The sequence below is a fragment of the Rhodothermales bacterium genome (assembly GCA_039944855.1).
GTDB lineage: Bacteria > Bacteroidota > Rhodothermia > Rhodothermales > JANQRZ01 > JBBSMX01.
Window position 1 is genome coordinate 112,483 of sequence record JBDUXZ010000016.1, and the last position, 57,671, is coordinate 170,153.

Genomic DNA, 57,671 nt, shown 5'->3' on the forward strand with positions numbered 1-57,671 from the left:
ACGGGCAACCCGGCGGCGCGGAGGTGCTGCTTGGCCTCGGGGATCGAAAACGTGCGGAAGTGGAAGATCGACGCGGCGAGGACGGCGTCGGCCACGGCGAGCCCATCGCGGAGGTGGTCGAGCGTGCCCGCGCCGCCGGAGGCGATGACGGGGACGGTGACGTGCTCGTGGAGCGCTTCGAGCATGGCGAGGTCGTAGCCGTCGCCCGTGCCGTCGCGGTCCATCGAGGTGACGAGGAACTCGCCTGCGCCGCGCGCTTCGGCCTCGGCCGCCCACGCGAGCAGGTCGATGCCCGTCGGCTTGCGCCCGCCGTGCGTGAAGACCTCCCACCCCGACGCCGTCTCGCCCGTGCGTTTCGCGTCGATGGCGACGACGATGCACTGCGCACCGAACGCGCGCGCGCCCCGCGTGATGAGGTCGGGGTCGGCGAGGGCGGCGGAGTTGACGGCGACTTTGTCCGCACCCGCGTCGAGCATCGCGCGGATGTCGTCCACGGTCCGAATCCCGCCGCCGACGGTGAGGGGGATGAACACCTGATCGGCCGTGCGGCGGACGACCTCGTGCATCGTGTCGCGGCCCTCGTGCGTCGCCGTGATGTCGAGAAATACCAGTTCGTCGGCCCCGGCCTCGTCGTAGAACCGGGCCTGCTCGACAGGGTCGCCGGCGTCCACGAGGTCGACGAACTGCACGCCTTTCACCACGCGGCCGGCGTGGACGTCGAGGCAGGGGATGATGCGTTTGGCGAGCACGATGTTGGTGATTGGTCCCTTGTCATCGGTCAGTCACGACCGGCAACGCAAGACGTGGGAATTGGCGATGCGCCCATCCCGTGTCATCCTGAGCGGAGAGCGCGTTAGCAAACGGAGCCGAGGGATCTCGACGTTGCCGCTGCCTTTCAGATCCTTCGGCGGGCTCAGGATGACAAAAAGACGAGTGACAAAAGACAGAGCACGGTCAGTCGCAGTCGGCGTCAGGCTGCGCCATTTTCGCCGTTGAGTAGCGGTCGAGGTCGACCTCGGTCTTGCGGTGCCAGCACCAGAATTGCTGGCACGGAAACTTGTTCTCGTAGAGCGCGCGCCCGACGATCACGGAGTCAACGCCGAGCGGGCTCAGCTCTTGGAGGCGGAGGAGGTCGCGGTAGCCGGAGACGCCGCCGGACGCGGTGACGCGCGCCTTCGTGAGCGCCGTCCCGAGCGCGCGGTAGGCCTCGACGTTCGGCCCGTCGAGCATCCCGTCGCGGGCGATGTCGGTGTAGACGATGCGCCGGACGCCGCGCCGCTCCATGTCGAGCGCGAGGTCCACGGCGTCGACGCCGCTGCCTTTCTCCCAGCCCTCAACGCGGACTTCGCCGTCCTTCGCATCGATGCCCACGACGATCCGGCTGCACGAGTGCTTCGCCACGGCCTCCTCGACGAGGTCCGGGTTGCGGACGGCCGCGGTCCCGAGCACGACGCGGTACACCCCCGCGTCGATGAGAGCGTCGACATCGTCCATCGTCCGGACGCCGCCGCCGACCTGCACAGGAATGTCGAGCGCCTCGGCGATCTCGTGGATGATCGCGCGGTTGGAGGTCGCCTCGCCGTCCTTCGTGCGCGCTGCGTCGAGGTCGACAAGGTGGAGGACGCGGGCGTTCTGCACGCGCCACAGCTTCGCCATCTTGACGGGGTCGTCGAAGTAGACGGTCTCGTCTTCGTAGTTGCCCTGCCGGAGGCGGACGCAGTGGCCGCCGCGGAGGTCGATAGCGGGGATGACGAGCAGCATGGGATCGGGAGGCGGGGGAGCGGGGGGAAGCGTGCTGTCGAGGCGTTCAACGCCTCATTCCACGGCTCGGTCCGCGAAGTTCCGAAGCAGCCGGAGCCCGGCCGCCTGGCTCTTCTCGGGGTGGAACTGCACGCCGGCGACGTTCCCGCGCTGGACAACGGCGGGGAAGCGCTCGCCGTACTCCGTCTCGCCGAGCACGTCGGCGGCGTCGGCGGGCGCGGCGTGGTACGAGTGGACGAAATAGAAGTGCGCCTCGTCGGCGAGGCCGTCGAAGAGCGGGTGGGGACGGGTGGCACGGACCGTATTCCAGCCCATGTGCGGCACCTTCAGCGGGCGGCCCTTCTCGGAACCACGCGCCCCGTCGAAGCGGACGACGCGGCCGGGCAGCAGCCCGAGGCCTGCGTGCTCGCCCATCTCCTCGCTCGCCTCGAAGAGGAGCTGCATCCCGACGCACACGCCGAGGAGCGGCGTCCCGGCCTCGGCCGCCGCGCGCACCGGCTCCCACAGCCCGCGCTGCCTCAACTCGTCCGCGCAGGCCCCGAACGCGCCGACGCCGGGGAGCACAAGCTTGTCGGCCCGTGCGATGTCGTCGGGATTCCCGCTGCGCACCGGCTCCGCGCCGACGGCCTGGAACGCCTTTTCGAGCGAGCGGATATTCCCGATCCCGTAGTCGATGAGGAGGAGCATCGGGTCAGCGGAGTTCGCTCAGCTCTTTCGAGCGGGCGGTGGCGGTGGCGACGGCGTTGATGAGCATGGTTCGCAGCCCGTGCGCTTCGAGGTCGGCGACGGCGGCGATCGCGGTGCCGCCGGGCGTCGTGACTTCGTCGCGGAGGATGGCGGGGTGCTTGCCCGTTTCTAGCACGAGCTTGGCCGCGCCGAAGACGGTCTGCGCCGCGAGGCGGAGCGAGGTCGGGCGCGGGATGCCCTGCTTCACGCCGCCGTCGGTGAGGGCTTCGATCACCATATAAATGTAGGCCGGGCCGCTGCCGGAGAGTCCCGTCACAGCGTCCATCAGTTCCTCCGGCACCTCGTCGACCATGCCGACGGCCCCGAAGATCTCGTGCGCGATCCCGACGTGGTGCGGCGTGGCGAAGCGCCCGGCCGCGATCGCCGTCGCGCCCTCGTCGACGAGGGCAGGCGTGTTCGGCATCGCACGGATCACGGCGATCTCGGCTCCGAGCGTGTGGAGGATCGTCTCCGTCGTCGTTCCCGCGAGAACGGAGATGACGACGGCGTCCTCCGCGACGTGGCCCCGGATTGTTTCGAGCACGCCGATGGCCTGGTACGGTTTGACGGCGAGGATGACGACGCTTGCGCCGTCGACGGCGGCGACGTTGTCCGTTCCGGTGTGGATGCCGGGGAACTGCTCGGCGAGGGCGTCGAGGGCCGCGGTGCTGCGGCGCGTTACGCGGACCTGGTCGGGCTCGAATTCGTCGCCGCGGAGCATCCCGCCGAGGAGCGCGCGCCCGATGTTGCCGGTCCCGAGGATGGCGACGGTCTGGTTTTTTAGCACGGAACGAGGGGTCGGTGAAAGGGAGACGGAACGTACCGTCGCCGCGCGCGCGTGGCCCACACTCCCGGATGAAGAATCGCCCGTTTCTCGCTCTATCGCCCGAGTATATCGGCGACGGGGATGCCCGGCAGATCCGGCAGCGCGGCGACGGTCAGCGTGTGGCCCGGCGTCATTCGGACGATGTCGACGTAGTCCTCGTCGCCCGGTTCGCGACACACCTCGACGTAGCCGTCGGTGAGGTACACGATCCACACTTCGGCGATACCGAATGCGGCGTAGAGCGGGCGCTTGACCCGGCGGTCCACCTCCGCCGACGAATCGGCGACCTCGATGACGAGCAGCACGTCCTCCGGCGTCGGGACGCGGTCCTGCGGTGCATCGGGCCGGAGGAGCGCAAGGTCCGGCTCGGGCTCGTTCCGATGCCCGAGGTGGATCGAGTTCTGCACGCTGAGACGCGCTTGGGGCTCGTCGCGGGCGTAGAGGCGGCGGGCGAAAAGCTCAGTGATGCGGTTGACGGCGTGGAGGTGCGGCGGGCCGATGGGGGACATGGTGACGATGCGTCCGTTGATGAGTTCGACGCGGTCGTCCTCGGTGAGCACGCCGGCGCGGGCGAGGGCGTGGTATTCCTCCGCCGTGAACAGGCGCTCGCGGGGGGCGAGGGCAAGCACGGCGGCGGCCGAATCGATGAGGGCGGGCGAATCGTGCATGGCGACGGTCGGCGGGTTCGCAGCTACAACGCGGGGCCGGACGGGGGGTTGCTACAGCGTGCCCTTCGTGGACGGCATGGCGGCGTTGGCGGTGTCACGGCGAACGGCGTGGCGGAGGGCGCGGGCGGCGGCTTTGAAGAGGGCCTCGGCGCGGTGGTGGTCGTTCCCGCCGTAGAGGACCGCGAGGTGGAGGTTCATGCGGGCGTGCTCGGCGAGGCTGTAGAAGAAGTGCCGCACCATCTCCGTCGAGAGGTCGCCGACGGTGGCGCGGTCGAAGGCGGCGTCGAACACGAGATAGAACCGGCCGGAGAGATCGACGGCGCAGCGGGCGAGCGTCTCGTCCATCGGCACGAGCGCGTCGCCGTAGCGGTTGACGTGGGCCTTGTCGCCGAGCGCTTCGGCGAACGCCTGCCCGAGCGCGATGCCGACATCCTCGACGGTGTGGTGGTCGTCCACGTGGAGGTCGCCTTCGCAGCGGACGGTGAGGCCGAAGCCGCCGTGACGGGCGAAGAGGTCGAGCATGTGATCGAGGAAGCCAACGCCCGTGGCGTTGTCGTAGTCGCCGCCGTCGAGCGCAAGGTCGACGGAGACGCGGGTTTCGGCGGTGGCGCGCTCGACGCGGGCGGAGCGAGGGGAGAAGGGGGCCATGCGGAATCGGTCGGGTGAAGGGGGCAGAATACGTGGAGCCACGACGCCGTCGTATAAAGAGGGAGAAAATTGGGAGGCATGGCAGCAGGCGGAAACCGGACCTGCTGCGCCCGCTATGAACGAGCGCTGTCAGCCGCGTTTCGTACTCGTGTGTCCGACACCCGGGTCGCTGTCCAGTTACATTCCGTCGTTCCCGCGTGTCTCTCGTTTCCCCCTCGCCTGTGCCTGCCGCCGTGCCGACTGCCGCCCCCGCTTTCACGAATGCCTCCATCGACGACGCGCTCCGCGAGCACTTCGGGTTCGAGTCGCTACGGCGAGGCCAGCGCGAGGCCGTCGCCTCGGTCGTGGCGGGGAAGAACACGCTCGTCGTGATGCCGACGGGGGCGGGGAAGTCGCTCGTCTATCAGCTCTCGGCGTGCCTGCTCGACGGCGTGACGGTCGTGATCTCGCCACTCATCGCGCTGATGAAAGATCAGGTGGACGCGCTCGACCGGCGCGGGATTCCGGCCGTCGCCCTCAACTCGTCGATGCCCGTCGAGCAGCAGCGGGCCGGGCTCGACGCGCTGCGGAGCGGGGCGGTCCGGCTCGTCTACGTCGCGCCCGAGCGGCTCCGCAACAAGTCGTTCCTCCGCGCGCTCGCCGAGGCCCGGGTCGCCCTCCTCGCCGTCGATGAAGCCCACTGCGTGAGTCAGTGGGGCCACGACTTCCGGCCCGACTACCTCCAGATCGCGAAGGCTCGTCACCACATGGGCGACCCGCCGACCGTCGCCCTCACGGCTACGGCGACGCCGCTCGTGCAGGACGACATCCTCGCCACGCTCGACGTCGATCACGCCGAGCGCGTCGTCACCGGCTTCAACCGGCCGAACCTCACGTTCTCCGTCCAGTCCACGCCGTCGGCGAACGACAAGCGCCGCGCGCTGAAGGCCGTGCTCGACGAGCAGACCGGGCCGGGCCTCGTCTACGTCAGCACGCGGAAGCAGTGCGACGACGTGACGCGGTTCATCCGCGACGAGGTCGGTCGCGAGGTGCGTGCGTACCACGCCGGCCTCTCCGACGCCGAGCGGACCGACGTGCAGGACGCGTTTATGACAGGCGGGCTCGACCTCGTCGTCGCGACGAACGCCTTCGGGATGGGCGTGGACCGGGCGGACGTGCGCTTCGTCGTCCACTGGGGGATCCCGTCCACGCTCGAAGCCTACTACCAAGAGGCCGGCCGTGCGGGCCGCGACGACAACCCTTCCGAGGCGCTGCTTCTGTACGCGACGCAGGACGCTTCGCTGCGCGAGTGGTTCATCGACCAGAACGCCCCGTCCGAACGCGACCTCCGCGCGCTCCACCGTCACCTCGCTCGCGAAGCCGGCGGTGGCCTCGCCACCGTCGATCAGGACGCCGTGGCGAGCCGCGTCGATCAGCACCCCGTCGGCGTGCGCGTGGCGATGAGCCTGCTGGAGCGGATGGGCGTGCTGGAGCGCGGCGACGACCAGGGGCCGCTCCGTCAGTACGGTGTCGGGGAGTGGAATGCGGAGCAGGCCGCGCGCGTGCTCGCCTCCTCCGAGAAGCGGCAGAAGGCGAAGCGGCAGGCGCTCTACCGGATGATCCGCTACGCCGAAGCCGACGCCTGCCGCCGTCAGATGGTGCTCGACCACTTCGGCGATCCCGAGCCGCCCGAGGCCGCGCGCTGCTGCGACAACTGCCTCGTCGCTGCCGAGATCGCCGCCGCGCCGAGCGAGGGCGAACTCCCGCCGTTCGCGAGCCTGCCGATGGGGTCGCGCATCGCGCTCGGCCTGCTCGATGCGGCTCAGCGGCTGAAGTGGAGCGTCGGGCGGAAGACGCTCGTGAAGCTGCTCTCGGGCTCCAACGCGAAGGGGATGGACCGCCGCGAGTACACGGAGTCGCCGTACTACGGTCGCCTCGGCTTCATGTCGCAGGACGATATCGACGGGCTCTACAAACAGCTCATCGCGGCGGGCTACCTCAAAGTCGTCGGGGCCGAGTACCCCGTCGTCGAGCTGACGGCGACGGGGCGGCGCGCGCTCGCCCATCGCGAGGCGATTCCGATCGAGATGCCGGTGACGGGGCGCAGCGCGTCCCCCGGCTCCCGGGTCGAGACAGCGGTGCAGGCCCGGCCGCTCGACGAGATCGGCGTGGACCTCCTCGGCGCGCTCAAGGCGTGGCGGACGGAGCAGGCCCACGCGCAGGACGTGCCGCCGTACGTCGTATTCAACGACCGCACGCTCGACGCGATCGCCCGCGCCCGGCCCGACAGCGACGACGCGCTCCTCGCCATCAAAGGCATCGGCCCGGCGAAGCTGGAACGCTACGGCGCGGACGTGCTGCGTCTCGTCGCGGAGGCGGCGGGGTAGCAGGTCCTCGCTTCCGGTTCAGACCAGCAATTCCGCCGGGTGCTCGTGGCCGTAGGCGCCGGAGCCGAAGAGGGCGAAGTCGTAGCGGCACGGGTCCGCCGGGTCGAAGGCGCGGCAGCGCATCGTGAGTTCGAGGGCCGCGCGCCAGTCGTCCTGCTTACGGTCGAGGAGCCCGAGGGCTCGGGCCTGGCGACCGGAATGCACGTCGAGCGGGAGGACGAGCTGGGCCGGGGTGATGCGGGTCCAGAGCCCGAAGTCGACGGGCCCGGGGCGGACCATCCAGCGGAGGTACATGCAGAGCCGCTTGGCGGCGCTGCCGGTGTCGGGGCGGGCGAGGTGCTTGCGGAGTCGAGGCGGCGTGTCCGGCCGGGCGGTCAGCACGCGCTCGCTGAAACCCTGGATGGCGGGGCCGACGTTACGAGCGTCGGGGGGGAGGCGCTCGGCGAACACGGCTTCGAGCGATCCGTGCTCGCGCAGCAAGACGGAAAGCGCGTGCGTCAGCGCGACGGCGTCCGCTGGCTGGAATGTGCGGTGTTTGAACCCGGCGAGCCGAGGGCCATCGCGGTCCGGGTCGAAGTCGCGGACGAACGTGTAGGGGCGGAACCGCATCCGTTCGCAGAGGTCGGCCAGCTTCGCCATGATCGTCACGCGGCGGCCCCACGCGAGGAGGGCGGCGTAGAGCCCGATCACCTCGCGGTCGCGCGCGTCGTCGAAGCCATGCGGGATCGCGATGGGGTCGTCGGCGATGAACGCCCGCCGCTCGTAGCGGTCGACGAGGCCATCGAGGTAGGATTTGAGTGCAGCGTCGGCCATAGAAACGACGTAGGGGCGACCGGCCGGTCGCCCCTACGGGGTCGGGAGGTGGACGGGGGGATCAGCCGATGGTCTTGTCCGGCCCGTCCTTCGGCGTCACGGGCTTCGACGCCGGCGTCTCGGTCGGCTTCCCGGAGACGTGGTCGGCATCGGGGTCGCGCTCGACGACGATCGTCACGTCGGTCAGGAGGGCGGCGAGGGCGCCGAGGGCCGCGAGCACGGGGGAGAGCAGGACGGCGGCCGCGCCGGCCCCGACACCCACCGTCATCGGGACTTCGAGGAGGACGCGGTCCTCCTTCTTAATGCGGATGTGGCGGACGTTACCCTCTTCGATCAGGTCGCGCACGCGGTCCACGAGCTGGTTGCCCGCGAGCTTGATCTCTTCAATGGCCTCGCTAGCTTTCTTCGAGGGGGAGTTAGGGTTCTTGCTCATGATAGGATGTCGAGTAGATGGGGAGAGGTCCCGCCGCGCACCCGGGCGGAGAGGAGAAGGTGGTGCGAGAAGCACGGCGGGACGCGCCGAATGGTTCCGAGTAACTCCGCTGCCGGTGCGGTCGAAACCGTATCAAGTCATTACAAAAAGGAACCGGGCCGGGCGACTTTTCCGGTTCGGACGAGCGGGCGGGGCACCGAGAGAAGGGCGTCGAATCAGATTAGCGAGTCGGATCGGAGCGAAAATGCGCGCTAAACGGAGAGGTGGAGGGGGAGAGGCCGAGGTTCCGGTGTGGCGCGGACGGTTCGGGCACGGCCCATGCTAAAGGGAAGGCAGAGCGCGAATGGGAGCACGCCGTATCGGTCGCCATCCGCAACACTCACTCCACATAACCCGGAGCGCCAGTCGTACAGCGGCGTGCTCCAGCAGGAACCAACCAACCAACTTTAAGAGGTATCCCCCATGGGTCAGCAGCAACTCCTCCTCCTCGTCCTCGGCATCGTCATCGTCGGCCTCGCGGTCGTCGTCGGCATCCAGGCCTTCGGCGAGAACCAGAAGAAAGCCAACTCCGATGCCATCGTCAACGACGCCGTCCGCATCGCCTCCGACGCGCAGGCGTGGAAGCTGAAGCCCGCCGCCTTCGGTGGCGGTTCCAATGAGACGGGCATGGAGAACTTCTCGCTCGCCCAGGTCGGCTACACGGTGTCGAGCGGTGTCTACTCCAACCTCAATGGCGACTTCGAAGTCACCGCGTCCACGACGAGCCTGATCATCGAAGGCACGAACGATGACAACGACAACGAGGTCCAGGTCGGTGTCTTCGGTACCACTCCTGAGTGCATCGCCACCGCAGTCGGCGCGATCGGCAGCGTGACCTCGCCTACCGCCCCCAGCGGGTGTGCGTTCTAAGGCCCAGGATGCTGCATGAACTTGGCGGCATCTCTGTCGGGCTTCGGTCCGATGGGGATGCCGCCTTCGCATTTTACCCCGCTTAGTACTTCTGCCGCTCATGTCTGTGCGTCCTCGTCTCCCCGTTTCTCCGTGCTCTGCGCGCAACGCGCTGTGTCCAACGCTGCGGCAGCGCGAAGTAGCGTACCAACTCCGGCTCCTGTTCGTCCCTGTCGCGCTGGTCGTCATGGTGGGTCGCCTGATTGAATACACATTCGTGGTCAACCTGGCACCCCACGATGTTGCGACGTTGCTGGTCAATAATCTTCCTGCCTTGACGCTGCTGATCGCCGTCTTCGTGACCGGGTTCATTGCGCTCAGTGTGCGGCTTCAGGGCCGCCATCCCCTCGTCACCGGGATAGCGGGAGTTGCATTTGCGGTGGCCGTGTTCGTCGGGGGGGCGTTCCTGCTTCCGTGGTGGGTCAAGGGATGGGTGTCAGGGAGGACGTTTAGCTATCTCCGCTGGGACTTGCTGGCGGTGCTGGCGGCGTTCTTGTTCAGCACAGCGATTCTTACGTATGTCCGCGGGGTGGGGCAGAGAGTGGCTCAAGGGGCGATAGGCTTGGCGGCGTTGGTCTGGGTGCTCTTCTACCTCGTTGAAGCTAGCGTCCTCGCCACAACGGGGATCGCGGGGAGCTATTTCATGCTGCAGGATCTCGTGGTGCGGCCGTTCGAAGTACTCCCCCTACTCGTCAGCGAGCTCGAATGGGTGCATGTTGCCATCCTCGGAGGCCCGCTCGTGACGGTGCTCTCCGCTCCGCATGTGGCGCGGCTATGCTCCCAAGCGAGCGCTCCGGGTAGGCAGAGAGCCGTGATTCAGGACCGCTACGGCATGAGGCGTATGTGGTGGGTAGGAGGGGCGTTTGCCGCCCTCGTGGCGTTCGCCCCCGTCTCGTCCGAGATCCCCGTCGAGACCTCGATGAGCCGCTTCGTCCAGATGGCATCCTATGAGATCGCGGGCGAGGAGGCCGCCCTCTCGCCGAACGGCGTAGAGGGATTCGATACGCGAAGCCTCTACCTCGCTGCGACGGACAGCACCCGGGCGAAGAACGTAGTCGTCATCGTGATGGAATCGATCCGCAGCCGATCGATGAGCCTCTACAACGACGAACTCGATACGACTCCGTTTCTGGACTCGCTCGCCCGCTACAGCCTCGTGGCCGAGCGCTTCTACACACCCGTGTCCTACACGAACAAGTCGATTGTGAGCCTGTTTGGGGGGATTTATCCCGGCCCGGAAGGCTACCTGCTCGAGGGCGAAGCCTTGCCCGGAGGCATTCCAGCGCGGGGTCTCCCATCTCTCCTCGACGATCACGGGTACCGCAGCGCGTTCTTCACCCCCGCCATCATGGCGTTCGAGCGCAAAGACGTCATCTTAGCCAACCTCGGATTCGACGAGATGTACGGGGACAGCAGCTACCCCAAAGCGGGGTTCGCCCAGAAAGCGTACTTCGGATACGAAGACCGAGTCGCGCTCGACGCCACCCTCGACTGGGTCGAGGACGCCGACGTTTCGGGCGAGCCGTTCTTGCTCGGGCTCCTGACCCTTTCTTCGCATCACCCCTATGACTTGCCGCCATCTTTCGAGACGCGTCCATACGGGACCGGCGACCCGGATCTTGAGGCGTACCTCAACTCCATTCGTTACACGGATAGCTTCGTCCGAGATCTGATGGCCGGGTTCGAGAAGCGCGGACTCCTCGACAAAACGGTATTCATCGTGGTCGGCGATCATGGCGAGGCCTTCGGCGAGCACAGCCAGCGGATGCACGGCGATGTGTTGTGGGACGAGGCGCTTCAGATCCCCGCGCTCGTGTACGCTCCGGGGATCGTCCCAGCCGGACGCATCTCCGGCGCCCGATCCAGCATCGATATCGTACCGACCGTCTTGGACGTGCTCAACCTCGATGCACAGGGGGCGACTCTGCCTGGCGTGTCTCTCCTCGAACCCAATCCGGCTGACCGCACGCTCTTCCACGCCTGCCGAAATGCGAGAGCCGGGCTGGCTGTCAGGAAGGATTCGCTGAAGTACGTCTACTGGATTCGCAGGCCGACTCAGGTCTTCAACACGGCACAGGACCCGGAAGAACGGTTCGACATCGCTGCAGATATCCCGCACGAGCAGGTCAGGCGGGTGGAGTCCGAGGCCCGCACGTGGTACTTCTACAACGAGCAGGCATACGAAGCGGCGCGGGTGGATGCCGCGTTCAGAAAGGAAGACCGGCTGGCATGGCGTTCGGAAAACGAGGCGCGCTACGAGCGGGCGAAGTATTGGCAGGAAGAGTGACGGCGGCGTCAACGCAGGGCGGTTGGTGCGGTTCGAGGGCGGGGTAGGGCAGGCCGGCGCAGCTTCACTGCCGGGCGTTGAGTCAGTCGCTTTGGCAATGAACTTGCCCTATGGTCGATATCCCTGCTCCCAGGCCCTGAAAGGGGGATTCGAGCGGGACTTCATCACGAAAGGAACCGCCGCCGGTCGATTCTTTCCACTAGCATCCAACACACCTTATGGGCCAGCAACAACTCCTCCTCCTCGTCATAGGGGTCATCCTCGTCGGGCTCGCCGTCATGGCCGGGCTAACAGCGATTCAGACGCACATCCGGCAGGATGAGGCCGACGGCCTCGTGGACCGCTCCCTCGCGATCGCGACGTACGCCTACTACTGGAAGTCACGGAATGACCCGTTCGCCGGCGGCGACCAGTCGTACGAGAACCTCGCAACGAACGGGATGGGCACGCTCTCGCTCGATACGGCGACGGTCCGGGGTCGCTTCGACATCACGAATGCGTGGCCGGACTCCGTCGAGATCACGGCCGTCAGCTCGCGCTACCCCGACATCGGTGTGCGCATCGTCGTCGACCAGTACAACATCAAGCGGACGACGGTCCGTTTCGACGGCACGTTTGCACTGAACTAGCCCGCGCCGTCTTGGCTCTCACATGGAGCCGCCCCCCTTTCCGCCAGAACCACACGACACACCGCCATGGGAGAGTTTCGATTCAGCGGGCTGAGCACGGCCGGGCAACCGGTGCAGGGCACCGTGTTTGCCCCCAACAAGCGGACGGCGCACAAGAAGGTCGCCGACCTCGCCGACCGCCACAAGTTCACGCTCCGCGACCTCGACGAGCGCGTGTTCTTCCGCTACAAGATCAAGCACCCGAGCGGGAAGGTCGTCACCGGGGAGCAGAAGGCGTTCTCGTCGGAGGAGATCGAGTCGGCGCTCTCGCGGATGGGGATGGAGGTGCTCTCCGTCCAGAAGAAGCTCTTCAACACGCAGCGGCCCCCGCCGAACCAGGACGTCATCATGTTCGTCCGCCTCGCGGCCAACCTCCTCTCGGAGAAGATGCCGTTCAACGAGGTGCTCAACCTCCTCACGGCCGACATCTCTTCGGCGGCGCTGAAGCAGACGATCCGTGACATCAACTCTGACCTCAAGGGCGGCATCGAGGCCAAGCAGGCCTTCATGAAGCACCAGGACAAGCTCGGCAAGTTCACGGCCTACATGCTCGGCGTGGCGTCGCAGTCCGGCAACATGAGCGAGATCTACGAGGCTACGGCCAAATTCCTCGAGCGGCGCGACGAGTTCAAGAAGAGCATCCGCTCGTCGATGATCATGCCGGCGGTGACGATCCTCGCGACGCTCGGCGTGTTCATCTGGTACATCTGGTACATCGTCCCCGCTACCGCCGGCCTCTTCGCCGACTTCAAAGGCATCGAGCTCCCGCCGCTGACTGCGGCCTCGCTCGTGCTCGCGGACTGGCTCGACCACAACATGATGTGGCTCCTGCTCGGGATCGCGGCCGTCGTGGGCGGTATCGTCGCCTTCCTGCGGAGCCCGAAGGGGACGTTCCTCGCGCACAAGCACATGATTCGGATGCCCATCATGGGCAGCCTCCTGCACAAACTCAACATCGAGGTGTTCAGCCGCGTCTTCGCGATCCTCTACTCGGGGAGTGGGCAGAACATCGAGGTCATCAAGGTGGCCGCCGAGGCATGCGGTAACTCATACATCGAGCACCGCGTGAAGACGGTGACGATCCCGATGATGGTGGCGCAGGGTGCCGACCTCGTCCGCGGGATGGAGGCCGCCGGCGTCTTCACCCCGATGGCGATTGCCCGCTTCCGCACGGGCTCCGAGACCGGGGCCGTGCGCAAGAGCGCGCAGCAGATGGCCGACTACTACGAGAAGGAGACGACGATGAAGCTGGAGGTGGCGCTCCAGTCGATCCAGACCGTCGTGTCGCTCTTCATTGGCATCATCGTGGCCGGCCTCACCGTGCTCTCGGCCGAAACGGCGCTGATCCGCCCCGGCGCGCAGGACCTCATGGGCCAATAAGCGAAGGAGCGTCTGAGCGGCGGCGGGGTGGGGCGATAGGCCTCGCCTCGCCGCCCCCGCATGAGCCCATCACTAAAACGCGACGTTTGGGTAAAGAAAAGTGCCGCCGCGCCGATACCTGAAAGTGCCCGTGTTGGGTCCCTACGCACGCCTCTCTCTGTCTTAGCACGCCACGCCATGTCCGACAGCCGGAACCCCGACGACTCCTCGCTCAGCACCTTCGGCTTCCGCGTTCAATCCATGATGGACGAGGAGCAGGAGTCGGCCGATGGTTGGGTATCGCTCAACAACCTGAGCGCGCCGGCCGAGCCGCCGTCCAGCGCCCCTGCGCGACACGAGGGGCGCCCGTCTCAGGCGTCGCGCCCGGGCACGCCCGAGTCCGCGCCGGCCGGCAGCCCCCTTCACGGCTCCGACGCCGCCAAGCTGGGCGGCGACGGCGCGAGCACGCCCGCGCAGCCGGCGGCTCCGTCCGCGTACGGTCGGTCGCAGGACCGCGTGATCCAGGCCCTCCTCAGCAAGGGGATGGTCACGCCCCAACTCGTCGAGGAGTCGGCGGAGGCGAAGCGGAAGAGCGCGCTCCGGGAGCCGCTCTGGCGCGTGCTCGCGGACAACCCGAAGGTGGACCGCGACACGGTCTTCGCGCAGGCGGCGCTCACGTACGCTTTCCGCATCGCTCCCGTCAAAGACCGGAAGCCGGAGCCGGATTTCGCTAAGACCGTGCTCGACTCGTTCACCGAGGAGCTGCGCGACGAGCTGATCAACCTGAACATCGCGCCCTACGCGTATGCGCAGGAGCACGGGTCGGGCTTGCTCAAGCTCATCTTCATCACCGACGACCCGATGCGGCCGGACCTCCAGCGGCTGATGCACGCGCTGGACCTCGACCGCTTCGAGATGTCGTACGCCCCGCGCATCGTCGTGCGCGGCGTGCTGGAGAAGGCGTACCCGCGGAAGAACGTCTACCTCGAACGCATCCGCGAGGACGAAGGCGACCAGGCCGCCGTCGACTTCGGGATGAGCTTCGAGAACAAGGAGAACAAGCTGCTCGACGAGGAGGCGCTCGAGGCGGAGATCAGCCGGAGCTCGCTTATCAACCTCGTCGAGGCCCTCCTCATCGAGTCGGTGCGGATGGGCGCGAGTGACATCCACGTCTATCCGAATGCCAAGCGCAAGATCGAGATCCACTTCCGCGTGGACGGCCGGCTCCAGCGCTGGCACACCGAGGAGAAGGGCCACCCCGAGGCGCTCCTCGCCGTGCTGAAAGACAACGCCATCAACGTGGACCGCTTCGAGCGCGACACGGCGCAGGACGGCTTCATCCAGCGCTGGATCGACGACACCCTCATCCGCTACCGCGTGAGCGTGCTCCCGATCGCGAACGCGAACCCCGACGTCCGCGCCGAGTCCATCGTCATCCGAGTCCTCGACGACCGGAAGGTGATGACGGACCTCTCCAAGCTCGGCCTCCTGCCCTTCGCGCAGGAGCAGTTCAACAAGGCCATCCGCCAGCCCAACGGCATGGTGATCCTCACCGGCCCGACGGGCTCGGGGAAGTCGACGACGCTCGTGGCCGCGCTCAGTCAGGTCGTTAGCCCCGAGGTCAACGTGCTGACGGTCGAGGACCCGGTGGAGTACATGATCCCCGGCGTCCGCCAGATCAAGCTCTCGCACAAGCTCAGTCTCGAGGGCGCCCTCCGCGCCATCCTCCGCCACGACCCCGACATCGTGATGGTCGGCGAGATGCGTGACAAGGACACGGCGGAACTCGGCGTGAAGCTCGCCAACACGGGCCACCTCACGTTCTCCACGCTCCACACAAACGACGCGCCGAGCGCGATCTCGCGTCTCTACAAGATGGGGCTGGAGCCGTTTCTCATCGCCTACGCCATCAACCTTGTCGTCGCCCAGCGGCTCATGCGCACGCTCTGCCCCGATTGCAAGGAGGTCGACGACGACGTGGATGTCGTGCTCGCCAAGCAACTCGGGTTCACGGACGAGATGCTGGCGGACATGACGATCTACCGGGCGGGCAACGACAAGGATTGCGTGGCGTGCAAGGGCCGGGGCTACAAGGGGCGCCGCGCCGTGGCCGAGGCGCTCTACTTCTCGCCCCGCATCCGCGAGATGATCGTCGAGGCCGGCGACACGATCGACGAAGACGGGCTCAAGGCGCAGGCGGTGAAGGAAGGGATGCTGACGCTCCAAGCGTCCGCTCGTGAGCTCGTCAAGATGCACGAGACCTCGCTCGACGAGATGCTCCGCGTGACGGCCGGCGACGTGTGAGTCGCGTCGCCCGTGCCTGTCGGTCGGGGTAGAAACGTCCACCCAGGGACCGTTTCGTAACGAATCCCGTGTGCGGCGAAGGGCTGTCTCGGAGGCGGGCCGATCAGCGCAAACAGTGGGGCGGAGGTTCCGGTGGCGCAGGGTTACAGAATGGAGTTCAGAACCTGTGGGGGTTCTAAAACAGCGACATAGGTACGGTTGTCGCTTGATCGAGGGCTACCCGCATTGAATCTCAACGCCCCACGACATGCCGCAGACGCTCCTCGGTCTCCTCGCTCTCGCGATCCTGACGCAGCTGACGTTCAGCCAGCAGCAGGTGACGATGAAGTCGTACCAGAACCAGCTCCGCGACGAGTTCAGCGTGGCCGCCTCGGGCATGCTCATGGAGGCGATGGAGCTCCTCGCCGCCCGCCCCTTCGACTCCGCGACGACACCGGGAGAGGTGCTCAGCCACGGGTTCCCGGACTCGACCCGGTTCGGCAGCTTGGGGCCGTCCGGGGCTGAAGCCTCCCGAGCCTGCGACCTCTTCGAGATCGACCTCGCGATGTGCAACGACCTCGACGATTTCTCGCGCGAAGACTACTGGTGGCCGGCCGAGGTCGAGCTCAGCAACGGGCACACGCTGCCCTTCGAGGTCCAGGTCAACGTTGACTACGTCCTCGGCGGCGCTCCCGACACGCCCGTCTCTTTCGAGACGACGAACAAGCGCGTCGTGCTCCTCGTGCGGACGCCGCTCCTCCCGAATGAGGGTCCGTTCATCCACCTGGAGCGGGTGATCGCCTACGATCCCAGCAAGGCCGTGGCCGACTGCATCGACGTCAACGCCTCGGTCGTGGACGCCGTTGCGAGGTGCTCCACGGCCCGCTCCGGTGGCCCGCTCCTGCCGCTCCCCTTCTGACGATCGGACCATGACCCTACTCCTCGACAACATCATCGCCTCGATCATCATGGCGACCATCCTCCTCTCGCTGGCGGCGACGCAGCTCCGCGTGCAAGAGGCTGGGATCTCGCAGGTGTCATCTCACTCGGCGAAGAACAAGGCGCTCTCCTTCGGGCAATGGCTCGACGAGGACATCGTCTCGCTCGGCGAGAACGTCATCGACCGGAGCGCGCGCTTCGAGAGCCCGGATACCTCTTCCTACCAGGTCTACACGATCGACGGGAGCGGCACCCGCCAGGAGCGGACGATCACGTACACGACGGAGTGGCGGTTCTACAGCGACCGGCTCGCCGGCAGCATCAAGCAGCGTAAGGCTACGCGCTACAAAATCATCGAGCAGCCGGACCCGCTCGAAGTCGAGCTGAGGGACGGCTCCACGTACGACCGCCCGCTGTTCCAGCTCGAACGCGCGACATCGGGCTGGAAGAACGTCGACCCAGTCACGGACCTCGCCACGTTCGTGGACTCAGACTTCACGGAGGACGGGCGGAGCGTCTCGACGCTCTCGCTCTTCCACATCCAGCTCGTCGACAACAACGGCATCCCGTTCGCCGCGGCGAACCCCGTCGCGGCAGACCAGGCCAGTTTCATCCGGGTCGACTTCACGATGGTGCCCGAGTTCGAGCTACGGCGGGGCTTCCTGCGCGAGCTCTACTGGACGACCACACTCAAGGTGCGCCCGTTCTGGGGCTGACCGCGACCCTACGCCAGCGGGACCCCGTCCCGGAAATACACGCACGCTCAATCCGACCACACACCCCCTACTACCATGGGAAAGGCCGCACTACTCTTAACATTCGGCGCGGCGCTGTTCGTCGCCCAGGGTCTGCTTAGCCAGACCGAAACGGAACGCCACACGGCGCAGAACCAAGGAGACTTCGAGAACGGGGTCGTCGCGCGGGAGATCGCGCGGTCCGGCTTCAACGTCGCGATGGGCATCCTCCGCGACAACGGCAACGACCTCCACGGCGCCATCGCAGCCATCAACATCGACGGCATTGGGAGGAAGTACCTCGAAGGGCAGCACCAGGGGGGGACGTTCCGCGCTCGCGCGGAGCTCGTCAACGGCGAGGTCGTCCGCATCACGTCCGTCGGCTACATCGGCGGCGAGTTTGCCCGCGTGAGCGGCGAGCCTGACGCGGGGTGGTGCCGCGAGGCCGACCCGTTCTCCGGCGAGTACTACAGCGGCGCGTGCCACACGATGTCCGACGTCACCGGCGACAGCCCGATCTACGAGTACGAACTCCCGAGCGGTGATCCCCTCACGGCCAAGCTCGAGTGCGGCAAGCTCGAAGTCGAGTTCATCGACTCGATGGCGGGGTACTGCTCCGCCGTTTACCTCGAGCGCACGCTCCCGCTCGACATCGAGGAGGGCGAGGACCCGAACGCCGGGGACCCCGAGCCCGCCGAGATGATCTTCACCCCGGGCAACAACCGCAACGGCCGCACCTCGACCGTGAGCAAGTACGTCCGGGGCGGGACGCAGATGAACTTCTTCATCGGCGTCGACAAGAACTGCAGCACGCGCGCCACGTCGACCAGCGTCGAGGGCTACCCCCAGTTCACGGGCAGCATCGCGAGCCCGGCGCCGTACGACCACCTCCATTACGCCCTCCAGGAAGAGGTCGGCAAGCTCGGCGACATGAGCGAGACGCCTTGGGCCTTCACCGAGATGCACCCGAGTGGGATCGCGGCCGACGGGTCGGGCAACGTGACGCAGCGCTGGCGGATCGGCTGGGAGGACCAGCACATCACGTCGTGGGACAACCCGAGCTCCAATGACCCCCGCTACAGCCTCCAGGCGCTGAAGAGCCAAGGCTACGACGGCGACGGCTGGCCCTCTGCGGACAGCCGAGGCTACCGCACGCTCCGTGACTACGGCAACCGTCCCGACTTCAGCGACCAGGTGATCGAGGTGAAGCTCGTCGAGGAGTCCGACGTGAGCCTCTGCTATCCCCCCGCGGCCTCCGGCTCTGGCTCCGGCTCTGGCTCCGGCTCCGGCTCTGGCTCAACGCCCGCGCCGACGCCTGCGCCGACACCCGAACCCGAGGCCGAGCCCGCCAACACGTGCCCCTGCCCCGGCAACGGCAACAACAATAAGAAGGTCGCCATCTGGCACCAGCAGGGCGGTGGGAATGGTCAGCAGATCTGCATCTCCGAGAACGCCGTCGACAAGCACCTTGACAAGCACGAGGACCACATCATCTGCCGTGGGAACTGACACGGCAGCCGCGGTCTGAACGTCGAGCGGGGACGGTCCTTCGGGCCGTCCCCGCTTTCGTTTTCTCAGCGCGGGATCGGATCAGGTGGGGACTGGCGGCGCAGGCAATACCTGGCCCGGACGTACACCCAGTGCACGAGTTTGGAACGCGTTACCGTTCGTGACGAGCAGCGGTATGAATTGCCCGGCTCGATGCGAGGAACAGTCTGAGAATGGGTCTCAGGGTGAGGCAGGGGCTTTGGCTCGTCTTTTGACGAAGGGGGAGGGCACCCCGTTATTGACCAGCCCGCCGCCCCGTGGACTCCTCGCTTCCCCCCGCCTCGCCGCTCGTCGCTCCGCTCCCCGGCAACGGCGCCCGCCCGGTGCCGCAGCGCCCCGCGTCTGCGAAGCCCGCTGCCGCCTCGCGGGCCCACGCCGTCCCCGACTTCGTCCGCTCTCTCGCGCGGTCCGCGCCGGCGTCGTTCCACGGGAAGGACCGGCTGCGCTACTACGCGGAGCACGTCAACCGCTTCACGGATCAGCAGCGCGACGTCCTCGCGGCGTTCCTCGACCGGTTCGTCCGCAAGATGAATGAACTCGGGGCCTCCGACCTCGACATCGGCGGGCACGCCACAAGCGGGCGTGTGTGGTACCGCGTCGACGGCGACAAGCGGCCCTACGACGAGACCGGCACGGCCAACAGCGACGAGATCGACGTGCTCCTGCTCAACATGGCGGGGGAGACCCAGCAGCAGGAGCTCTTCGACCTGGGCGCGATCGACTTCTCGTACCAGCTCGAAGGGCCGAAGGGGATGTTCCGCTTCCGCGCCACGATGTACTTCGACTACCAGCACCTCGGGCTCTGTATGCGCGCGATCGCGCAGGACCTCCGCTCGCTCAAGAGCGTCGGGTTCCACCCCGCCATCGAGCGGGGGCTGATGTTCGAGCACGTCCGCGACGGGCTCACGCTCGTCACCGGCGTCACCGGTTCGGGGAAGTCCACGACGCTCGACGCCATCATCGACGCGAACAACGAGAGCTTCCCCGGCCACATCGTCCTCATCGCGAAGCCGGTCGAGTACATGCACACGCCGAAGCAGTGCATCGTCCGCCACCGCGAGGTGGGGCAGGACGTGGGCTCCTTCAAAGACGGCATCGTGCAGTCGCTCCGGCAGGACCCCGACATCATCGTCGTCGGCGAGATGCGCGACCCGGAGACGATCTCGAGCGCGATCGAGGCCGCCGACTCCGGCCACAAGGTGTTCTCGACGCTCCACACCTCGTCGGCGGTGGAGAGCCTCGACCGCATGATCGCGGAGTACCCCCACGCCGAGCAGGACCGCGTGCGGAACCGGCTCGCGGACACCCTCCGCTGCGTGGTCTCGCAGAAGCTGCTGCCGAAGGTGGGCGGCGGGCGCGTCCTCTGCAAAGAGGTGCTCTGGCTGACGCCGTCGGTCCGGGCCGCCATCAAGAACGAGAACGTCGGCGAGATCTACCAGATGATCTGGGAAGGCAGCCGGCTCGGGATGGTGACGCTGGAGCAGGACCTCGTCCGGCTGCTTAAGGAACGGAAGATCACGACCGAAACTGCCATCAACTTCGCCAACAACAAGCGGCGGCTCCAGCAGCTCATTCAGTAGCCGGGTCAATCCCGTAGCCGCCGTCCGCCCCTGCCCACGGGGATCGAGCCCGCCACCGCGCGTCCGCCCCCGATCCCGCAGCGCTCCGCCCGCACACGCTCAGAGCCCATGAACCAGCTACCCTCCTCCATGCAGTCGTCGTTCGGCTCGGACGAGCCCGAACCGATCATCGCGGGCCTCTCCGACGGCGGCGATGGCGCCGCCGCTGACGCGAGCGACCTGGACCCGAAACCCGCGAAGGAGCAGGCTCCGGCGAAGCGTCGGGCGAAAGGCTCGGCCGACAAGCCCGCGCCGAACGCCCGCCGCCGCAACGCAAGCGCGCCCGTGCTCGGCATCTACGTCACGCCCACGGCGGTCCACGGCGTCCTCGTCCGCGAGTCCGGCGACAACTACGGCGTGATGCGGCCCTTCACCCGTCAGCGCAGCGCGTACGCCGGGGAAGTGCCCGACCTCGCCGCGCTCACGCCCGAGGGCGAAGCCGCCGACGGCGACGGCGACATCACGATCCAGTTCGGCGACGCCGCCTCCGACCTCGGCGCGTCGGACCTCTTCCTCGACTCCGAGTTCAGCGACCTCGCCGGCATTGAGCCCGCGGAAGGGGAGTTCCAGGGGCCGGCGAAGAAGTCGGCGAGCCCCATCGTCTTTGAGCTCAAGGACATCCTTGACGAGTGCGGGACGGCCGGCCACGAGAAGTCGCCGGCGGCGTTCTGCCTCAGCCAGCCCGACGTCGAGTACGTCGAGCTCGTCATCACGGAGGAGAAGAAGGACAAGAAGGACAAGGACAAGAAGGAGAAGAAGGACGCGAAAGAGAAGAAGGCCCCCGCTGCGGCCGAGGCCGACGCCCCCGTCGTCAAGCGCGACCGGCTGTTGGAGCGGCTGGCGGCGGAGTACGACGAGGCGTTCGACAAGGAGCGCGTCGCGTTCCTACCGATGACGCCGCGCGACGGGCTGCAGCGCTTTCTCGCCGTGGTCCCCACGCCGGAAGAGTCCCTCGCGCCCTCGCTCGAGCTCCTCCGCGAGCAGGCCGGGATGCGCTCGGTCCCGTTCCGCACGATCGACGCCGAAGTGCCGATCCTCGTCGGGCTCGCCCGGTGGACGTTCCCGGCCGAGCCGCACGAGAACACCGCGATCGTCCGCGTCGGCAGCGAGGACACGCTCGTGATCCTGCTCCAGGGCGGGACGCTCCACCACACCGAGCACATGCGCAGCGTGACGACCTTCGACGGGCCGGACACGATCTGCAGCCGCGTGCTCCTCCAGCAGGACGTGCAGGGCGTGGGCACGGTGCACCACGTCGTCGTGCTCAGCGACGAGCGCGAGCGCGAGCTGGTGCAGGGCTTCGGCGCGTTCTACCCCGACGCGAACGTGGCCGCCCTCCGCGAAGGGCTCGTCCGCGCCGGCGTCATGCCGTCCGCGTCCGACGCCGCGCTCCCGGCCAAGATGCTCCCGGCGATTGGCGCCGCGCTCCGCGTGCTCATGGAGCGCCAGAAGGACTCGCCGTTCTTCGACATCAACATGCTGCCGAAGCGGCTCCGCCGCCGCAGCCGGAAGATCGACCTCGCGGTGGCGTGGCACACCCTCGTCGCGGGCGTGCTCGTGTTCTTCGCCGTGCTCTTCTTCATGGGCATCTACTTCAGCCAGCAGGGGGACATCCAACAGGCGCAGGCCCGGGTCGACGCCTACCCCGACGAGATCAACCTCTCCGGCCCGGCGCTCCAGGCGCAGATCGACAGCCTCGAGGCGGTCCACCTCCGCATCACGAAGACCCTCAACACGATCGACTCCCTCCTCGTGGGGAGCGACCGGTGGAGCCGCACGCTCGCCCACACCGCCCGCGCCACGGCCTCGACGGGCGGCGCATGGGTGGGGCAGTGGAACCCGGCCGACCGCGGCCTCCGGCTCACGGGGTTCGCCATGACGCGGGACCAGGTGGTCCAGTTCGCCGAGCGGATGGACGCCACGATCGAGGAGGTCACGTTCGAGGAGATCCGGGAGTACCCCGTCTTCAGCTACATCATGTCCGTGCCGGTGAAGGACGAGCTGCCGCAGGTGGCCCGCTACCTCCGCGAGCGCGCCGACGCCTCCGGAGCCGTCCAAGACCCGCTCCCGTCCGACCAGGACCCCCTCACCGACTACGAGCCCGCCTCCGCGTCCGGCCGCTAGCCGACGAGGACTCACCGCCAGCGCCCACTCACGCGCCACTCCCCATGTCCAACGATACGCTCAACACGATTGTCCTCTCGGTCGTCCTCCTGCTCGTCACGGGGTTCGGGACCTACATGACGCAGAAGAAGCAGCCCGCCCGGATCGAGCGGCTGGAGCAGGAGGAGACCGCGCTCCGGCTCCGCCAGGCCGAGGTCGAGGAGCTCCTCGTCGAGAAGGCCGGCTCGTCCGAGCGCGCTGAGGACGCCCTCCGCCGCTGGAACTCCCGCTACAAAGTGCTCCCCGAACACCTCACCTCGCCCGCCGTGGTGGAGTACCTCAACGCGCTCTCCAGCTCGGGCTTCAAGACGTTCAACGTCTCGATGGGCGGCCTCTCGCGGGGCGGGGAGTACAGCACCCTTTCGTACACCGTGCAGGGGGAGGGGTACTTCGGGAGCCTCTACCAGTTCATCTGGAACGTCGAGAACAGCCGCGGCCTCTACCGCGTCGAGAACCTCGACGTCGAAGCGATCACGGTCAGCCGGCCCAACCCCGAGACCGGCGTCGACCGGCGCGAGGACATCGTCCGCTTCGCGATGACGATCCGCGCCTACTTCGCGGGGGCCGAGGGGATGACGGCGCCCGACTCCTTCATCACCGTGCCGGACTACGTGCTCCCGGCGCGGACGGCCGCCGCGAACCCGTTCTTCCCCCTCGTCCTCGACGCGCTCCCGCCGAACACCGACAACCTCGTCGACATCGAGAGCGACTCGCTCGTCTCGGTGATCGGGCAGATGGCCGTGTTCCGCGACGAACTCGGCGCCCGCCCGGTCCGCGTCGGCGACCGCGTCTACCTCGGCCAGATCGCACAGATCGACCAGAACGAGGCCCTGGTCGTAGCTGAGCTGAACAAGGGCGGCATCCGCGAGCGCGTCGAGATCAGCCTCGCCACCGGCGAGCGGTACCGCCAGGCGATTGGCGGGTCCCGGCTGATGCAGCTCAACGGGCCGTCCCCGCTCCCGGCCCCGCCCGCCCCCGGCACGCCGGAAGCGAAGCGCGCCGCGCGCACGACGGCCCACGCCGGTTCGGGCGATGCTTCGGACGCGCGTCCGACCTCGGCCCGCCCGACCCACGAACGACCGTCGCTGGCCCGCCCCACCACAGCCGGCTAGCCCCGACCCCACGCCGTACCCCCACCACCGCGTTGCCCGTTTTACCCCACCGAGTTTTAGCTGCCATCCCTAGCCCAGTCGATCCCATGAAGATCCGCACGCTCACCCTGCTCCTGGCGCTCGCCAGCGTGTGGGCCGCCCCGCCCGCCCACGCCCAGCGCGTCGATGCCAACCCGAGTCAGCGCCAGCTCCGGACGTACATCCCCCCGGACCAGGTCGTCTCGTTCCTGCCGGGCACGGCGATGAACGAGTTCGTGACGCTGCTCAACCCCATCTTCCAGCGGGTGACGGGGAAGCAGGTCATCGACCCCGAAAACCGCGTGACGCCGATCGGCGTCAGCCTCTCGGGCATGCACTTCATCGACGCCTTCGAGCTCGTCCTCGACCGGAACGCGCTCGGCTTCCGCGAGACCGACAAGTACTTCATCGTCGAGGCCCTGCCCGAGGACGACCCGACCCAGCTCCTCGGCACCGACGGGCTGACGACGCGGGCGGCCGGCGAAGGGGCCGTGCCCCCGGCCACGGCGCTCTCCCGTGAAATCCGCATCGACGCCTACATCTTCGAACTCAACGTGACGCGCCTCCGCGAGACCGGGACCAACTGGGCCTCGATCTTCGGTGAGGCTGGCGGCGGCAGCGGGGGCGGCGGCGGGAGCACCGGCGGCGGCACCGGCGAGCAGGCCGGGCTCCAGTTCTTCCTCAAGACCGATTCGTTCTTCGATTCGTTCTCCTCGTTCCTCGATGGACCGGACCGCGTCGACTTCGCGGAGATCGTCTCGCTCTTCCGCTACTTCGAGTCCATCGATGTCGGCGAGACCGTCGCGAGCCCGAGCGTGGCCGTCCAGAGCGGCGAGAAGGGACGCATCCAGAGCGGCTCCGACATCCCGATCACGCTCCAGGACTTCGCCGGCAACACCATCACGCAGTACATCCCCACCGGCGTCATCATCGAGGTCGTGCCGACGCTGATCTCCGATGCCTCCGACGCCCGCGGCGACACCGGCGCGCTCCCCGTCGAGTTCATCCACCTCAACGTCAACGTCGAGAAGAGCAGCGGGCGCGTCTCGCAGGCCGGCATCACGATTGACAAGAACAAAACCGACACGCAGGTGCTGCTCCTCGACGGCGAGCAGACCGTCATCGGCGGTCTGTTCTCGACCGAGGAGGCCGTCTTCCGCAAGGGCGTCCCGATCCTGAAGGACATCCCGCTCATCAAGTACCTCTTCTCGTTCCAGACGAAGTCGGTCATCCAGAAGGAACTGCTCATCGCGCTCCAGGCCCGCGTTGTGGAGCCGCTGCGCGCCCGCGCCGGGCGGCCGTTCCCGACGAACCTCTACGAGGTCGAGCGGCAGGACGTGCAGCGCCGCCTCGACCGCTTCAAACCGGGCGCCGGCGACGACCTCCGCCTCATCGAGCCGGACGACGTGGACTGACCGACTCGACATAGAGCCCATAGCACCGCGCCCCGTAAGGCGCGGGGCTTCCGGGAGGAGACGTTTGGCGGGCGTCTCCTCCCTATTTATTTATCCAGCAGTAGAGACGCCCCGGCGGGGCGTCTCTACGAATGGCACGCCGCCAGAATGACGGTAGAGACGCAGCATGCTGCGTCTCCGGGGACGGCACCCCGTCCGAACCGATCAGCCGACGCGGCCTTCACCGTAGCGGGCGCGGACGTCGGCGCGGAGGGCGTCGGCGTCGGCGCGGAGCGCGGTGTGCTGGGCTTCGAGGGTCGAGAGCGCGGTGCGCTCGCCCTCTACGAGGTCGGCGAGGGGTTGGATGAGCGTACGGATTTCGGCGAGGGCTTCGTCGGCTTCGGCGGTGAACTGGGCGTCGAGCGCCGACTTCATCTCCGAGCGGAGGGCGTCGACGCGCTCGGTAAACTCCTTGACGGCGCGGCGGCGCTGGCGGGGGAGGAGCACGAACCCGAAGACGGAGATCACGCCGGCGGCGAGGATGCCGCCCGTCACGTCGAACGCCGTCGCCGCGATCACGACGGCGGCCACGGCGCCGAGCCCGACGGCAGCGGCCTGCGTCCCGGCGAAGAGCGTCGCCACGCTGCGGGCGTTCTCGAGCAAGCGGCGGGCCTCCTCGTTGAGGTCGTACGCGTCGACGGTGCGGCGGGCCTCGCGCATCACGTCCTGAAAGACCTCTTCCCGGTTGTAGAGAAACGCCCGCTGCCCGCCCACCGCGTCCGGCGACACCTTCCGCGCCTGCTCGGCGACGTGCGAGTAGGCCCGGTTCCACAACGTGAGTACCTGCCGCAGCAACCCGTCCACGGCCGCGCCCATCTGCCCCTCGATCTTCCGCTCGGCGTCGCGGACGACCTGCCGCGCGAACTCCTCCTTGAACTTGTCGCGGTCCCGAAGCAGCGGCAGGCGGGAGACGCGGATCGTGTCGTCGAGGAACTGCACGCCGCGCCGCTCCATCTCCAGCAGCAGGTTGTCGACCTCGCTGAGATGGCGGGCGGGGCCGGCCCGCAGCGCCTCCTCCGCCTCGGCGATTTGGGCGCGGAGCGCGTCGAGCCCGGCCGCGTCGGTGTCGAGCACGGACCGCCGCTCGCCGAGCCGCTCATCGAGCCGGCCGAGGAGGCGGTCTGCCGCGTCGAGCGGCGCCGTCAGCTTGAGGGCGAGTCGCTCGTCACCGGTGAGCGTTTCGGAGAGAAACGCTTCGAGCTCGGCGAACCCGCTCGCGCGCCACGCGGCCGTGTCGCCCTTGGCTTTGGCCTCGAACGCCTGCTGGGCCGCAACGGGGAATACGCGCGGCTCGAAGCCCATCAGCCGCTCGAAGCCGGAGCGGATGTGCTCGGTGACCTGCTCGAGGTCGGCCGGGCGGCGGGCGAGGTCGGCCTTGTTGAGGATCACGACGAGCTGGCGGCCCCACGCGTCGCGGATGAAGTGGAGGAACTGGCGCTCGGACTCCGAGAGCGGCCGGTCGAACGAGGTCACGAAGAGGACGAGGTCGGCACGTGGGATGAAGTCCTCGGTGATGGCCTGGTGCTCTCGGACAATCGAGTTCGTGCCGGGCGTGTCGACGAGCGTCATCCCGCGAAGCAACTCGGCCGGGTGCTGCCGCTCGGTGATGAAGTCGGAGCGGCGGTGGTGCTGCGCGGCATTCCCGTGGCGGAGGATTGTGATCTTGTCCGTCGTCGGCACTGGCCCCTCTTCCATCAGCGTCTCGCCGAAGAGGGCGTTGAGCACGCTCGACTTCCCCGCATTGAACTCCCCGACGACCACGACGAGGAACCACTCGTCGAGCCCGGCGACGAGGTCGCCGAGGCGACGGAGCGTGTCTGGGTCGGCCCCGGCGCGGTCGAGCGCTTCGGCGAGGGTGCCGAGGAGGGCGCGCTCGCGGTCGAGGAGGGCGTGAGCGGCGGGGTCTACGAGCGAGCGGTCGGCGCGGAGGGGCGCGGGGGCATCGGCCATGGGAGGGCGAGTCGGTTCGTCGGGCGGCGCGGGCTGCCGGGTCGGTGGCGGCGCGATAGTATAGATACGGTGTGGTCTGTGCGTGGGCATATCCTCCGTGTGCATCCACGCTTACCCATCTGCGCGTGCAGCGGGGAGGCACGGGGCGCGGGAGCGGCGGCGCGCGGAGAAATTGCGAGCGGAACAACGGGGCAATTGGAAACTGTGGAGGCTACGGCGTACTTTTCCGTCGCCAGCAGGAACACAGGCCACCCGAAACGGCTATGTGGGACGGAATGGCGGGGTTCACCTGCCCGCCTTCCCCACTCTAGCTTCCCCATCTCGACTCTCGATTTACCTATCACAACGGAGGACACCCCATGCTCCAATTGGCACTCGCGGCCCTGCTCGCAGGCTCCCTCATCGCAGGCAGCCCCGACGGCGACAAAGACAAGGACAAAGACAAGGCGAAAGCCCAACAGCCTATCGAGTCCATCCTCGTTCCCCAGGATGACGCCGTAGCAGAGGACCCGATCAATGACACCTACGCCCTGGGCCGCACCGAGCGGATCCCGGTCAAGCTCTGGGTCGGCTATTCCCGTGCGAAGGACGATGAGGCGTACGACACCCGCGGCGAAGAAGTCCCTCTCAGCACGGTGACCAACGGCCCCGGAGGGTTCTCGATCTCCGAGGCGACGGCACAGCGTGCGTTCGTCGGCGCGCAGATCAACGTGATTAACTTCACGAACTTCTCCGTCGGTGCAGGCGGCCAGCTGACTGCGGCTCAGAATGAAGTGGTCTCGACGGCCGGGGATCTCGACAGCGGGTTCAGCCTCCAGAATGCCAAGGTCTACGGCATGATCCGGGGCCGCACGCTCGGCATCCACGGCGGGTACATCTTCGACCTCGGCCCGGACGACGACCTCGGCACGCTCATCGCAGCGGGCGAGTACAACAACTCCGATCAGGTTGACGCGTGGTTCATCGGCGCGGACTTCGACTACCCGTCGGACCGCTTCCGCGTCTTCGGTGGCATCGACTACTTCAACCGGAACGAGTTCGCCTCCGGCCCGTCGAGCGGCTCCATTGAGGACGACGAACTCGTCGTGTTCAACGCCGGTGCGGGCCTCCGCATCTCGTGGGTCGAGATCGGCGCCGCTGCGCTGCTGCGGACGAACATCGCCGTGAACCGCTTCTTCCCCTTGGCCGAGGCCACAGGCGGCACGAGCGCGAGCGGCGGGCACCAGGGCTCGATCGCTCCGTACCTCATCCTCTCCCCCCCGAGCCTGCCGGTTGCGATCTCGGTTAAGGGCGCGGTGATGAGCGAGTACGCCGACTACGGCTACTCCCTCGGTGGTGCGGGCGACTTCGTCACGCGACAGGGCTTCACCGTCACGGCATCGCTCGGCTTCTAAGCCGGCTCGTCCGACGTAAGTTTGGGCCGCCCGGAACGGATCGCGAAGATCCTCCGGGCGGCCCTCTCTTTTTACCCGAGCCCGATTCATGCGCTACCGCCTCCTCTGCCTCCCGCTGATGCTCGCCGCTTTCGCAGGCTGTGTGGGTGCGGAGCGCGCTGTCGAGGCCCCGCCTCGGTGGGACGAAGGCGCGCTCCGGGTCCACCTCCGACAGCTCGTCGAACCCATCGCCGTGGCTGACTCGGCGCGGGCGGCGCGGCGGACGCTCTACGCGGCGCGAAGGCTGGAGGTCGCCGGGCTCATGCCCGCCCGCGACCCGTCGTTCCTCGTCGGGATGGGAACGCCGCAGCGCTCTCCCGTGGCCTCTTCGGCGGTCGATCCGGCGCGGTCCCATGTGCTCGGGTACGTCACCGGTCGGCACCCGAGCTACTACGATGAGCTCGTCCTCGTCGCGGCGGACCTCGACCGCCCCGGCGCGGCGGCCGCGCTGGAAGTAGCGCGGCGGCTCGCCGACGAAGCGCGGGATACGCAGGTGCCGGAGCGGACGGTCCTCTTCGCGCTCTGGGCACCGCCGCGGACCGGCGCACTCGGGCTCCGCGACTATCTCGCGAATCCGACGTGGGCGCTCGATGGGGTGACCCGCGTGCTGCTCGTCACGACGGAACCCTCCACCGCCGCCGAGAGCCGACAACTCTTGGAGGCACGGGGCATCGCGGTGGACGTAGTGGCGGTGAGCGATCAGACCGTGATTGCAGCGGGAACGCAGCCCGAAGTCGTGCAGGCCGTCGTCTTGGCGAACACCACCCTCCTCACCGACGTGCTCGACCGCCGGCTCCGCGCTGCTGCTACCGCTGAGGACAGCACGGCCGCCGGGCTCGTCCGCGTCGAGTAGTACGTTCTCCCATTCCTTGACGCGCTCCTCGTGCTTCCTGTCTGGCTCCCCGACCCCATCACGTCCGACCTCGACCGGGCGCTCCACTACACCCTCCTGTGGGGGCTCGAAGGCCTCGTTCTCCGCACGGTCGGCAAGCGCGCGGACCGGGTGCCCCACGTCAACGAGCCGCGGCTAAAACGGCGGTTGAGCGAGCACGACCTCCCTGCCGTCGCGGCCGATCCGGGGCTGTTCGAGCAGCCGGCAGCGGAGCGCGGCGCCTGGATGAACGACCTCGTGCTGCTGGACGAAGCCCTCGCGTTCTGCACCCGCGTTGGGTGTTCGCGCGTGCTCGTCGGCGCGCTGCCCGGTGAAAGCGACGTGGCGGCGGACGCGCTGCGGCGAGCGGGCGAGCGGGCCGCCCGACGCGGTTGCATACTCGCCGTACGGAACGAACCAGGCGGACGGCCCACCGGGGAAGCGCTCGCCGCGCTCTTGGCGGACATCGACCATCCGGCGGTGCGCGCATGCTGGAGCCCGGCGGACGCGCTGGAGGCGGGCGAGGAGCCCGAGGTCGGGCTCGACGCGCTTGCCGGTCAGATTGAGATCGTCACGGTGCGGGATGGGCGGAGGGAGGGGGGAGGCTGGCAGCCAGCGACCCTCGGCGAAGGGGCCGTCGGCTGGCCGGACGTATTGCGCGGCCTCCACGCGCACGGCTTCGACGGGCCGCTGTGCCTCGACCTTCGCGACGCCTCGTCTCCGAAGGATGGGTTGCGCGCGGCGACGGCGCTGATTCAGATGGCGCGGGCGGCCATTCGCGGGAACGGCTAACCAGATTGTGACGCCGGCCGCGTGGCCTCCGTTCTATCTTCCCTGCCCGCCGTCCTCCCGTTCGTCTGCTCCGTCCATGCCCACTACTCCCGCCGACACTCTCGCCGCTCCAGTCCAGCACGGGCTGCCGCGCGTGTCGTTCTGGACGAGGCTGCACTTCGCGTGGGCGCTCCTTTTCGCGGCCGTCGTCACGGTGCCGTGCACGACGGCCGTGCTGCTCCACAACGCGTTCCGCCCATCGGTGCGGACGTTCAAGTTCTGGTCGACGCTGTGGGCGCGGCTGATCCTCATGGGCGCGGGCGTGAAGGTCGAGTCGGACGTGCGGGCGAAGCTGGACCGCGACCAGCCCGCCGTGTTCGTCGTGAACCACCAGAATGAACTCGACATCGTCACGCTCCTCGCCGGCATCCCGCACCCGTTCGGGTTCATGGCGAAGGCGGAACTGCGCCGCGTGCCGTTCCTCGGCAGCGTGCTCCACCGAACGTCGTGCCTGTTCGTGGACCGGAGCGATCCGCGCCGCGCCGTGCAGAGCATCCGGGTCGCCGCCGAGCGCATCCGCGAAGGCACGTCGGTGCTCGTCTTCTGCGAGGGCTCGCGCTCGTTCTCGCGCGACCTGCTGCCGTTCTCGCGCGGCGCGTTCGTCCTCGCCGTCGAGGCCGGCGTCCCGCTCGTGCCCGTCACCGTCATCGACAATTACAAGCGGCTCGACGAGCGGCGGGCCGTCGGGCGTGTGGGCACCGTGCACATGGTCGTCGGCGAGCCGATCGCGATGGCGAACCGGACGCGGGGCGACGTGTCGGCGCTGATGGACGAGGTCCGCGACGTGATGCAGGCTGAGCTTGACCGCGCCCACGGCGTATCTTCCGCCCACGCTCATCCCGCGCTCTGACCTCCCGATTCGCCTCTCGTTCGCCCATGTCCGTCACCCCCGACGACGTCCGCGCGATTGCCTCCCTCGCCCGGCTCCGCTTCACCGACGCCGAGCGCGAACGGCTCGCCGGTGAGCTCTCCCGCATCCTCGATTACGTCGACCAACTCGATGAACTCGACACGGCCGACGTCCCGCCGATGGCGCACGTCCTCGACGCGCCCAACGTCTTCCGCCCGGACCGCGTCGAGCAGCGGATCACCCGCGACGAAGCGCTCGCGAACGCGCCCGACGCCGACGGCCGCTACTTCCGCGTCCCCAAAGTGATCGAGTAGGCCCGCGCTCCTCGCACCGACAGCTACCCGAAAACCCAGCATATTGATGGCCAGCAAGCGACGCCGCACGACGATCGCCGTCCCCGGCGAGCAAGACGCGGAGACGGACGAGCAGACGAACGGGGCGGGCCGCCGGGCGCGCGCCGGGAAGGTGCGGGCCGGCGTGCCGCAGCGCTCGGCGTGGGACCGGCTGCCGATGCGGTATCAACACCTGATTTGCCTCGCGGCGCTGTTTGTGGTCACGCTCGGGTTCTTCGCCTCTGTGACAGTGGGGGGGAAGACGCTCGTCGGCGGGGACATCGTGCAGTGGCGGGGGATGGCCGAATCCGTGATCTCGTACGAGGAGGCGACGGGCCGCGAGGCGCTATGGGCGCCGAACGCGTTCGGCGGGATGCCGGCGTACATGATCAGCTACCCGCTGCAGGTGCTCCAACTCGACTCGGTGCTGCGGTGGCTGCGCGAGCTCGGGCTGTGGCCCGCGGCATATTTCTTCGCGCTCCTCCTCGGGACGTACTGCCTGCTCTACTACCTCGTCCGCGACACGCTCGCTGGCACGCTCGGTGCCGTCGCCTTCGGGCTGACGACATACATCCCGCTCATCCTCCTCGCCGGGCACAACTCGAAGTTCATCGCGCTCTCGCTCGCGCCGTGGCTCCTCCTCGCCTACGCCTACGCGATGCGGCGGCCTCCAGACGCGACGTGGCAGCGAACCCTTCTCGGCGGCCTCCTCTTCGCGATTGCGCTCGCGGTGAACCTGCGGGCGGGCCACGTGCAGATCACGTACTACGTCGCCTTCGCGATTGGCATCGCGTGGCTCGTCGAAGGCGTGCAGGCCGTGCGCGAGGGGCAAGCCCGCGCCTTCGCGATGTCGACCGGGGCGCTCGTGCTCGGCAGCGTGCTCGCCCTCCTGATGGTGGCGCAGCCCTACCTCATCCAGGCTGAGTACAAGGCGTTCACGATCCGCGCGGCGGGCGAGGGCGGCGGGCTGGGCTGGGAGTATGCGATGCGGTGGAGCCAGGGCTGGGGCGAACTCGTGACGCTGCTGGTCCCGGATGCCTACGGCGGTGGCGGCGGGACGTACTGGGGCGCGAAGCCGTTCACGGCCGGCCCGCACTACGTCGGGAGCGTCGTGCTCGTGCTCGCCGGGCTCGCGCTCTGGGGCGTCCGGCGGAAGCTCGTGTGGGGGCTCGGCATCGCCGCCGCGCTGATGACGCTGTTCTCGCTCGGGGAGTATTTCTCCCTCCTGAACCGCCCGATGTTCGACTACTTCCCACTCTTCGACGCCTTCCGCGTGCCAGAGACGTGGCTGATCGCCGTTGCGCTCGCGCTCGCCGTCCTCGCCGGGTTCGGGGTGTATTTCGTCGCCCGGCGCGAGACGACGCCGGAGAGCGTCGAGGCGAAGACGCGGGCCGTCTACGTCGCGCTCGGGATCACGGGCGGGCTCCTGCTGCTCCTGCTCGTCGGCCACAGCGTGCTCTTCTCGTTCGAGCGGCCGAACGAGCTCGCGCAGATTGAGCAGGCCGTGGCGTCGCAGGCCGGCGTGGCGGTCACGGATCCCCGCGTGGCGCAAGTGGCGCAGCAAGCCCTCGGCGAGGCGAAAGCCGAGCGGCTGGACCGGTTCGCGGGCGATGCGATGCGGGCGCTGATGTTCCTCCTCGCGGCGGGCGCGCTCCTCGTACTCCAGCGGCGCGGTCGAATCCCATCTTGGGCGCTGCAAGTCGGCCTCCTCCTCCTCGTCACGCTCGATCTCTGGCAGGTGGGGCGGCGCTACTTCAACGCCGACGACCCCGCGCTCCGCGACCGCGGCGAGGTCACCGCGCAGATCCCGGCCTACGGTTTCGACCGGTTCATCGAAGCCCGCGTCGAGGTGGCCGGTGGGCCGGGCCACTTCCGCACGCTCCCCCTCGCGCTCAACGCCTTCAACGACGGCCGTACGCCGTATTTCTACGAGTCGATCGGTGGCTACCACGGCGCGAAGCTCGGACTCTTCCAGGACTACGTCGACCACATCCTCCAGAACCCCGACGGCACGCTCAACGAGAACGGGCTCGACCTGCTCAGCGCGCGCTACGTCATCTCGCGCGGCCAGATCCCCGGCCTGACGCCCGTGTTCGAGGACCCGCAAGGCATTGGGCGGGGACCGGTCTTCGTGCTCGAAAACGAAGATGCCCTCCCGCGCGCGTTCTTCGTCGGCGAGACCGAGGTAGTGGAGGGGGACGAGGCCGCGTTCGAACGGCTCCGCGATCCCGCGTTCAATCCGCGCACGACGGCGCTGCTCCCCGAGCCGCCGCCGATCGAGACCGCGCCCATCGACTCGACGAGCACGGCGACGGTCGACCTCGCCCGCTTCGGGCCGCGCGAGATCGTGTGGCAGGTCGAGACCGACCAGCCACGCCTCCTCATCGTCAACGAGGTGTACTACCCGGCGGGGTGGCACGCCACCGTCGGCACCAAGCCCGTCCCCATCCTTCGCGCCGACTACCTCCTCCGCGCCGTGCCCGTCCCCGCCGGACGCCACCTCATCACGATGCGGTTCGACCCGCCGCTCCACGCCCTCGGCGTGCGGATCTCGATGCTCTCGACGGCACTTGTCTACCTCGGCACGCTCCTCCTCGCCGGCCTGCTGTGGTACCGCCGCGGTCACAAAACGTGAGGCCCTTCCGAGTGCATCGATTGGTAGCGGAGCGCGGAGTATCTTGTTTGCTAACGCACACCCAACGCCGAGGCAAACGATGATGGAAGGTGTCAATTTCCCGCTGTGGGCGAGCATGGCAGTCTTGGTCGTCCTCGGACAAGCCGCGCAAGCTCAGGCATTCGAGCAGGTAACCCTCGGGGCTCTCGGCAGCGTGGAGTCGGCGTCGGCAAGCGTGACGTGGGCAGACTACGATGGGGATGGCGATCTGGACGTGTTCGTTACCAACCCGTTCTTCACCAACTTGCTGTATCGCAACGAGGGCAACGGCGGCTTCACTATCGTCGAGGCGCTCCTCGGGCACAACGCCAACCAATACTCCTCGGTGTGGGGCGATTTCGATAACGATGGTGATCCCGACCTGTTCATCGGTTCGCTGAGCTTTGGGCAACTGATCTATCGAAACCACCCGGAAGGGTTTAGTGTGTTCGGGGGAGTGGAGGTCAGTGATGTGCGCGACATCGATCTCGCAGATTTCGACAGGGACGGCGATCTCGATATTGCACTTGCACGGCGATTTGGTGTCCCTGACCTGCTCGCAAGGAATGAAGGGGGATTTGTATTTACTGTTCTCAATGATGCCCTCCCCGGCTCCTCCGACGATGGGGCCACGCCAGCATGGGGCGACTATGACAATGATGGAGACCCCGACCTCTTTGTAGCCAATTCTCTGGACGGAAGTGGTCGTAACGTGCTTTATGAGAACACGGGTGAGAGCTTCGTTCAGGTCGCAGGCCCGTACGCTACTATACCCGGGCGCTGGCAGAGTGCTAACTGGGTCGACATCGACAATGATCTGGATCTGGATCTTTTCGTTTCTAACTTCTCAGGGAATAACGCATTGTATCGGAACACGGGCGAGAGCTTCATAGCCCTTGTTGACAACGTCGTTTCCAACGACGGACTCCCTTCGATTGGGAGTAACTGGGCGGATATCGACAATGACGGAGATCAGGATCTTGTGCTTGCCGTTGAAAATGGAGCTGAGAGGCTCTACATAAATGATGGGGCCGGCTCGTTTACTGAACAGATTCTCGGTGGTGACGACGGTGATAATAGCATGGGCGTCGTCATCAGTGATTTTGACGACGACGGGCGCCTGGACATTGTGGTTGCGAATGGGGCTCGCGTTGCAGAGGCTCAGCTAAATAGGGTCTACCATAACGTTTCGGACGGGGGAAACTGGCTGAAGATTCAGCCAGTCGGCGTGCTTTCTAATCGCGCCGGGATCGGTGCGCACATCAAGGTGAAGGCCACCATCGACGGTGAGCCGCGGTGGCAGCTTCGTCCCATGCAGTCGAAGCCTGGACGCTTCGCGCAATCGGGGCCTTGGGTCCATTTCGGACTTGGTGATGCCACGACGGTCGACTCGGTCGTGGTGGAGTGGCCGAGTGGGATCGAGCAGTCGCTGGGTTCCGTATCCGTCAATCAGACGCTAACGATTTCGGAGGAGGGTACGGTCAGCAGCGAAGCGGATACCGCAGTGCCCGAGCCATTCGGAATCAGCGAAGTGTATCCGAATCCTACTTCTCAAGGTGCGACCTTCGTTCTCTCCGCTGACCGATCTGAAACGGTGCGCGTCGATGTGTTCGACTCTGTAGGACGACGCGTTCGCACCCTGCTCAACGGCAGTGTTCAGCAGGGTCGGCTGCAACTGGCATGGGATGGTCGCTCATCGGGTGGTCGGGACGTTGCCGCAGGCACGTATATCGTTCGAATGAAAGCGGGCGTGCGCAGCGACGTAGCGCGTGTGACGCTACTTCGCTAGCGTGTGCAACGTGCTTGCCCGAGCGCGCTCTACGTTGCCGGCTTGCTCTACGTTGCAGGCTTACGGAACCTCCGGCGGGGCGAGAAGCAACGGGTCTTGTGGGGCGCGGGAGTGCTCGGTGTTCACGTGATCGTCGCGGGACGTTGGAGTCTCACGAGCGTTACCTTCGTGAGCGCCTTGAGATCTGGCTTCTCCTCTTTCTTGACGGATGCGATCGCCCCTCGCATTTAACAGCGTGGCGATCCCGACTGACATTCTCACCTCTGCATGTGATGAGTTCGACCGAGCTTTCACCGGACCCGACGCTGGACCGGCGCTACCGCAAGACGCTCCAGTTCATGGAGGCTTCGCTGCCGCCACCCGCGCGCGTGCTGGACCTCGGCGCGCCGAACCCGTTCTCGGCGATTATGCAGGAGCGCGGGTACGCCGTACAGAACACGGAGGGCGATCTCGACGATGTGCCGGAGGTCGTACACGGCGTTGAGGCCGACGCGGTGACGGCGTTCGAGATCTTCGAGCACCTCGTCGCGCCGCTCAATGTGCTCCGGCAAATCACGGCGCCTCGGCTGTTCGCGACGGTCCCGCTCCGGTTGTGGTTCGCGACGGCGTACTGGAACGAGGAGGACCCGTGGGACCGTCACTACCACGAGTTCGAGCCCCGACAGTTCGACTGGCTGCTGGAGAAGGCGGGGTGGGAGATCGTACGGGCCGAGAAGTGGACGGGGCCGGTGCCGGGAGCGATCGGAGTCCGGCCGCTCCTGCGCCGGTTCACGCCACGTTGGTACGCCGTCGAAGCGGTGCGGGTCTGATGCGTCTGCTCCTCGTGACGTACTACTTCCCCCCGTCGGGTGGGGCGGGCGTGCAGCGCACGCTGAAGTGGGTGAAGTACCTCCGCGACTTCGGCGTCGAGCCCGTCGTGCTGACGGTCGAGGCCGGGGCATATCCGAAGACGGACGCGACGCTCGCGCGCGACGTGCCGCCCGGCGTCGCCGTCCACCGCACGCGCTCGCTCGACCCGTTCGGCGCCTACGCCCGGCTGACGGGCCGCTCGCGCCAGCAGGCTGTGGCCGAGACGAGCGGACACCTCGGCGAGGGCGCGAGCCCGGCCGAGCGGTTCGCCCGGTTCGTCCGAGCGAACGTGTTCGTCCCCGATGCCCGCGTCGGGTGGGTGCCGTTCGCCGTGCAGCGCGGGCTCCAACTCCTGCGCGACGAGCCCTTCGACGCCGTCCTGACCTCGGGCCCGCCGCACTCGGTCCACCTCGCGGGTTGGATGCTCCGCGCCCGCACCGGCCTCCCGTGGATCGCCGACTTCCGCGACCCGTGGACGGACATCAATTACTACGACGAGCTGCCGCGCACGGCGGCGGCTCACGCGCTCGACCGCTGGCTCGAACGGAGCGTGCTGGAGCGCGCCGACCGCGTCGTCACCGTCAGCCCCGGCTGGCGGGACCTGCTGCTCGGCAAAGGGAGCCGCGACCCGAGCGACTTCGCCGTGATCCACAACGGGTTCGACCCGGCAGACTTCGGCCCGGCGGACTTCGGACCGGCGGAGGCGCCGCCCGAGGATCGGTTCACGCTCGTCTACGTCGGCAGCCTTTACGGCTCGCGGAGCCCGGATGCACTGTGGCAGGCGCTCGCTACGCTGCGCGAACGGGGGGAGATCGAGCGGCTCCGGCTCCGGCTCGTCGGCCGGATCGGCGACGATGTGCTGGCGACGCTCCGTGGCTACGGCCTCGACGTCATCACCGAGCACGTCCCATACCTCCCGCACGACGAAGCCGTCCGCGAGATGCAGCGGGCGACGGCGCTGCTGCTCACCGTCGAGCCCTATCGGCACGAGCGGGGAAATCTGACGGGGAAGGTTTACGAGTATCTCGGCGCGGGCCGCCCGGTCGTCGCCCTCGGCCCGGCGGAGGGCGATGCCGCCGACTTGCTCCGCGAGACCGGCGCCGGCCGCATGCTCGACCGCGATGACTCCGACAGCGTGGCCGAATACCTCCGCTCATTGTATGAGAAGTGGGAGTGCGGCGACCGGCTGACGGGGGCTTCGCCGGACGTGGCAGCGCCGTACTCGCGCCGGGCGCAGGCGGGCGAGCTCGCGGCGCTCGTCGATGGGATGCGAACGAGAGGAGGGGACCGATGAGCCGCACGGGACGCCACATCCTGATGGTGCTCGACCACCCGTATCCGCCCGACGTGCGCGTCGAGAACGAGGCGCGCTCGCTCATTGAGGCCGGGTTCGAGGTCTCACTCCTCGCTCTCGCGCCCGACGACCGGCCGGAGGAGGACATGTACGACGGGACGACGATCTTCCGCGCCAAGCTTCCGGCGAAGGCGCGTAACGTGATGCGCGGGCTCGTCAGCACGCTCCCGCTGATGGATTATTACCTCGCCCGCGAGATCCGGCGCTTGTACGAGCGGCACCCGTTCGACGCGCTCCACATGCACGACCTCTACCTCGTCGGGGCCGGGCTGCGGGCGGGGCGTAGCCTCGGCGTGCCCGTCGTCGCCGACCTGCACGAGAACTGGGTGGAGGCGCTGAAGCACTACGCGTGGAGCAACCGCTACCCCGGCAAGCTCGTCGTCGACATCCCGCGGTGGGAGCGGACGGAGCGGCGCTGGGTCCACGCCGCCGACCGGCTCGTCGTCGTGATCGAGGAGGCGGAGGATCGGTACGCGGCACTCGGCGTGCCGCGCGAGCGCATCACCGTCGTGCCCAACACCGTGAAGCTCGACGCCTTCCGAGGGTTCGAGATCGACGACGCCCTCGTCGAACGCCTCCGCTCGCCGCTGACGCTCGTGTACACCGGCGGCATCGACGCGCACCGGGGGCTGGAATCCGTGGTGGACGCCATGCCGGCGATTCTGAAGACGGAGCCCGAGGCGCGGCTCGTGATCGTAGGGGAGGGGCGGACGCGGACGGAACTGGAAGCCCACGCCGCCGCGCTCGGCCTCGGCGACCGCGTGCAGTTCGAGGGGTGGCAATCGCAAGCCCTCCTCAAGAGCTACATTGCCGCCGCCGACGTGTGCCTCGTGCCCCACCTCAAAACCGTCCACACCGACGCGACGATCCCGCACAAGATCTTCCACTACATGTTCATGCGGAAGCCCGTCGTGGTGACGAACTGCCTCCCGCTCGAACGGATCGTGCAGGAATCCGACGCCGGCCTCGTCGTGCCCTCCGGCGATGCAGCAGCGACGGCCGAGGCCGTGCTCCGGCTCCACGCCGACCCCGCGCGACAGGCCGAGATGGGAGAGCGCGGCCACCGCGCCGTGCTCGACCGCTACCACTGGGACGCGACGGTGCGAGACCTGACGGCGATGTACGACGAGTTGCTGCCTCCGATGCGCTGAGCCGAGGGGCGCCCGGTTTTCCTCTCCACCCGACCGACGACGTGGCTTCCCCTCTCCTCCGCCTCGCCCGACAGAGCGGCGTCTACGCCCTCGGCAACGCCGCCATCAAAGCGGGCGGGCTACTGCTGCTGTGGCTCTACCTCGACCCGGCGCTCCTCGCGCAAGCGGAGTACGGTCGGCTCATCCTGATCGAAACGGCGGCGAGCCTCGCCGTCGTCGTCGCGGGGCTGGGGTTGGCGCACGGGCTGCTGAAGTACGCCACCGACCCCGCCTTCGCCGACGATCGCGACGCCCTCGGCTTCACGACGCTGGTCGTGACGGCTGGCCTCGCCGCCGCGCTCTGGGCCGTCGTCGCGCTGCTGGCTGCGCCGCTCGCCGGGGTGCTACTCGACGACACGGCACGCGCCCCGCTTGTCCGGCTCGCCGGGGCGTATGCCGCGCTGAAAGTGGTGGCGACGGTACCGTACATGGCGATGCGGGTCGAGGAGCGCGCGGGGTGGTATGTCGCCGGGCTCGTGGTCGAGTTCGCCGTGCTCGTCGGCGGGGTGTACTACTTCCTCGCCGTCGAGCGGATGGGGCTCGACGGGGTACTCATCGGCTACGTCCTCTCGGCCGGGGCGACGGCGGTGCTGCTGAGCGTGGGGTTGCTGGCGCGGTCGCGGTGGCAGTTCCGGCGTGGGCTCGTCGGCCCGCTCTTCCGCTTCGGCGTGCCGCTCACGTTCGCGAGCCTCGCGACGGTCCTCCTCAACACGGGCGATCGGTTCCTGCTCGACGGGTTCGTCGGGGCGGAGGCCGTTGCCGTCTACGGGCTCGCGCAGAAGTTCGGCGGGCTCGTCAACATGCTCTTCGTGCAGAGCTTCAGCATGGCCTTCGCCGTGCTCGGTCTGAAGGCGCTCGGCAGCCTGTCCGGCGACGGGGGCGAGGTCGGGAATCTCCACCGGCGAACGTTTCGCCACTACGCCGTGCTGACGGGGTGGGGCGTGCTCGGCGTGTCGCTGCTCGCCTTCGACGTGACGGAGGTCGTCTCCCCGAACCCGGCCTACCTCGACGCTGACCCGCTCGTCCTCCCGATCGCGCTCGGGTTCATGGCCTACGGCGTGTACATCATCATGATGAACGTGCTCTACGCCACGGCACAGACGAAGCGTATCGCGGGGAACGTGCTCGGCGCGGCGCTCCTCAACCTCGCGCTCAACGCGGCGCTGATTCCGCTCTTGGGCGCGATGGGCGCGGCGCTCGCGACGTTCGCGGCGTACGCCGCGCTCGCGGCGGTGACGACGTGGCAGGCGCGCCGGGCGGTCGCGATCACGTTTCCGTGGAGCGCCCTCGGCGCGGCCGTGCTCGTCGTCGCGGGGCTGTGGGCACTGGGGCAGCCGTCGCTCGGGTGGACGCAGCCGGTGCGGCTCGCGTGGCGGCTCGGGTTGCTCGTGCTCTATCCGCCGCTCGTCCTCGCAGCGGGCGTGTACTCGCGGGACGAACTGCGCATCGCGTGGGCGGCGGTCCGCGGGTACGTCCGACGGTGAGCGCCGGAGCACGGGGAGCACGGCCGGGCGGGGAGCGGCGCACGGCCGCGATCTAAACGGCGATTCCATTGACAAGAGTCGCGGGCGGCGGCTATATTCGAATTCGCGGCGCCGAAGCGCTTTCGGGCCGACCCTCTACCGCTCATCACGCAGCACCCAACACATCTTATGGCAGACGAACTTGGAGCCGCCCTCGGCATGGTCGAAACGCGCGGGCTCGTTGGCGCAATCGAAGCCGCCGACGCAATGGTCAAAGCCGCGCGCGTTACGCTCATCGGTAAAGAGAAGATCGGGGGTGGCTTCGTCACCGTCATGGTCCGCGGCGACGTGGGCGCCGTGAAGGCGGCGACCGACGCCGGAGCCGCCGCCGCCGAGCGCGTCGGCGAGCTCGTGAGCGTGCACGTCATCCCGCGCCCGCACTCGGACGTGGAGCTGATCCTCCCCGACGGCAACGCCGGCTGAGCCCACCCCTCGGAATCCGCTCACCGGACGCCTGACCCTTATGCCGCCCTCCTCCGGGAACGCGCTCGGCCTCGTCGAGACGCAGGGACTGATCGCAGGGATCGAAGCCTGCGACGCCATGCTGAAGGCCGCGAACGTGCGGCTCGTCGGCATGGAGCAGACGGTCCCGGCGCTCATCACGGTGAAGGTGGTCGGCGAGACGGCGGCCGTTCGCGCCTCCGTCGATGCCGGCGCGGCCGCGGCCGCGCGGCTCGGGAAGGTGGTCGCGAAGCACGTCATCCCGCGCCCCTCCGACGACGTGTACGCGGTCTTCGTCGAGCGCAGCGCACCCCGCCCGAGCGCCCCGCCAATTCCGGGCAGATCGCCTGCGGCGGCCGACGACCTGGAAGACCGGACGGTGAAAGAACTGCGCGAGATGGCTCGGGAAATCGACGACTTCCCGCTGCGGGGCCGTGAGATTTCCCGCGCCACCAAAGACGAACTCGTGGCGCTCCTGCGCTCCTCCTGACGGTTGCTCCGCAGGTCTGCGCGCGTGGTGTGATCGCCGTGGAGAGGGGGTAGATCGTGATGGGGGAGCGCGTCGCGGGAGGTATCTTCCTCCACGCTCACCCTCCCGCACTCGACGCCGGTCATGGCTGCTCCGAATCTCATCGAACGGCTGCGCAACCAACTGCCCGAAGGGCCGTGGACGCCCGAGGAGCCGGGGCACGAAGCGCGGCGGCGGGGGATCGCGGTCCTCGTGTCGATCGTCGTGGCGTTCGTGCTGTGGTTCACGTTCAGCATGCGGGAGTCGTACTCCGTCGTGATCGAGATGCCGCTCGTGATCGAGAACCTGCCGGAGGGCCGGGCGCTGAGCGCGCTGCCGCCGCGCCAGGCCCGCGTGACGGTGCAGGGCGAGGGGTGGGAGCTGCTCAAGCTGAGCCGCCGCACCCCGTCGCTCGAAGTGAGCGCGCAGGACGCGACGGTCGACGTCTACGGGGCCGCGACTGAGAGCAACCGGCTCCCGCCGGGCGTCGCGGTGCAGAGCGTGCTCCCGACGACGCTGGACCTCTCCCTTGAGCCGCGCATCACGCGCGCGCTGCCGATCCGGCTGCGGGCGGACATCGCGGCGGCCCCGCTCTTCGACATCCTCTCGCCTCCCACGATGGTGCCGGACACGGTCGTCGTCACGGGCGCCCGTTCTATCATCAACGGCCTCGAAAACTGGCCCACGGAGCAGGTCGTGTGGGACGACCTTAAGGAGAACGTCGACGGGACCGTCCCGCTCTCCGACACCCTCGCCGGCCTCGTCACGACGAGCGTGCGGGGCGTGGAGGTGACGGTGCCGGTGGCGCTCTTCACCGAGGCCGAGCGCACGCTCGAGGTCCGGACCGAAGGCGCACCGCCCGGCGCCGATCCCATCCGCCTGATCCCCTCCACGGTCAACGTGACGTACCGCATCCCGATGGACCAGTATGAGGCGTCGCTGGAAACCAGCCAGTTCTACGCGTTCGTGCCCTACGCGACGGCCATCAACGACACGACGGGTACCGTTCAGCCCATCGTGCAACTCCCCGAGAACCTCTCCGTCCGCGACGTCCGCTTCGAGCCGCGTCGGCTCCAGTACCGTATCCGCGTGGAGTAGCGGCCGGTTCCGCTCGCTTCCACGCCCCGTCTCTCCGATTCCCTCGCATGCTTTACCTCGCCCTCGCTGTCGTGTGCAGCGTCGCCATCGCCGCCATCTTCAAGCTCAGCGAGCGGCGGGGGATGAATAGGGTGGCCCTCCTGACGGTGAACTACGCGGTGGCGTTCGCGGTGGCGGGCGGGCTGCTGGCGACGGGCGTGGGCGCCGTCGGCGAGGGGCTGGCGTTGAGCGCCGGGCTAATCGGTCTCGGCGTGCTGACGGGGGCGCTCTTCATCGGCGGCTTCGTGCTGTTCTCGTACGCGATCCGCGTGGCCGGCATGTCGCTGGCGACGGGCGTGATGCGGCTGGCCGTGGCGCTGCCGTTCCTCGCGTCGTGGTTCGTGTGGGGCGAGGTGCCGAGCGCGCCCCAACTCGTCGGGCTCGGGGTGGCGGGCGCGGCGTTCTTCCTGATCGCGCGGCGGAACGCGCCGGCCTCGACGGCGAACGTCTTGCACGTCGCCGATCCGGCCGGCGTGCGGGCGGACCGGCTGCGCGTGGCGGGCGTCCTCGCGCTCCTCTTCCTCGCCGGTGGCACCGTCGACATCTCGATGAAGACGTTCGACGAGGTCTTTGCCGCGTCGAACAGCCGGGCGCTGTTCCTACTGATGGTGTTCGGCGTGGCGTTCGGGATCGGACTCGTGCTCGTCGTCCTCCGCGGCGTGCGGACCGGCGAGTGGCCGCGCGGGGCAACGCTGGGGTGGGGCGTCGTGCTCGGCGTCGTGAACTACGGCTCGGCCGAGTTCATCCTGCAGGCGATTGCGCGGCTGTCGGGCCCGTTCGTCTTCCCCGTCAACAACATCGCGATCGTCATCGGGGCGACGCTCCTCGGCGTGTTCGTGTGGGGCGAGCGGCTCTCGGGGGCAAACCGGCTCGGGCTCGGGCTCGCCACCGTCGCCCTCGTGCTGCTCGGCATGGGGCGGTAGCAGGCTAAACCTGCGGGGGCGCGGCGCGTATAGGCGGGCATGACTTCTGTCCGCCGCCGCGCCCTGTTCTTCGCCCTCGGCCTCGCCGCCCTCGCGGTGGTCGCCGTCCTGCTCTGGCTGGCCCGGCCGCGCTGGAGCGTCGAGCGCGTCCGCGACACCGTCGTCACGACGATCCAGTCGGAGGCGCCGGCGTCGGACCTCGTCACGGGGCGCGTCGGGATCTCGGCGCGGCGGGAGGTGCGGGACCTCGGGCGGTTCTCGTGGTTGCCGGCGTGGCTCGACCTCCCCGGCGTGAACTTCCTCGACGCCGAGGCCCGCGTCGAGGTCGTGGGGGAGGCGCTCTACGGGTTCGACGTGAACGAACTCACGGCGGAGATGATTGAGGTCTACCCGGACGGGCTCGTGGAGGTGACGCTGCCGCCGCTGCGCGTGATCGCCGTCGAGACCGACCTCGGCCAGCTCCGCGTGGAGAGTCAGGAGGGCGTGCTTCGAGGCGGGGCCGGACGGCGGCTCGAAGGCGAGGCGCTGCGCGACGTGCAGGACCTCCTCCGGCAACAGGCCGAGCGCCACCTCGAAACGACGGTGCAGCCGGCCATTAACACGGCGGCGGCGTTGCAAGCGATGCTCACGCCTCCGCTCCGCGCTGCCGGGCTGGAGACGCCCCGCTTCCGCTTCCACGTCGGGCCGGACCTGACGCTGGAGCCGCCCGTCGAGTAGCAACCCCCGCGACGCTGTGCAGTCTATCCTGTTTTCCGTTCGCCTCTGTAGCTCATGTCTCCGAACGCCGAGCATCCCTCGTTTCTGGACACCCCGGCGGGCCTCATCACGGCCTCGGGCATCCACTTCCACACGACGCGCGCCCTCCTGGAGCAGTACGCGCGCCCGGTGCTCGACGTCGTCCCGCTCGATACCCTCGTCGCCCGCACGGAGGTGTGGCTGCGTTCGGGGCAGGCCCTCGCGCTGTGGATGTTGGCGTTGCTGCTGCTGGTGCTGCCGCCAGTCGGGGCTGCGCTCTGCACGCTCACGGTCTACCTCGGCTGGGAGACGCTGGGCCCTACGCTCGTGAGCCAGCGGCTCGTCGCGGCGTTCCGCGTGATGGAGAAGGTGCTCGTACAGGGGGCGCTCTACGTCGCCGTCCTCAGTACGCTGGGCGCGCAGGGGCAGGTTGTCGCAGTGGGCGTCGGACTCGCCGGCTTCGTCCTCGTGCGGTGGCGACTGATCCCGAGGTTGCTGCGGCCGGCCCTGGACGTCCTGCGGCGCCCGCTCTACACCCTGCCCGTAGCCGATCAGGTGCTACGCGGCTTCGTGCTGCGCGCCGCGCTCCGCCACGGCATCGAACTGCCCCAGCTCGAACGCCTCAAGCGCGAGCTCCGGCGGTAAGGGCTCCGGTATTCTCTATCGCTCGCGTGTGGGCCGCCCGATGGGCTGTCCCACCTGCTATCTTCCACTCCTTACTTCCACCCACGCCCCCGTTATATGAGTCGCCTCACGTTCGACCCCAGCTGCGGCCTCGACATCACGACGACCACGATCCGCGAACTCGAAGACATCGCGACGATCAACTACTGGGGCTACCGCGTGGTGAAATACACGAACGGCTCACTCTTCATCCACGAGGCGTATTACGACCACCGCGAGGGGCTGCTGGGGATCGCCAACGACCCGGCGGCGGCGTGCGGCGATACGCGGGAGGAGCTGGAGGAGAACATCGAACTCATCACGCAGGCGTTGAACGAGCCGGTTCTCAACTACCAGGACTACGCCATCGTGGACTGACCGAGCGGCGGCGTGCGGCAATCGCCACGGAGGAACCGGTGTGTACCTGTTCCTCGGCAGCCGTAGGTTTGGGAGATCCCGAAGGCGCGAGGGCCGTAACCCGCCCCGGCGCCCGACGTACGCCGGGGCATCACGCAACCAACGGAGACCATCCCATGGGCACGCTCATCCTGCTCGGTATCATCATCCTGATCGCCGTGTTTGCGGTCGGGATCTACAACAAGCTGGTCACCCAGCGCAACCGCTACAAGAACGCGTTCGCGCAGATCGACGTGCAGCTCAAGCGGCGCTACGACCTGATCCCGAACCTCGTCGAGACGTCGAAGGGCTACCTCAAGCACGAGCGCGAGACGCTGGAGGCGGTGATCGCGGCGCGCAACGCGGCGGCGAGCGCGGAAGCCCGCGCCTCGGCCGACCCCGGCAGTCCGGGCGCGATGCAGGCCCTTGCCGGGGCGGAAGCGGCCCTCGGCGGCGCGCTCGGCCGGTTCTTCGCCCTCGCCGAAGCCTATCCCGACCTGAAAGGGGACCGGACGATGACGCAGCTCATGGAGGAGCTGACCTCGACGGAGAACCGGATCGCCTTCGCCCGGCAGGCCTACAACGACGCCGTGATGACGTACAACACGGCGCGCGAGACCTTCCCGGCCGTCGTCGTCGCCGGCCCGCTCGGGTTTCAGAACGCCGAGCCGTTCGAGGTCGATTCGTACGAGGAGCGCGAGGCACCGAAGGTGTCGTTCTCTTAAGAAAGGAAGAGTGGAAGAGAGGAGGAAAGGAAGAGGGGGAAGCAGGAAGAGCAAGCCCTCGCCATCAGCATTCGGTTGCTGACCGCCTTTTACCCCTCACCCTTTACCCCTCACCCTTTCCCCAGCATGAACTTCTTCGAGCAGCAGGAGCAGGCGAAGCGCCGGACGGGGTGGCTCGTGGCCCTCTTCGCGATCGCCGTGGCGCTGATCGTCGCGACGGTCTACTTCGCGGCCGTCCTCGCGCTCCGCGGGCCCGACGCCGCGACGATGCCGGCCACCTTCGACTGGTGGGAGCCGGGGCTGCTCGCGCTCGTCGCCGCCGGCGTGCTCGCGACGGTGGGGGTCGCGAGCGGCGTGCGGACGCTCATGCTCCGCAGCGGCGGCCCGGCCGTCGCCGAGATGATGGGCGGGCGCGTGGTGTCGCCGGAGACCTCAGACCCCGACGAGCGGCGGCTCCACAACGTTGTCGAGGAGATGGCGCTGGCGTCGGGCGTGCCAGTACCGGTCGTCTACGTCCTCCCGGACGAGCCGGCCATCAACGCCTTCGCCGCCGGCTACTCCATCGACGACGCCGTCGTGGCCGTCACCGACGGCGCGCTCCACGCCCTCACGCGGGATGAACTGCAGGGCGTCATCGCGCACGAGTTCAGCCACCTGCTCAACCGCGACAGCCGGCTCAACATTCGGCTGACCGGGCTGATCTTTGGCATTCTCGCGCTCGGGATCGCGGGGCGGCTGCTGCTGCGGAGCAGCTTCTATGCCCGTGGAGGGAAGAAGAATCAGGGGGCCCTCGTGATGCTCGCCGTCGGGCTCGCGCTGTTCCTGGCCGGGTACCTCGGCGTCGTCTTCGGGCGGATCATCCGCGCCGCCGTGTCGCGCCAGCGCGAGGTGCTTGCCGACGCCGCCGCCGTCCAGTTCACGCGCAACCCGGTCGGGCTAGCCGGCGCGCTTAAAAAGATTGGGGCCGCCGGTTCGACGATCCAGAACGGGTCGGCCGAGGAGATCAGCCACTTCTTCTTCGCGAACGGGATGCGGCGCGGCCTCGTGGGAAGATTGTGGGCGACGCACCCGCCGCTCACCGAGCGCATCCGCCGGCTCGACCCTTCGTTCGAGGGGGACTTCAGCGCGTACGAGGCCTCGACCGAGCGCTCGGCGGCGGACGAGGAGCGCGCGCTCGGGCTCGCCCCCGCGGTGCCTGCCGGCCCTCCGCCCGTCGAGCGCGGGAGCGCGCCGCCGCCGGTGCAGACAGACCGAAGCCCGTCGCCGGCCGTCGGCGCCGCCGTGCTCGACGAGATCCCGGCCGCGCTGCGCGAAGCGGTGGGCTCGACATTCAGCGCGGTCGCGACGGTCTACGCGCTGATGCTCGACCCGGAGCCAGCGATCCGCGCGCAACAAGAGGAGATCCTGACCGAGGCGCTCGCACCGCCGCTCCGTGCCGAAGTGCTGCGCCTGCAGCCGCTTGTGGCGGGGCTCTCGCCCGAAGCGCGGCTGCCGCTCGTCGACGTGGCCGCGCCCGTGCTCCGCCAGCTCTCGGCCCCGCAGGCACGGACATTCTCCCGCGTGCTCGCCGCCCTCGCTCGCATCGACGGCCAGCTTTCCATCTTCGAATTCGCCCTCGAAACGATCGTGCAGCACCGGCTCGCCGCCCTCCTCGGCACGGCGCGCTCGCGGACGAACGCCGGGGTCGAGGACGTGATCTCGGACGCCATCGTGCTGCTCTCGGCCCTCGCCCACGTCGGCACGCCGACGACGGCGGAGATGCAGGCCGCCTTCCGCGCCGGCCTGAGCGCGCTTACCGCCTCGGACTACCGACCGGTGGCGTGCACGGCCAAAGACCTCGACGGCGTGCTGGACCGGATCGGGGCGGCCGGGCTCGTCGCGCGCACGCAAGTCGTGGCGGCGTGCGTGCAGACCGTGCTCCACGACCGCGCCGTGACGCAGGAAGAAGGGCAGCTCCTGCGGGCCGTCGCGATCGCGCTCGAAGCCCCGCTCCCGCCCTTCCTTCCAAAGCTCGACGCCCTCTCCCTCGCGCGATAAAAAAGGGGCGACCGGTTACCGGTCGCCCCAGGAGGGACGGGAAAGCGCTGCTGCGTCAGACCGTCGACGAGGCCTCGCGCGGGTCGGGGGCAGGGGAGGCCTCGGCGCCGGCCTCGTCCTCTACGGCCTGCCGTTCGAGCCAGAAGACGAGGATGTCGTCGCCGAAGCGGGGCTCGATGCTGCGCCGGAGCAGCTCTTTCAGCATGCCGTGCATCGGCTGCGGGGTGCCGCGCGCCTCGGCCGCCGCCGCCGCCACGCCGATCTCGCCGAACTGCTCGCCGGTCTTCGCGACCTGCTCGATCAGCCCGTCGGTGTAGGCGACGAGGGCGCTGCCGGGAGGGAGCTGGATGCTGCGGTCCTGGTATTTCTCCGCCGCGTCGAGCCCGAGAATCATGTCCGAGTGCTCGACGACGCCGGTCCGCGTGGGGGTGACGAGGATGGGGCGGCAGTGCCCGGCGTTGGCGTAGGTGACGGTGTTCGTGGCGGGCTCCCAGCGCATGATGAGGAGGGAGGCGAACGTCTCCTCCAGCACCTCGTCCCGGATGAGCATCTCGTTGACGCGGCGGAGCAGGGCGGCGGGGGAGTCCGTCTGCTCCAGCATGGCGTGGACCGTGGAGCGGATGTACGAGAGGAACGAGAAGGCGTAGAACTTCGCCTGGAGCCCCTTGCCCATGATGTCGCCCACGGTGAAGAGGTACGAGCCGGGGCGGATCTCCTTCCAGTCGAAGAGGTCGCCGCCGCCGTCCTCCTTCGGCTGGCTGAAGAAGAGGGCGCGGTAGCCGGGCTCCTTCGGCATCGTCTTCGGCATGAGCCGGTCCGAGAAGTCCCGGCCGATACGGGCGTTGAGCTTGTTCTGGTAGACCTCGGCCCGCTCGAGGATGCGCTCGATCCGCGTCAGGAGGAAGTCGATGTCGAACGGCTTCGTGATGTAGTCGTCCACACCCTGGCCGAGGCCTTTGGAGCGGCTCGGGTCGTCGGTCTTCGCGGTGAGGAAGATGAAGGGGATCGTCCGCGTGCGCTCGTCCTGCCGGAGCACGGCGAGGAGGGCGAACCCGTCCATCCGGGGCATCATGATGTCGGAGACGATGAGGTCCGGGATGGCCTCTTCCACCATCTCGACGGCCTCCTCCCCGTGCTGAGCAGCCCGCACGTCGTAGTGCTTGCCGAGCCGGTACTCCAGGAGGCGCCGGAGCGTGTGGTTGTCTTCGACGATTAGAACGGAATGTCGAGCCATGGCTTTCTAAGGGCGGAAATCGAGAATTCGAGGCGGTAGCGCTGCCTGCCCGCCTGCGCATCCACCATGGCCTGGTGGTAGCGGAGGTCTTCGGTACAGGCGATCATCATCAAGAGGCCGCGCCCGCGGTCGGGGGGGACGGGCGCTTCCACCGACTCCCGTTGCTCAACGAGTTGGAGGTCGAAGTCGAACCCCAAGGAGTTGTCCTCGATCACGCAGTGAACCCGCTGCTCGCCCGGCTGGATCGCGACTTGGATCAGCGGGGACTGATCGCCGAAGTCGGCGTGCTGGACGAGGTTCGCTACCCACTCGTGCACGGCGAGCTTCATCACCTGCACGCTGAACTCGTCCAGCGGCAGGAGCGCGGCCTCGCTGTGCTCCCACTCCTCGAAGAGCCCGTGGAGTTCATCGACCACGGTGCCGAGGTTCCGAAACTGGATCGGTTTGGGCATGGGTTCGGGACGTACGCCGGGGGGAGGGTTACGCAGCACCGGCTCGGCTTCCGTTAGAGGCAGATCGGGAGAGGAGTTGCTCGTGGGCGGCCGTGACCGACGGGTACTGCCGGAAGACCTTGTACGTCCGCGTCAACTGGACGACGACTTGCACCGGACGGCTGACGGCGGCGAAGACCACCTGGCCTCCGAGCGGGGTGATCTGGCGGTAGAGCGAGAAGATAGCCCCGAGCCCTGTGGAGTCCAGGATCCCCGTGCCGGAGAAGTCGAGCACGAAGTTGCGGACCCCCTCTTGGATGCGGTTCTGGCAGGCAGTTTTGAAGTCGGCTGCATTGCGGAAGTCTAGGGCTTTCCCGATGCAGACCACGGCGATGTCGGCCGTGACGTTTTGTATGGTAATGCTCATGATGGTATCGACAGTTGAAACCACGATTGGCGGCGGGCGCGCACGCCGTGTCGTGATTTCAGCGTCTAATATCGTACCAGTCGTTTTGTTGGGGGGAGGGCGCCGTCGTGCGGCCGCGACATTATACGCATCATAAACGGCCGCGAGAGAACGTGGCGGGATTCCGAGACCGAGGGCGATGATCCGGGCGGCTTGAGCCCGGATCGGTACGATTGTGAAGAGCCGGCGGCTTGGGCTGAGGGGGCGGCGGGCGACGGTATCCTCGTAACACGATTCATTCGTTTCGAAACGTTGGGGAACGGAGGCCGCCGGCTGCGCCCCGTATCTTGATGCTCTCCCGCTTCTGCTTCCACTCGTGCCCTCCTCCTCTCATATCACCGGTCCCGCCGCGTGCGACTCCGCGCGCATAAAGGCCCTGCTGGTCCTCGGCGTGCTCGCTGCCGTGCTGCTCGCGGGGTGCTCGCGGCGGGGCGACGTGATCCCCTCCGACGTGGCCTCGGAAGACCTCCCCGATCAGGAGACGTGGGATGTCGCGCTCTCGCTCTCGATGGACGGCCGCCCCCGCGCCCTCGTCCGTGCCCCGTACCTCGCCCGTTTCGAGCGGGCCGATAGCACGTTCGCCCGCTTCGGCCCCGCTTCACTCGGCGACACTGCCCGCGTCAACGTGCAGGTCTACGACGACGCCGGACTCCCGACGGCCACCGTCGAGTCCGACCGGCTCGTCTACTTCGATGAGGAGCGGCGCTTCCTCGCCGAGGGCCGCGTCGTCGTGCGGACGGAGACGGGGAAGACGCTCCGTAGCGAGGCGCTCACGTGGGACGAGGCCGACGCCAGCCTCCGCACCGACGGCTTCGTGCAGATCGTCACGCCGGAGGAGCGGCTGCAGGGCTACCGCCTCGTGGCCGACGAGGACTTGGAAACGTACTCGCTCGCCCGCATCACGGGGCAAGTGACGGTGCGGGAATGACTACGCGCCGAGACCGACCCCGGCATCCGTGGGGCGTGGAGTGGACGCCGGTGGGTAGAATACTAACCGCCCTAAGCCTTCTCCTCTTCTTCGCGGAGCCGTCGCGGGGGCAGGACGCCGAGGCCCGCGTCGTGACGATCGTCAACGCCGACTCTGTGGCGGGCTCCGTCGTGGATGGCGAGCGCGTGCGGACGCTCGTCGGCCGCGTCCACCTCATCCAGGACTCGACGGATCTCCGCGCCCGCCGGGCCACGCAGTTCCTCGACCGCAGCGAGATCCTCTTCGAGGGCAACGTCGAGATCGCCGACGGGACGGACACGCTCAACGCGCGGCAGGTCCGCTATGACAGCAACACGCGCGTCGGCCGGGCCGAAGGCGAGATCCGCCTCGCCGACGCGGAGGCCGAGCTGTTCTCGAACTCCGTCACCTTCTTCCGCGCTGTCAAGCGTGCCACGTTCGACGAGCCCGTTCGCCTCGTCGAGCGGGCGGGCGATGCCGTGCTGACGAGCGCGCGCGGCACGTATCTCACCGGCAGCAAGGAGGCGTTCTTCGAGGGCGACGTGCGCCTCGTCGACAGCGTGACGGTGCTGACGAGCGCGCGCGGGCGCTACGGCACCGAAGACAAACGCGCCGATTTCACCGGCGACGTCCACCTCGTCCACGAGCAGAGCACGCGGCTCGACGCCGACACGCTCACGCATTTCCGGGACACGGAGCTCTCCTTCGCGCGCGGCAACGTCGTCGTCGAGCGGTTCGGGGGACGGGACGACGACGCGGACGCGCCGCCGGACACCACGCGCCGCACGCTCCTCTTCGGCGGGAAGGGCTTCCACGATGAGCGCGCCCGCTTCAGCCGCGTCGAAATCGACCCGCTCCTCGTCCGGCTCGAAACAGACTCGACGGCGACGGACACGCTCCTCGTCCGCGCGCAGGTGCTCGAAGCCTCGCAGCCGGACTCGCTCGACGGGCGCGTGCCGCCGCCGGGCGGCCGGTTCCAACGGCTCACCGCGCGGCGCGATGTCCGGCTCGTCGGCCCGCAGCTCTCCGCCGTCGCCGACTCCGCCGTGTTCGACCGCGTCGAGTTCGCGGCGGACACCGCGCGAGCGACGCCTCCGGTCCGAGACCACGTCTGGCTCTACCGCGACCCCGTCGGCTGGCTTAACGCCCGTGGCTCGTCCGTCGTCACCGAGATCTCCGGCGACTCGATCCGCGTCGCCGCCCGCGACGAGGCCGTCGACTCCGTCCGCGTCTTCGGTCGCGCCTTCGCTGCCCGTCGCGACTCCACGCTCGACCGGATCGACCAGATCCGGGGCCGGCAAATGCTCGCGCTCTTCGCCCGCGACAGCCTCCGGTGGATGCACGTCTGGCCCACCGCCGAAGCGGTGTACTTCCGCGCCGACGACGCGGGCGCGCTCGAAGGCGCCGTCCGCTTCTCCGCCGACAGCCTCGCGTTCCGCTTCGACGGCGATGCGCTCCGGCGCGTGCACGGCGTGCGCGGGGTGCAGGGCACGTACTACGATGTCGATCTCATCCCCGAGCCGCTCCGGCTCGATGGGTTCCGCTACGCACCGGAGCGCCGCCCGACCCGCGCCGGCCTGCTCGCCGAGAACCCGCTGGCCCGCCGCCGCGCACCGCCTCCACCGCCGTCCGATCTGCCCGCGTCCGCCGAGCCGCCCGATGCGCTGCCTGCCGAAATGATCGAGCCGGTCGGGACGGCCGAGGCCGACACCGACACGTAACTTCCCGTCTTTCCACCCCCTCCGCCCCTTCACTCTTGGACGCTTCCACCGATACGCCGCTCGTCCTCCGCGCCGAAGGCCTGACGAAGCGCTACCGCAAGCGGACCGTCGTGGACGACGTCGCGCTGAGCGTGACGCAGGGCGAGGTCGTCGGCCTGCTCGGGCCGAACGGGGCGGGAAAGACGACGACGTTTTACATGGTCGTTGGGATGGTGCGGCCGGACGCCGGACGGGTGTGGCTCGGCGACGAAGACATCACGCGGCTGCCGATGTACCGGCGGGCGCGGCGCGGCATCGGCTACCTCGCGCAGGAGGCATCGATCTTCCGCAACCTCACGGTCGAAGAAAACATCGCAGCCGTGCTCGAATTCCAGCCGCTCTCGAAGGAGGAGCGGCGCGCGCGCGTCGAAGAGCTCCTCGGCGAGTTCGGGCTCGGGAAGGTGCGGGACTCGAAGGGCTACGTCCTCTCCGGCGGTGAGCGGCGCCGCACTGAGATCGCCCGCGCCCTCGCCACCCGGCCCCGATTCATCCTGCTCGACGAGCCCTTCGCCGGCATCGACCCGATCGCGGTAGAGGACATCCAGCACGTCGTCGCGGGCTTGCAGACGCGCGGGATCGGCGTGCTCATCACGGACCACAACGTCCACGAGACGCTCGCCATCACGGACCGGGCGTACCTCCTCTACGAGGGGCACATCTTCAAGCAGGGCACGGCCGAGGAACTCGCTGACGATCCCGAGGTCCGCCGCCGCTACCTCGGCGAGCAGTTCACGTTGGAGCGCTACCAGCGTTCGTGACCGAGCGCGAGCGAGGCGGGTGGCGATGGAGAGCGGGCGAATTCCTGCCGTCGCCCCGGGTGAGCGGAAGGGGAGGGCGGCCCGGAAAGAACCCCGCCCGAATCGTGGCGTACCTTCTCGCGCTGATTCTCCCCCCTAATTCCGCCGCCTGAGGCGCACCCTCCGTATGGTTGTCGTCATGCACGAGCGGGCCGACGAGGCCCAAGTCGAATCCGTCATCGAACGCCTCAACGGGTACGGGTTCGACGTGCACCGGTCCAGCGGCGTACGGCAGATCGTGCTCGGCGCCGTCGGCGTGCAGCCGGACTTCGACGTGCGCCACATCAAGGTGCTCGACGGCGTGGCCGACGTGTACCGGATCACGAGCCCGTACAAGTTCGCCAGCCGGACGTGGCGTGACGAGGACACGATGATCGACATCAAAGGCGTGAAGGTCGGGGGCAACGAGGTGCTGATGATGGCCGGGCCGTGCTCGGTCGAGAGCGAGGAGCAACTCGACGCGGCGGCGGCGGCGGTGGCCTCGGCCGGTGCGACGTTCCTGCGCGGCGGTGCCTTCAAGCCGCGGAGTTCGCCGTATTCCTTCCAGGGATTGGGCGAGGAAGGGCTGAAGCTGCTCCGCGCCGCCGGCGACCGCTACGACCTCCGCGTCATCACCGAAGTCATGACGCCCGAGCACGTCGACCTCATCGGGCAGTACACCGACGTGTTCCAGATCGGCGCGCGGAACATGCAGAACTTCGACCTCCTCCGCGCCGTCGGCCGGACCGAGACGCCGGTCTTCCTCAAGCGCGGCCTCTCCGCGACGATCGAGGAATTGCTGATGAGCGCCGAGTACGTGATGGCGAGCGGGAACCCCCACGTCATCCTCTGCGAGCGCGGCATCCGCACGTTCGAGACCTCGACGCGCAACACGCTGGATCTCTCGGCGGTGCCTGTCGTCAAAAAGCGAAGCCACCTGCCCATCTTCGTGGACCCGAGCCACGGGGTCGGCATCCGCGACAAGGTGCTGCCGCTCGCGCGGGCGGCCGTCGCCGTAGGAGCCGACGGGCTGATGGTGGAGGTCCACCCGGACCCGCCACGCGCCCTCTCCGACGGCCCGCAGTCCCTCTTCTTCGATCAGTTCGTCGACCTGATGCAGCAGGTCCGGCTCGTCGCCGAGGCCATTGGCCGCTCGGTGCGCGCCCCGCTTGAAGCGTCTGCCTGATCCTATTAGTACCCCATCGGCCCGTCGGTACGGGCTTTGCACCCGTCGTGGTGCTGTCCCTTCTTCGTCTGCTCTCTCTCGATCGTAACGAACTACTATGTGTGGAATTGTCGGCTACATCGGCCATCAACAAGCCAGTGACATCCTCGTCAGCGGGCTCCGTCGGCTCGAATACCGCGGCTACGACTCGGCCGGCGTCGCCGTCGTCAACGGCAACGTGAACGTGCGGAAGAAGGAGGGGAAGGTAGATGAGCTCGCCGGGCTCCTCGAGACCAGCCCGGTCTCCGGCACGATCGGGATGGGCCACACGCGGTGGGCCACGCACGGCGCCCCGAACGACGTGAACGCGCACCCGCACACCGCCGGCAACGGGCGCTTCGCGATCATCCACAACGGCATCATCGAGAACTACAGCGTCCTCAAAAAGCGATTGCTCGAGAAGGGGTACACGTTCGAGAGCGAGACCGACACCGAGGTCCTCGCGCACTTCATCGACGACGTGCAGAAGGAGGCCAACCTCGGGTTCGCCGAGGCCGTGCGGCAGGCGCTGACGCAGGTCGTCGGGGCGTACGGCATCGTCGCGGTGTCGAAGGACGACCCGGACCAGCTCGTCGTGGCGCGCAACGGGAGCCCGCTCCTGCTCGGCATCGGCGATGGGGAGTACTTCATCGGGAGCGACGCGAGCCCGTTCATCGAGTTCACGCGGAACGTGGTCTACCTCAACGACGGCGAGATCGCCGTCATCCGCCGCGACGGGTACGACGTGTACAAGATCGACGGCGCGCCGGTCTCGAAAGAGGTCCACGCGCTCGAATGGAACTTGGAGGAGATCGAGAAGGGCGGCTACGAGCACTTCATGCTCAAGGAGATCATGGAGCAGCCCGAGTCGCTCGAGAACGCGATGCGCGGCCGGCTCCTCGTCGACCGCAACCGGATCAAGCTCGGCGGGCTTGAGGACGTGCTCCCGCAACTCTCCGCGGCGGAACGCATCATCATCTGCGCGTGCGGCACGTCGTGGCACGCGGCGCTCGTGGGTGAGTACCTCCTCGAGAAGCACGCCCGCATCCCGGTCGAGGTCGAGTACGCCAGCGAATTCCGGTATCGCAACCCGATCCTGAAGGACGGCGACGTCGTCCTCGTCATCTCGCAGAGCGGGGAGACGGCCGATACCCTCGCCGCCGTGCGGCAGGCGCAGGAGGCCGGCATCCTCACCCTCGGCGTGTGCAACACGGTCGGCTCGACGATCGCTCGGGAGACCGACGCGGGCGTCTACCTCCACGCCGGGCCGGAGATCGGCGTGGCGAGCACGAAGGCGTTCACGGCGCAGGTGACGGTGCTTGCGATGATCGCTCTCCTCCTCGGGCGCGAGCGCGGCCTCGTCACCGACGAGACGATGCGCAACCACGTCGAAGCCCTCGCTGCCGTTCCCGACCAGATCCGCCGTGTGCTCGACACCGACGACAAGATTCAGCGGCTCGCGCGGGACTACCGCTTCGCCTCGAACTTCCTCTACCTCGGGCGTGGCTGCAACTTCCCCGTCGCGCTCGAAGGCGCGCTCAAGCTCAAGGAGATCTCGTACATCCACGCCGAGGGCTACCCCGCGGCCGAGATGAAGCACGGCCCGATCGCGCTCATCGACCAGTTCATGCCCGTCGTGTTCATCGCGATGAAGGACGCGACCTACGACAAGGTGGTCTCGAACATCGAGGAGGTCGTCGCACGCGGCGGCCAGGTCATCGCCATCACCGACGAGGACAACCGCGAGCTCGACGAGCTGTGCGAGTACGTGATCCACGTCCCCGTGACGGTCGAGTGCTTCGAGCCCCTCCTGACGGTGATCCCGCTTCAGCTCCTCTCGTATCACATCGCCGTGATGCGCGGGTGCGACGTGGACCAGCCGCGCAACCTCGCCAAGAGCGTGACCGTGGAGTAACTTCCGTCCGACACCGTTCCCACGTAGGGACGACGCATGCGTCGTCCCTACGTTCGTTTTATCTCCCCGCCGCTATGATCCCCGAACAGACCCTCCGCGACATCAAGCTCCGCCACGCCGAGATCGAGCAACTCATGGCGCAGCCGGAGGTCGCTACGGACTCGTCGCAGATGGAGAGCCTCGGCCGCGAGCACGCCGAACTGACGAGCATCGTCGCGTTGATCGATCGGTTCGCATCGCTTCAGCAGGAGCGGGACGACCTCGAGGGGATGGTGAAGAGCGAGACGGGGGAGATGGCCGAGCTCGCGGAGCTAGAGCTCGAAGGCGTCGAAGAGCGGCTGCCGAAGGTGGAGGAGGAACTCCGCCTCGCCCTCAT

At 68.2% G+C, this 57,671-nt stretch carries 50 protein-coding genes and 1 pseudogene (2 of these 51 only partly in view); 39 read left to right on the forward strand and 12 right to left on the reverse strand.

Going from position 1 to position 57,671, the window contains the following annotated elements; translation table 11 throughout:
- The 6 genes from hisF to hisB all read right to left on the reverse strand — a co-directional run.
- Positions 1–752, reverse strand: the 5' portion of a protein-coding gene (gene hisF / locus ABJF88_07875) for an imidazole glycerol phosphate synthase subunit HisF (GenBank protein ID MEP0546834.1). It extends 31 nt beyond the left edge of the window; the window shows 752 of its 783 coding nt (coding positions 1–752); the start codon lies at positions 750–752; its stop codon lies beyond the left edge, outside the window.
- A gap of 202 nt (positions 753–954) precedes the next feature.
- On the reverse strand, positions 955–1,761 hold the full coding sequence (gene hisA, locus ABJF88_07880) for a 1-(5-phosphoribosyl)-5-[(5-phosphoribosylamino)methylideneamino]imidazole-4-carboxamide isomerase (protein MEP0546835.1): 807 nt from the start codon (positions 1,759–1,761) through the stop codon (positions 955–957).
- Between the two features lie 54 nt (positions 1,762–1,815).
- Complete coding sequence (hisH, locus tag ABJF88_07885; protein ID MEP0546836.1) at positions 1,816–2,448, reverse strand: imidazole glycerol phosphate synthase subunit HisH; 633 nt, start codon at positions 2,446–2,448, stop codon at positions 1,816–1,818.
- A gap of 4 nt (positions 2,449–2,452) precedes the next feature.
- Positions 2,453–3,274 (reverse strand): pyrroline-5-carboxylate reductase, encoded by an 822-nt coding sequence (gene proC / locus ABJF88_07890; protein ID MEP0546837.1) that lies wholly within the window; start codon positions 3,272–3,274, stop codon positions 2,453–2,455.
- A 92-nt stretch (positions 3,275–3,366) separates the two neighbouring features.
- A complete protein-coding gene (locus ABJF88_07895) occupies positions 3,367–3,981 on the reverse strand; it encodes a Uma2 family endonuclease (protein MEP0546838.1) in 615 nt (204 codons plus the stop codon).
- A 51-nt stretch (positions 3,982–4,032) separates the two neighbouring features.
- Entirely contained in the window at positions 4,033–4,629 is a 597-nt protein-coding gene (gene hisB, locus ABJF88_07900; protein ID MEP0546839.1) for an imidazoleglycerol-phosphate dehydratase HisB, read from the reverse strand.
- A gap of 233 nt (positions 4,630–4,862) precedes the next feature.
- On the opposite strand from hisB, the gene ABJF88_07905 reads away from it, so the two are divergent.
- A complete protein-coding gene (locus ABJF88_07905; protein MEP0546840.1) occupies positions 4,863–6,995 on the forward strand; it encodes an ATP-dependent DNA helicase RecQ in 2,133 nt (710 codons plus the stop codon).
- 18 nt (positions 6,996–7,013) lie between these two features.
- Here ABJF88_07905 and ABJF88_07910 read toward each other — a convergent pair whose 3' ends face one another.
- Both ABJF88_07910 and ABJF88_07915 read right to left on the reverse strand, forming a co-directional pair.
- Complete coding sequence (locus ABJF88_07910) at positions 7,014–7,808, reverse strand: TIGR02757 family protein (protein MEP0546841.1); 795 nt, start codon at positions 7,806–7,808, stop codon at positions 7,014–7,016.
- Positions 7,809–7,869: 61 nt separating this feature from the next.
- Positions 7,870–8,241, reverse strand: coding sequence for a DUF4342 domain-containing protein (locus ABJF88_07915; GenBank protein MEP0546842.1), 372 nt, complete (start codon positions 8,239–8,241; stop codon positions 7,870–7,872).
- A 462-nt stretch (positions 8,242–8,703) separates the two neighbouring features.
- Here ABJF88_07915 and ABJF88_07920 point away from each other — a divergent pair, with 462 nt between their 5' ends.
- From ABJF88_07920 to ABJF88_07975, 12 genes are all read left to right on the forward strand, one after another.
- Positions 8,704–9,150, forward strand: coding sequence for a hypothetical protein (locus tag ABJF88_07920; protein ID MEP0546843.1), 447 nt, complete (start codon positions 8,704–8,706; stop codon positions 9,148–9,150).
- A gap of 313 nt (positions 9,151–9,463) precedes the next feature.
- Positions 9,464–11,476, forward strand: coding sequence for an LTA synthase family protein (locus ABJF88_07925; GenBank protein MEP0546844.1), 2,013 nt, complete (start codon positions 9,464–9,466; stop codon positions 11,474–11,476).
- A 218-nt stretch (positions 11,477–11,694) separates the two neighbouring features.
- On the forward strand, positions 11,695–12,105 hold the full coding sequence (locus ABJF88_07930) for a hypothetical protein (protein MEP0546845.1): 411 nt from the start codon (positions 11,695–11,697) through the stop codon (positions 12,103–12,105).
- A gap of 66 nt (positions 12,106–12,171) precedes the next feature.
- Positions 12,172–13,524: a type II secretion system F family protein gene (locus ABJF88_07935; protein ID MEP0546846.1), complete on the forward strand. Its 1,353-nt coding sequence runs from the start codon at positions 12,172–12,174 to the stop codon at positions 13,522–13,524.
- Between the two features lie 177 nt (positions 13,525–13,701).
- Entirely contained in the window at positions 13,702–15,807 is a 2,106-nt protein-coding gene (locus ABJF88_07940) for an ATPase, T2SS/T4P/T4SS family (GenBank protein ID MEP0546847.1), read from the forward strand.
- Between the two features lie 247 nt (positions 15,808–16,054).
- Positions 16,055–16,705 (forward strand): hypothetical protein, encoded by a 651-nt coding sequence (locus tag ABJF88_07945; protein MEP0546848.1) that lies wholly within the window; start codon positions 16,055–16,057, stop codon positions 16,703–16,705.
- Between the two features lie 10 nt (positions 16,706–16,715).
- Positions 16,716–17,441, forward strand: coding sequence for a hypothetical protein (locus tag ABJF88_07950; GenBank protein ID MEP0546849.1), 726 nt, complete (start codon positions 16,716–16,718; stop codon positions 17,439–17,441).
- A gap of 75 nt (positions 17,442–17,516) precedes the next feature.
- Complete coding sequence (locus ABJF88_07955) at positions 17,517–18,968, forward strand: hypothetical protein (protein MEP0546850.1); 1,452 nt, start codon at positions 17,517–17,519, stop codon at positions 18,966–18,968.
- Between the two features lie 296 nt (positions 18,969–19,264).
- Positions 19,265–20,587 carry a PilT/PilU family type 4a pilus ATPase gene (locus ABJF88_07960; protein MEP0546851.1) on the forward strand — a complete coding sequence of 441 codons (1,323 nt, stop codon included), beginning with the start codon at positions 19,265–19,267 and terminating at the stop codon, positions 20,585–20,587.
- A 108-nt stretch (positions 20,588–20,695) separates the two neighbouring features.
- A complete protein-coding gene (locus ABJF88_07965) occupies positions 20,696–22,750 on the forward strand; it encodes a hypothetical protein (GenBank protein ID MEP0546852.1) in 2,055 nt (684 codons plus the stop codon).
- Between the two features lie 44 nt (positions 22,751–22,794).
- Positions 22,795–23,901 carry a hypothetical protein gene (locus tag ABJF88_07970; GenBank protein MEP0546853.1) on the forward strand — a complete coding sequence of 369 codons (1,107 nt, stop codon included), beginning with the start codon at positions 22,795–22,797 and terminating at the stop codon, positions 23,899–23,901.
- An 86-nt stretch (positions 23,902–23,987) separates the two neighbouring features.
- Positions 23,988–25,334, forward strand: coding sequence for a type II and III secretion system protein (locus tag ABJF88_07975; GenBank protein ID MEP0546854.1), 1,347 nt, complete (start codon positions 23,988–23,990; stop codon positions 25,332–25,334).
- A gap of 204 nt (positions 25,335–25,538) precedes the next feature.
- Here ABJF88_07975 and ABJF88_07980 read toward each other — a convergent pair whose 3' ends face one another.
- Positions 25,539–27,323 (reverse strand): dynamin family protein, encoded by a 1,785-nt coding sequence (locus tag ABJF88_07980; GenBank protein ID MEP0546855.1) that lies wholly within the window; start codon positions 27,321–27,323, stop codon positions 25,539–25,541.
- 359 nt (positions 27,324–27,682) lie between these two features.
- Between ABJF88_07980 and ABJF88_07985 the strand changes: the two genes are divergently transcribed.
- The 20 genes and pseudogenes from ABJF88_07985 (at position 27,683) to ABJF88_08080 (ending at position 48,563) form a co-directional block, all read left to right on the forward strand.
- The gene (locus ABJF88_07985) at positions 27,683–28,717 is read left to right on the forward strand and encodes a hypothetical protein (GenBank protein ID MEP0546856.1); all 1,035 of its coding nucleotides are present in this window, start codon (positions 27,683–27,685) and stop codon (positions 28,715–28,717) included.
- Positions 28,718–28,805: 88 nt separating this feature from the next.
- The gene (locus ABJF88_07990) at positions 28,806–29,609 is read left to right on the forward strand and encodes a hypothetical protein (protein ID MEP0546857.1); all 804 of its coding nucleotides are present in this window, start codon (positions 28,806–28,808) and stop codon (positions 29,607–29,609) included.
- 30 nt (positions 29,610–29,639) lie between these two features.
- Positions 29,640–30,419, forward strand: coding sequence for a TIM barrel protein (locus tag ABJF88_07995; protein MEP0546858.1), 780 nt, complete (start codon positions 29,640–29,642; stop codon positions 30,417–30,419).
- A gap of 76 nt (positions 30,420–30,495) precedes the next feature.
- Positions 30,496–31,308 (forward strand): lysophospholipid acyltransferase family protein, encoded by an 813-nt coding sequence (locus ABJF88_08000; GenBank protein ID MEP0546859.1) that lies wholly within the window; start codon positions 30,496–30,498, stop codon positions 31,306–31,308.
- 26 nt (positions 31,309–31,334) lie between these two features.
- The gene (gene gatC, locus ABJF88_08005) at positions 31,335–31,622 is read left to right on the forward strand and encodes an Asp-tRNA(Asn)/Glu-tRNA(Gln) amidotransferase subunit GatC (protein MEP0546860.1); all 288 of its coding nucleotides are present in this window, start codon (positions 31,335–31,337) and stop codon (positions 31,620–31,622) included.
- 46 nt (positions 31,623–31,668) lie between these two features.
- Entirely contained in the window at positions 31,669–34,275 is a 2,607-nt protein-coding gene (locus ABJF88_08010; GenBank protein ID MEP0546861.1) for a YfhO family protein, read from the forward strand.
- Positions 34,276–34,357: 82 nt separating this feature from the next.
- Entirely contained in the window at positions 34,358–36,082 is a 1,725-nt protein-coding gene (locus ABJF88_08015; GenBank protein MEP0546862.1) for an FG-GAP-like repeat-containing protein, read from the forward strand.
- A 272-nt stretch (positions 36,083–36,354) separates the two neighbouring features.
- The gene (locus ABJF88_08020) at positions 36,355–36,891 is read left to right on the forward strand and encodes a methyltransferase domain-containing protein (GenBank protein MEP0546863.1); all 537 of its coding nucleotides are present in this window, start codon (positions 36,355–36,357) and stop codon (positions 36,889–36,891) included.
- Positions 36,891–38,225, forward strand: coding sequence for a glycosyltransferase family 4 protein (locus ABJF88_08025; protein ID MEP0546864.1), 1,335 nt, complete (start codon positions 36,891–36,893; stop codon positions 38,223–38,225). Before ABJF88_08020 ends, ABJF88_08025 begins: the two co-directional genes overlap by 1 nt.
- On the forward strand, positions 38,222–39,436 hold the full coding sequence (locus tag ABJF88_08030) for a glycosyltransferase family 4 protein (protein MEP0546865.1): 1,215 nt from the start codon (positions 38,222–38,224) through the stop codon (positions 39,434–39,436). The genes ABJF88_08025 and ABJF88_08030 overlap by 4 nt, the downstream gene beginning before the upstream one ends.
- A 41-nt stretch (positions 39,437–39,477) precedes the next feature.
- Positions 39,478–40,959, forward strand: coding sequence for a polysaccharide biosynthesis C-terminal domain-containing protein (locus ABJF88_08035; GenBank protein ID MEP0546866.1), 1,482 nt, complete (start codon positions 39,478–39,480; stop codon positions 40,957–40,959).
- A 168-nt stretch (positions 40,960–41,127) separates the two neighbouring features.
- Positions 41,128–41,421 carry an ethanolamine utilization microcompartment protein EutM gene (eutM, locus tag ABJF88_08040; protein MEP0546867.1) on the forward strand — a complete coding sequence of 98 codons (294 nt, stop codon included), beginning with the start codon at positions 41,128–41,130 and terminating at the stop codon, positions 41,419–41,421.
- A gap of 40 nt (positions 41,422–41,461) precedes the next feature.
- Positions 41,462–41,722 (forward strand): annotated as a pseudogene (locus ABJF88_08045) (BMC domain-containing protein).
- A 330-nt stretch (positions 41,723–42,052) separates the two neighbouring features.
- Positions 42,053–43,045, forward strand: a complete 993-nt coding sequence (locus ABJF88_08050; protein MEP0546868.1) for a hypothetical protein — start codon at positions 42,053–42,055, stop codon at positions 43,043–43,045.
- 47 nt (positions 43,046–43,092) lie between these two features.
- The gene (locus ABJF88_08055; protein ID MEP0546869.1) at positions 43,093–44,007 is read left to right on the forward strand and encodes a hypothetical protein; all 915 of its coding nucleotides are present in this window, start codon (positions 43,093–43,095) and stop codon (positions 44,005–44,007) included.
- 39 nt (positions 44,008–44,046) lie between these two features.
- Positions 44,047–44,724, forward strand: coding sequence for a DUF4230 domain-containing protein (locus tag ABJF88_08060; GenBank protein ID MEP0546870.1), 678 nt, complete (start codon positions 44,047–44,049; stop codon positions 44,722–44,724).
- A gap of 54 nt (positions 44,725–44,778) precedes the next feature.
- A complete protein-coding gene (locus ABJF88_08065) occupies positions 44,779–45,387 on the forward strand; it encodes a hypothetical protein (protein MEP0546871.1) in 609 nt (202 codons plus the stop codon).
- Positions 45,388–45,483: 96 nt separating this feature from the next.
- The gene (locus tag ABJF88_08070) at positions 45,484–45,783 is read left to right on the forward strand and encodes a hypothetical protein (GenBank protein MEP0546872.1); all 300 of its coding nucleotides are present in this window, start codon (positions 45,484–45,486) and stop codon (positions 45,781–45,783) included.
- A gap of 155 nt (positions 45,784–45,938) precedes the next feature.
- A complete protein-coding gene (locus ABJF88_08075) occupies positions 45,939–46,526 on the forward strand; it encodes a LemA family protein (protein ID MEP0546873.1) in 588 nt (195 codons plus the stop codon).
- Between the two features lie 126 nt (positions 46,527–46,652).
- Positions 46,653–48,563, forward strand: a complete 1,911-nt coding sequence (locus ABJF88_08080) for a M48 family metallopeptidase (protein ID MEP0546874.1) — start codon at positions 46,653–46,655, stop codon at positions 48,561–48,563.
- 55 nt (positions 48,564–48,618) lie between these two features.
- Here the strand turns inward: ABJF88_08080 and ABJF88_08085 are convergent, their stop codons facing one another.
- From ABJF88_08085 to ABJF88_08095, 3 genes are read right to left on the reverse strand one after another with little or no spacing between them, the layout of a single operon-like run.
- Positions 48,619–49,797, reverse strand: coding sequence for a SpoIIE family protein phosphatase (locus ABJF88_08085; protein MEP0546875.1), 1,179 nt, complete (start codon positions 49,795–49,797; stop codon positions 48,619–48,621).
- Positions 49,776–50,249, reverse strand: coding sequence for an ATP-binding protein (locus ABJF88_08090; protein MEP0546876.1), 474 nt, complete (start codon positions 50,247–50,249; stop codon positions 49,776–49,778). Before ABJF88_08090 ends, ABJF88_08085 begins: the two co-directional genes overlap by 22 nt.
- Before the next feature lie 28 nt (positions 50,250–50,277).
- Positions 50,278–50,655, reverse strand: coding sequence for an STAS domain-containing protein (locus ABJF88_08095; protein MEP0546877.1), 378 nt, complete (start codon positions 50,653–50,655; stop codon positions 50,278–50,280).
- 355 nt (positions 50,656–51,010) lie between these two features.
- Between ABJF88_08095 and lptC the strand changes: the two genes are divergently transcribed.
- The 6 genes from lptC to prfA all read left to right on the forward strand — a co-directional run.
- Positions 51,011–51,622: an LPS export ABC transporter periplasmic protein LptC gene (gene lptC / locus ABJF88_08100; protein MEP0546878.1), complete on the forward strand. Its 612-nt coding sequence runs from the start codon at positions 51,011–51,013 to the stop codon at positions 51,620–51,622.
- Positions 51,619–53,361: an OstA-like protein gene (locus ABJF88_08105; protein MEP0546879.1), complete on the forward strand. Its 1,743-nt coding sequence runs from the start codon at positions 51,619–51,621 to the stop codon at positions 53,359–53,361. The genes lptC and ABJF88_08105 overlap by 4 nt, the downstream gene beginning before the upstream one ends.
- Before the next feature lie 35 nt (positions 53,362–53,396).
- Positions 53,397–54,158: an LPS export ABC transporter ATP-binding protein gene (gene lptB / locus ABJF88_08110; protein ID MEP0546880.1), complete on the forward strand. Its 762-nt coding sequence runs from the start codon at positions 53,397–53,399 to the stop codon at positions 54,156–54,158.
- A 166-nt stretch (positions 54,159–54,324) separates the two neighbouring features.
- Positions 54,325–55,362 (forward strand): 3-deoxy-7-phosphoheptulonate synthase, encoded by a 1,038-nt coding sequence (gene aroF / locus ABJF88_08115; protein ID MEP0546881.1) that lies wholly within the window; start codon positions 54,325–54,327, stop codon positions 55,360–55,362.
- A gap of 97 nt (positions 55,363–55,459) precedes the next feature.
- Complete coding sequence (glmS, locus tag ABJF88_08120; protein ID MEP0546882.1) at positions 55,460–57,295, forward strand: glutamine--fructose-6-phosphate transaminase (isomerizing); 1,836 nt, start codon at positions 55,460–55,462, stop codon at positions 57,293–57,295.
- A 74-nt stretch (positions 57,296–57,369) separates the two neighbouring features.
- On the forward strand, positions 57,370–57,671 hold the 5' end (the start) of the coding sequence (gene prfA / locus ABJF88_08125) for a peptide chain release factor 1 (GenBank protein MEP0546883.1). It continues 778 nt past the right edge of the window; the window shows 302 of its 1,080 coding nt (coding positions 1–302); it begins with the start codon at positions 57,370–57,372; its stop codon lies beyond the right edge, outside the window.

Coding starts and splice junctions, on each gene's coding strand:
- ABJF88_08065 (MEP0546871.1), top strand. CDS start 44,779: ATGTCTCCGAACGCCGAGCATCCCTCGTTTCTGGACACCCCGGCGGGC.
- ABJF88_08055 (MEP0546869.1), top strand. CDS start 43,093: ATGCTTTACCTCGCCCTCGCTGTCGTGTGCAGCGTCGCCATCGCCGCC.
- ABJF88_08050 (MEP0546868.1), top strand. CDS start 42,053: ATGGCTGCTCCGAATCTCATCGAACGGCTGCGCAACCAACTGCCCGAA.
- ABJF88_08105 (MEP0546879.1), top strand. CDS start 51,619: ATGACTACGCGCCGAGACCGACCCCGGCATCCGTGGGGCGTGGAGTGG.
- ABJF88_08020 (MEP0546863.1), top strand. CDS start 36,355: ATGAGTTCGACCGAGCTTTCACCGGACCCGACGCTGGACCGGCGCTAC.
- ABJF88_07970 (MEP0546853.1), top strand. CDS start 22,795: ATGTCCAACGATACGCTCAACACGATTGTCCTCTCGGTCGTCCTCCTG.
- ABJF88_07910 (MEP0546841.1), bottom strand. CDS start 7,808: ATGGCCGACGCTGCACTCAAATCCTACCTCGATGGCCTCGTCGACCGC.
- ABJF88_07990 (MEP0546857.1), top strand. CDS start 28,806: ATGCGCTACCGCCTCCTCTGCCTCCCGCTGATGCTCGCCGCTTTCGCA.
- ABJF88_08070 (MEP0546872.1), top strand. CDS start 45,484: ATGAGTCGCCTCACGTTCGACCCCAGCTGCGGCCTCGACATCACGACG.
- ABJF88_08060 (MEP0546870.1), top strand. CDS start 44,047: ATGACTTCTGTCCGCCGCCGCGCCCTGTTCTTCGCCCTCGGCCTCGCC.
- aroF (MEP0546881.1), top strand. CDS start 54,325: ATGGTTGTCGTCATGCACGAGCGGGCCGACGAGGCCCAAGTCGAATCC.
- ABJF88_07895 (MEP0546838.1), bottom strand. CDS start 3,981: ATGCACGATTCGCCCGCCCTCATCGATTCGGCCGCCGCCGTGCTTGCC.
- ABJF88_07915 (MEP0546842.1), bottom strand. CDS start 8,241: ATGAGCAAGAACCCTAACTCCCCCTCGAAGAAAGCTAGCGAGGCCATT.
- ABJF88_07930 (MEP0546845.1), top strand. CDS start 11,695: ATGGGCCAGCAACAACTCCTCCTCCTCGTCATAGGGGTCATCCTCGTC.
- ABJF88_07920 (MEP0546843.1), top strand. CDS start 8,704: ATGGGTCAGCAGCAACTCCTCCTCCTCGTCCTCGGCATCGTCATCGTC.
- ABJF88_07950 (MEP0546849.1), top strand. CDS start 16,716: ATGACCCTACTCCTCGACAACATCATCGCCTCGATCATCATGGCGACC.
- ABJF88_08075 (MEP0546873.1), top strand. CDS start 45,939: ATGGGCACGCTCATCCTGCTCGGTATCATCATCCTGATCGCCGTGTTT.
- ABJF88_07975 (MEP0546854.1), top strand. CDS start 23,988: ATGAAGATCCGCACGCTCACCCTGCTCCTGGCGCTCGCCAGCGTGTGG.
- ABJF88_07980 (MEP0546855.1), bottom strand. CDS start 27,323: ATGGCCGATGCCCCCGCGCCCCTCCGCGCCGACCGCTCGCTCGTAGAC.
- ABJF88_07940 (MEP0546847.1), top strand. CDS start 13,702: ATGTCCGACAGCCGGAACCCCGACGACTCCTCGCTCAGCACCTTCGGC.
- glmS (MEP0546882.1), top strand. CDS start 55,460: ATGTGTGGAATTGTCGGCTACATCGGCCATCAACAAGCCAGTGACATC.
- ABJF88_07935 (MEP0546846.1), top strand. CDS start 12,172: ATGGGAGAGTTTCGATTCAGCGGGCTGAGCACGGCCGGGCAACCGGTG.
- ABJF88_08080 (MEP0546874.1), top strand. CDS start 46,653: ATGAACTTCTTCGAGCAGCAGGAGCAGGCGAAGCGCCGGACGGGGTGG.
- ABJF88_08095 (MEP0546877.1), bottom strand. CDS start 50,655: ATGAGCATTACCATACAAAACGTCACGGCCGACATCGCCGTGGTCTGC.
- ABJF88_07955 (MEP0546850.1), top strand. CDS start 17,517: ATGGGAAAGGCCGCACTACTCTTAACATTCGGCGCGGCGCTGTTCGTC.
- ABJF88_08015 (MEP0546862.1), top strand. CDS start 34,358: ATGGAAGGTGTCAATTTCCCGCTGTGGGCGAGCATGGCAGTCTTGGTC.
- ABJF88_08025 (MEP0546864.1), top strand. CDS start 36,891: ATGCGTCTGCTCCTCGTGACGTACTACTTCCCCCCGTCGGGTGGGGCG.
- hisA (MEP0546835.1), bottom strand. CDS start 1,761: ATGCTGCTCGTCATCCCCGCTATCGACCTCCGCGGCGGCCACTGCGTC.
- ABJF88_08010 (MEP0546861.1), top strand. CDS start 31,669: ATGGCCAGCAAGCGACGCCGCACGACGATCGCCGTCCCCGGCGAGCAA.
- hisB (MEP0546839.1), bottom strand. CDS start 4,629: ATGGCCCCCTTCTCCCCTCGCTCCGCCCGCGTCGAGCGCGCCACCGCC.
- ABJF88_08085 (MEP0546875.1), bottom strand. CDS start 49,797: ATGGCTCGACATTCCGTTCTAATCGTCGAAGACAACCACACGCTCCGG.
- ABJF88_08030 (MEP0546865.1), top strand. CDS start 38,222: ATGAGCCGCACGGGACGCCACATCCTGATGGTGCTCGACCACCCGTAT.
- ABJF88_08000 (MEP0546859.1), top strand. CDS start 30,496: ATGCCCACTACTCCCGCCGACACTCTCGCCGCTCCAGTCCAGCACGGG.
- hisH (MEP0546836.1), bottom strand. CDS start 2,448: ATGCTCCTCCTCATCGACTACGGGATCGGGAATATCCGCTCGCTCGAA.
- gatC (MEP0546860.1), top strand. CDS start 31,335: ATGTCCGTCACCCCCGACGACGTCCGCGCGATTGCCTCCCTCGCCCGG.
- ABJF88_07985 (MEP0546856.1), top strand. CDS start 27,683: ATGCTCCAATTGGCACTCGCGGCCCTGCTCGCAGGCTCCCTCATCGCA.
- ABJF88_07945 (MEP0546848.1), top strand. CDS start 16,055: ATGCCGCAGACGCTCCTCGGTCTCCTCGCTCTCGCGATCCTGACGCAG.
- ABJF88_07965 (MEP0546852.1), top strand. CDS start 20,696: ATGAACCAGCTACCCTCCTCCATGCAGTCGTCGTTCGGCTCGGACGAG.
- ABJF88_08090 (MEP0546876.1), bottom strand. CDS start 50,249: ATGCCCAAACCGATCCAGTTTCGGAACCTCGGCACCGTGGTCGATGAA.
- eutM (MEP0546867.1), top strand. CDS start 41,128: ATGGCAGACGAACTTGGAGCCGCCCTCGGCATGGTCGAAACGCGCGGG.